Origin of the sequence: Sanguibacter suaedae, assembly GCF_016342785.1 — a bacterium.
GTDB classification, from domain to species: Bacteria; Actinomycetota; Actinomycetes; order Actinomycetales; family Cellulomonadaceae; genus Sanguibacter; species Sanguibacter suaedae.
This window is the reverse complement of the sequence record NZ_JAEINH010000006.1, coordinates 113,989-171,659: the sequence shown is the minus strand read 5'-3', so window position 1 is coordinate 171,659 and position 57,671 is coordinate 113,989. Positions and strand designations below refer to the sequence as shown.

The window sequence follows — 57,671 nt, the reverse complement described above, 5'->3', positions numbered from 1 at the left end:
GTCCTCGCCCTGACGGGCGGCGCTCCGGCACCCAAGTACGGGTGGACGGACGTCGCGCGCTTCGCGGAGCTCGGCGTGCCCGCGGTGAACTTCGGGCCGGGTGACCCGCTGCTCGCCCACAAGGACGACGAGCACTGCCCCGCCTCCGAGATCGAGATCTGCCGCTCGGCCCTCGCCGCCTGGCTGCGCGGCACGCGCTGAGCGGACGGCGACCGGCCCAGCCGTTCACCTCCCGTTCGTCCACCGAGCGGTACGGGCGGGTGGAAGCGTCGCGCGGCACGACCTAGTCTCGGGATCATGACAGACGAGGGCATCGCACAGACCGGCTCCGGCTACCGCAAGGGGCCGGTGATCCTCCGAGGCAGCCAGATCCCGCAGAAGACGACGGACCAGAGGCTGCTCGACAACTCCGGCAGCGCGGACTGGGTGCACGGCGACCCGTGGCGGGTCATGCGCATCCAGAGCGAGTTCGTCGAGGGGTTCGGCGCGCTCGCCGAGGTGGGGCCCGCGGTCTCGGTCTTCGGGTCGGCGCGCACCCCCGCGGACCACCCGGACTACGCGCTCGGTGAGCAGGTGGGCCGCGGGCTCGTCGAGCAGGGGTACGCCGTCATCACCGGCGGCGGGCCTGGCATCATGGAGGCGGCCAACAAGGGCGCCAGCGAGGCGGGTGGCCTGTCGATCGGTCTCGGGATCGAGCTCCCGTTCGAGCAGGGCATGAACCGGTGGGTCGACCTCGGCGTGAACTTCCGGTACTTCTTCGCCCGCAAGACGATGTTCGTCAAGTACTCCTCGGGCTTCGTGGTCCTGCCGGGGGGCTTCGGGACGTTCGACGAGCTGTTCGAGGCGCTGACGCTCGTGCAGACGCACAAGGTCACCGAGTTCCCGATCGTCCTGGTCGGGCGTGACTACTGGCAGGGGCTCGTCGACTGGTTGCGGACCTCGGTGGCCGACCGGGGGATGATCAGCTCCCGTGACATCGACCTGCTGAAGATCGTCGACGACCCCGAGGAGGCGGTCCGGATCGTGTGCGAGCGCAACGAGGAGCTGCGTGCGCAGGAGCTGGCCGCGACGGAGGCCGCGGAGGCCGAGATCAAGGACGGCGAGCAGGTGTCGCAGGCGGTGCGCGGCGACGCGTCCGCGTGAGCGGCCCGGAGGGGCACGGGGTTCCTCCGCGCGCTCCGGCCCTCGTCCTGCGCGGACGGACGGTCGGGGCGCACGCTCCCGCGGTCATGGCGATCGTCAACCGGACCGCCGACTCGTTCTACCGCGGCGCGCGCCAGCTCGACGACGGCGTCGCGCTCCGTGCCGTGGAGGCCGCGGTCGAGGAGGGGGCGGAGATCGTGGACGTCGGAGGGGTGCGTGCCGGCACGGGGCCCGTCGTGGACGTCTCCGAGGAGATCCGGCGGACCGTGCCGTTCGTGGAGCGGCTCCGGGCCGAGTTCCCGGACCTTCTGGTGAGCGTCGACACGTGGCGGTCGGAGGTCGCCCGCGAGGTCGTGGGTGCGGGGGCCGACCTCCTGAACGACACGTGGGCCGGGCACGACCCGGGGCTCGTGGAGGTGGCGGGTGAGCTCGGCGTGGGCGTGGTGTGCTCGCACACCGGGGGCGCCGTCCCACGGACCGACCCGGTCCAGGTCGCCTACCCCCTCCCCGACGACGCGCCACCGGGGTCCGACCCGCGCGACGGCGTCGTGCTCGACGTGGTCGCGACACTCACCCGCTCGGCAGGTCGTGCGGAGGAGTGCGGGGTCCCGCGGAGCTCCGTCCTCGTCGACCCGACCCACGACTTCGGCAAGAGCACGTGGCACTCGCTCCACCTCACCCGCAGCACGGCACGCCTGTCGTCGCTCGGCTACCCCCTGCTCATGGCGCTGTCCCGGAAGGACTTCGTGGGGGAGTCCCTCGACCTGCCTGCAGAGGACCGGCTCGAGGGGACGCTCGGTGCCACGGCGGTCGCGGCATGGCTCGGAGCGACGGTCTTCCGTACCCACGACGTGCGCGCCACGAGGCGTCTGCTCGACATGGTCGCCGTGCTCCGCGGGGACCTCCCTGCGGCGCGTGTGCTCCGTGGCCTGGAGTGACGCGCTCGCCGTCCCCCTCGCCCGTCGTCGCAGGCGGGCGAGGGGGACGCCACCGGTGAACTAAGATGTTCCCGAGACTACCGGCGGTATCGACGGAAATGGAGAGCCATCAATGGCTGCGATGAAGCCACGGACCGGCGACGGACCACTCGAGGTCACCAAGGAAGGCCGCGGCATCGTCATGCGCGTGCCCCTCGAGGGCGGGGGCCGTCTGGTCGTCGAGCTCAACGCGGTCGAGGCGGGCGAGCTCGGCGAGGCGCTCCAGGCGGTCGTGGGCTGACCTTGTCGCCGCGCACCACCGACACTCCCACCCGACCGGCCAGCGGTCCTGACGCGGACCACGTCGGACGCGACCTCCCCGAGGTGGTCACAGCCCCCGGTCGCCTGGCCGACTGCACCTTCCTCGAGGAGGGTGAGGTCGACGCCGTGCTCGTGGCCGTCGGGGCTCCCGTCGAGGGCGACGACGAGCTCCAGCCCCGTGCCGGGACGACCGACGCAGCGGTGCGGTACGGGATCGACCTGGCCGAGCTCGCCGAGCGGGCGGACTTCTCCGGGGCCGCGGGGACGGTGCACACCATCGACCTCCCGCGACCCCACCGGAGCGGGAGGACCACGCTCCCGTGGCAGGGGCTGCCCTCGCGGGTCGTTCTCGTGGGCGTCGGCCGTGAGACGACCACGGACCTCCGCCGCGCCGGCGCAGCCGTCGCGCGAGCCACGCGGGGCCTCGGTCGCGCCCTCACCACCGTGGCCGCGCGGGCCGACGTCGCGGGCGCCACCGCGTTCGTGGAGGGATACCTCCTCGCCTCCTACCGGACGCCCACGGCCTCCGCCCGGACGGGCACGCCCCCCGCGGAGCAGCTCGTCCTCCTCGGCCCCACCCCCGACCACGTGGTCGAGTCGGCGGTCCGTGGCGCGTGGGCCACGTGGCTGGTCCGCGACCTCACGAACGCCCCCTCCAGCACGAAGACCCCCGGGTGGATGGCGGACCGCGCGACGGCGCTCGCGGACGTCGAGGGGCTCGACGTCCGCGTCCTGGGCCCCGACGAGCTCGCGGCAGGCGGGTTCGGCGGGATCCTCGCCGTGGGCAGGGGGTCGGCGAGCACCCCGCGCCTCGTGACGGTGTCCTACGTGCCTTTCGGCTCACCCCCGGCGCGCGGGTCCAAGCACGTCGTGCTCGTCGGGAAGGGCATCACCTACGACACGGGCGGGCTCTCCATCAAGCAGCGCGAGGCCATGATCCCCATGAAGACCGACATGGCCGGTGCGGCCGTCGCGCTCTCCGTGGTCCTCTCCGCGTCCCGCGCGCAGGTGAAGCACAGGGTCACCGCGGTGCTGCCCCTCGCCGAGAACCACATGGGTGCCGACTCCTACCGGCCCGGGGACGTCCTCACGCTGCACGACGGGACCACCGTCGAGATCGCGAACACGGACGCCGAGGGCCGCATCGTCCTCGCCGACGCGCTGTCGTACGCGGACGCCACGCTCGACCCCGACGTCCTCGTCGACGTGGCGACGCTCACCGGAGCGGCGAGCCTGGGGCTCGGGCGGGGGCACGCCGCCCTCTACACCGAGGACGAGAAGCTGCGCGTCGCGCTCGAGTCGGCCGCCGACCTCACCGGTGAGCGTGTGTGGCACATGCCGCTCGTCGAGGACTACGAGTCGGCGCTCGACTCGTCGCTCGCGGACCTCAGGCACGTCCCGACCGACGCGTCGATCGGTGGTGGATCCATCACCGCGGCTCTGTTCCTGCGTCGCTTCGTGCCAGGACGACGCTGGGTCCACCTGGACATCGCCGGCCCGGCGCGTGCAACCAGCGCTGTCCACGAGGTCAGCAAGGGCGCTTCGGGCTACGGGGCGCGTCTGCTTCTGCGCTTCCTCGAGAAGCTCCGCTGACCGCTCAGCGACGGACGGACACGAGGAGCCCGTCGCCGACGGGGAGCAGGACCGACAGCACGCGGTCGTCCGACCGGAGCCGGCGGCCGACCTCACGGATCGTCGTCGTCGTCTCGTCCCGCCGCGCGGGGTCGGCGACCTGGCCGTGGAGCAGGGCCTCGTCCACGGCCAGCACGCCGCCGGACCTCAGCAGACGCAGGCCCTGGTCGACGTACTCGGGGAAGGCCGACTTCTCGCCGGAGACGACCACCATGTCGTAGGCGCCGTCCGTGAGCCGCGGCAGCACGTCGAGCGGCCGGCCCGAGATGGTCCTGGTCCTCGTCGGGCGGAACCCTGCCTGCGCGAAGGCCTCCTTCGCGGCACGCTGGTGCTCCACCTCCACGTCGATCGTCGTGAGGACACCGTCCGGGTGCATGCCGCGCAGCAGGCAGAGGCTCGCCACACCGGCGCCCGTCGCGACCTCGACGACTGCTCTCGCGCCGACAGCGGCGGCGAGGACCGTGAGGGCTGCTCCGGTGCCGGGCTGGACGCCGTGGCACCCGAGCTGCGCCCCACGCTCGCGCGCCTGCAGGAGGACCTCGTCCTCGATGACGAACTCCTCCGCGTACGCCCAGCTCTGAGCCTTGTCAGCGATGATGTCCTCCAGGTGCGGCAGCGGGCGGTTCTCTGGCGCCGATGCTACCGTCGCCCCCCCCACGAACCCGGGAAGGCCGCTCCGTGCGCGTCCCCCTGACGCTGTGCGCTCACGGTGAAACCTTGGTGGAGGACGCGACAGCCCGCCCCCAGGCCTGGGAGACTGTGCGGATGCAGGACTCCGATCATCCGGTCCACCCCACGCACGTGTCGACGCCCGGAGCGGCAGGGCCGGGGGAGGGCGAATGGCGTCCCCCCACCTGGGAGTCCATCGTGCGCGACCACTCCGCTCGGGTGTACCGGTTGGCATACCGCCTCACCGGGAACCAGCACGACGCGGAGGACCTCACCCAGGACGTCTTCGTGCGCGTGTTCCGGTCCCTCAAGGACTACACCCCCGGCACCTTCGAGGGGTGGTTGCACCGCATCACCACCAACCTCTTCCTCGACCAGGTGCGACGCAAGAAGCGCATCCGCATGGACGCCACGGGCGAGATCGACGCGCAGCACCCGGCCCGCGGGGAGCTCCACGAGCCGGAACGTGGCTTCGAGCACGCCCACCTCGACCACGACGTGCAGCGGGCTCTCGACGCGCTCGCCCCGGAGTACCGGGCCGCCGTCGTGCTCTGCGACATCGAGGGGCTGTCCTACGAGGAGATCGCCGTCACGCTCGGGATCAAGCTGGGGACGGTCCGCTCGCGGATCCACCGGGCCCGCACCCAGCTGCGCCTGACGCTCGCGCACCGGGCCCCCGAGCCGCGCGCGATCCACGCGGCTCCGCTCCCTGAGGACTCCGCGACGATCTCCGGGGGTGCGGCGTGACCTCCCACCTCGGGTCGCGGATCTCCGCGGTGGTGGACGGTCAGCTCGCCCCTGACGAGCGCGAGCGCGCGCTCGCGCACGTCGCCGCGTGCGACGACTGCGCCGACGAGCTCCGTGCGGCCCGCGAGGCGCACCGTGCGCTCACGTGCGACGCCCTCGACGTCATCCCTGACTCGGCCTTCGTCTCCAGGCTCCTCGCCATGAGCTGCGAGCCGGAAGGCTCCCACGAAGCCGCTCACGCCCCGCCCCGGCGCGCGGAGCCGTGGCGACAGCAGGAGCCCCTGCCGCCGCGCTCGTCGGCGCTCTGCGGCGACGTCGCGCCCGGACGCTGGTGGGTGCGGGGGGTCGCGCTCTCGGCGGCGGCTGCGACCGGTGTCGCCGCGGCCGGGCTGTTCGTGCTCGGCTCGCGCCCGCTCGTCGTCCCGGCCCGACACCCGGTGGAGGCGCTGGCCGCGCTGGCCGCCGCCCCGTCCGTGGGGGACGGTGGCCTCGACGCAGGGGCGGCGCGAGCGCTGCCCGTCGGTGGCGCGGACGCGGTGGAGCCGGGGACCGGGGCGGACGACCTCCTCGTGTGGATGCAGCAGCAGGGCTGGCCGTGCCCGTCGTCGATCCCGGACTCCGTCGCCGTCACCCAGGTGCGGTACACGGGCCAGGGCGGGTCGGTGCTCGAGGTGGACCTGGAGAGCCCTGTGGGCCGGATCGTGGTCAGGGAGCAGAAGGGGCAGCTCGAGCTGAGCGCGATCGACGGGCTCCCGGTCCTCGACGTGGTGGAAGGGCCTGTGTACGTCCTGTCGGACGAGCCGCTGCACCTGGTGTGGCAGTCCTCGGACACCGTCGTCGACCTCGTCGCCGAGGCGGACGGCGACGACGTGCTACAACTAGTCTCGAGCTTCACGGTCGACGAGTTCGACACAGGTTTCCAGGCCCGCGTCGGTCGCGGCTGGTCCACACTGACAGGAGTCCTCTCGTGACCGAGCCCGGCACCGACAGCGCAGGAGGTCCCGCGGTCCCGCGGCCGATCCCGCCGATCCCCCTGCCGCCCGGGCACCCCGTGCCGTCCTACCAAAAGGACCACCTGGCGTATGCGCCGCCTGCTCTCCGCGAGGCTGCGGCCGAGCCGGAGGGGCGGCCTGAGGTCGAGACCGACGGGCAGGGGGCGGGGAAGACCGACCCGGGCGACGGACGAGGTGACGACGCGTCGGGCGCACCGCAGCGGACAGCCCACCTGGAGACCGGGTGGTGGGTCCCCGCGGCCGAGGTGCGAGCGACGCCGGCCGACGACGGCCACCGTCCTGCGGGAGCGCGACGAGGCCTCGTGCCGCTCCTGCTCGTCGGTGCGCTCGCCCTCGGGGCGGTCGGCGGGGTGACCGGTCCTCTGGTCGTCGACGCCCTGGGCGGCGGGCCGGGGAGCGTGACGCTGCCCAGCGTCCAGGCAGATCCCGGCCTCACCCGCCCGGACGGGTCGATCGCCGACATCGCGGCGACCGTCGGTCCGAGCGTCGTGTCGATCAGGGTCGCCGGGGCCGACGGCCAGGGGACCGGGTCCGGTTTCGTCATTCGTGAGGACGGGTACATCCTCACGAACAACCACGTCATCGCCGCGGCCGTGCCCTCCGGACGCATCAGCGTGACGTTCGCGGACGGTTCCGAGACGGAGGCCACCCTCGTCGGGCGGACCGCGGACTACGACCTCGCGGTCATCGAGGTCGACCTCGACGGTCTCGTCCCGCTGGTGCTCGGCGACTCCGAGTCGGTGGTGGTGGGCGACCCGGTGATCGCGATCGGCGCCCCGCTGGGGCTCGACGGGACGGTCACCAGCGGCATCATCAGCGCGCTCAACCGTCCGGTGTCCGCCGGGGACACCGGCGCCCCGGCCTTCATCAACGCGCTCCAGACCGACGCCGCCATCAACCCGGGCAACTCCGGGGGGCCCCTCGTCAACGGGTCCGGCGAGGTCATCGGCATCAACTCCGCCATCGCGCAGCCGCCGGGGCAGGTCGCCGCGTCGGGGAGCATCGGCCTCGGGTTCGCGATCGGGTCCACCCAGGCCAAGCGGACCGCGGAGGAGATCATCGCGACCGGCAGCGCCAGCTACCCGATCATCGGGGTGCTGCTCGACGGCGCGTACGACGGCGAGGGTGTCCAGGTCGTCCAGGACGGGGCCGACGGGCAGGAACCGGTCACTCCGGACGGGCCCGCGGACGGGGCGGGGATCGAGCCGGGGGACGTGATCCTCTCGATCGACGGTCGTCCGGTGACGCAGTCCGACGAGCTCATCGTCGCGATCCGCGCGAAGGCGCCCGGTGACACGGTCGTCCTCCGGGTCCGCTCCGGCGGCGACGAGCGTGACGTGTCCATGGTCCTCGACAAGGCGACGAGCGAGTAGGTCTGCGGTGTTCGGAATCAACGGTGGCGAGCTCGTCATCATCCTCGTCCTCGCGGTCCTCGTGATCGGCCCGGAGCGTCTCCCCGGATACGCCGAGCAGCTCGCGACCGTGGTCCGGCGCGCCAAGGTGTTCCTCGTGGACGCCAAGGAGAAGGTCAGCGAGGAGCTCGGTCCGGAGGTCGCCGACGTCGACTGGGCGCAGCTCGACCCGCGTCGCTACGACCCGAGGCGCATCGTGCGCGACGCGCTCCTCGAGGACACCGTCCTCGATCCCCGGACGCAGGACCAGAGGCCTCGCCCGACCAAGACCGGAGGGCCCGCGAACCGGCCGGGCCGTGTTCCGCAAGGGTCCGCGGCAGCGCCCGAGCCTGCCCCGGAGCGGCTCCCGGTCGGCGTGCCGGCGCCCTTCGACGCCGAGGCGACCTGACCCGTCGAGGATTCGGCAACAGCCCGACTTCCTGCGAGAATGTGCGCCATGGCCACCGACGACGAGCGCCCACGGATCCTCTCGGGCATGCAACCCACCAACGACTCGTTGACACTGGGGAACTACATCGGTGCGCTGACCCAGTGGGTGGCGCTCCAGGACAGCTACGACACGCTGTACATGATGGCGGACCTCCACGCGCTCACCGTCAACCCGGAGCCAGAGAGGCTCCGGGAGAGGACACGGACCACCCTCGCCCAGTACCTCGCCGGCGGTGTCGACCCGGAGCGGTCGACCCTCTTCGTCCAGTCGCACGTGCCGGAGCACGCCCAGCTCGCGTGGATCCTGTCCTGCCAGACCGGGTTCGGCGAGATGAGCCGCATGACCCAGTTCAAGGACAAGTCTGCGAAGCAGGGCGCGGACTCGACCACCGTCGGCCTGTTCACGTACCCGGTGCTCATGGCCGCGGACATCCTCCTCTACGACGCGGCCCTGGTGCCGGTCGGCGAGGACCAGCGCCAGCACCTGGAGATCACCCGCGACGTCGCCGAGCGCCTGAACACGAGGTTCGGCGACGGGACCGCGATCGTCCCGGAGGCGCACATCGTCAAGGCGCTCGCGAAGGTCTACGACCTCCAGGAGCCCACCGCCAAGATGAGCAAGTCCACCACGGGCAAGGGCACCATCTGGCTCCTCGACGACCCGAAGGTCATGGCCAAGCGGATCCGGTCGGCCGTCACGGACGACGGGTCGGAGATCCGCTTCGACCCCGCGACCAAGCCCGGCGTGTCCAACCTCCTGACGATCTTCTCCACGCTCTCCGGCCGTACGATCGCGGCGCTCGAGGAGGAGTACGCGGGGAAGCAGTACGGGCACCTCAAGGTCGACCTCGCCGACCTCGTCGTCGAGACGTTCACGGCATTCCAGGCGCGGGCCGACGTCTACCTCTCCGACCCGGCCGAGCTCGACCGGATCCTCGCGCGGGGCGCGGAGAAGGCCCGGAGCATCGCGGCCGGGACCCTGAGCCGGGTGTACGAGCGCGTCGGGCTCCTCCCGCCGGCAGGGAGTCGGGCATGAGGCTGCCCGAGCGGGTGGGGGACCAGCGGAGGATCGGGATCGCCGTCGAGGTGCCCGAGCCGTTCGGGAGCGACCTGCAGGCGGCGCGTCGCCGGTTCGGCGACCCGCTGGCGGACCTCATCCCACCGCACATCACGCTCCTCGGTCCGACGGTCGTCGAGCCGTCCCACCTCGAGGACGTGCACCTGCATCTCGAGCGGGTCGCACGGTCGGCGGCCCCCTTCGAGGTGCTGCTGCGCAGCAGCGGGTCGTTCCGTCCCGTGTCGCCCGTCGTCTTCGTCCAGGTCGCCCAGGGGATCGCGGAGTGCGAGTCGCTCGAGCGGCGCATCCGCTCCGGCGTCCTGGCGCAGGAGCTGCGGTTCAACTACCACCCCCACGTGACCGTCGCGCACGAGGTGGACGATGAGGCTCTGGACCGGGCGTTCGAGGACATGTCCGGCTACGAGGCGAGGTTCGACGTGCCCGCGCTCTCGTTGTTCGAGCACGGTGACGACAACGTGTGGCGCCCCGTCCGGAGCTTCGTCCTCGGTGGTGCTCCTGAGCCCGAGGCCGTCCCGGACCTGCTCGAGGCCCACGTCCAGGCGGCCACCGAGGGCTGAGCGGACCGAGCGTCCTACGACGACGGGCGGCGTCCTCCTCGTGGAGGGCGCCGCCCGTCGTCGTACCGGATGGCGGTGGGGCTCAGAACGCGCGGGTGATCATCGCGCGCTTGACCTCCTGGATGGCCTTGGTGACCTCGATGCCTCGGGGGCACGCCTCCGAGCAGTTGAAGGTCGTGCGGCAGCGCCACACGCCCTCCTTGTCGTTGAGGATCTCCAGGCGCTGCTCCGCGCCCTCGTCACGGGAGTCGAAGATGAACCGGTGCGCGTTGACGATCGCCGCGGGACCGAAGTACTGCCCGTCGGTCCAGAACACCGGGCACGAGGAGGTGCACGCGGCGCACAGGATGCACTTGGTGGTGTCGTCGAACCGCTCGCGCTGCTCCGACGACTGCAGGCGCTCCTTGCTCGGCTCGTTCCCGGTGGTGACGAGGAACGGCATGATCTCGCGGTAGGACGCGAAGAACGGCTCCATGTCGACGACCAGGTCCTTGATGACCGGCAGGCCCTTGATGGGCTCGACGAGGATGGGCTTGTCCGGGTTGACGTCCTTGAGGAGCGTCTTGCACGCGAGCCGGTTCCGGCCGTTGATGCGGACGGCGTCCGACCCGCAGACACCGTGGGCGCACGACCGACGGAACGTCAGGGAGCCGTCGTGCTCCCACTTGATCTTGTGCAGGGCGTCGAGCACGCGGTCCGTGCCGTGCGCGGTGACCGTGAACTCCTCCCAGTAGGCCTCGTCGCCGTGCGAGGACTCGGGCAGGTACCGGCGGACCCGGAGAGTCACCTCGAAGGAGGGGATCTCGGGGACGGACGTCGTGGGGGCGTCCTCGATCGTGGCAGTCATCAGTACTTACGCTCCATCGGCTCGTACCTGGTCTGGACGACGGACTTCCCGCCGAGCACGACCTTGTAGTTGTCGAAGGTGCTCTCCTCGGAGAACATCCCTTCCGTCCCGTCGGCGCTCTCCACCGTCGTCGTCCCGAGCGGGCGTCGGTACGCCATGGTGTGGAGCATCCAGCTCGTGTCGTCGCGCTCGGGGAAGTCCTCGCGGAAGTGACCGCCGCGGGACTCCTTCCTGTTGAGCGCGCCGATGACCACGACCTCCGCGATGTCGAGCAGGAACCCGAGCTCGAGGGCCTCGAGGAGGTCCGTGTTGAACATGCGTCCCTTGTCCTGGACGCTCACGTTCTTGTAGCGCTTCTGGAGCTCGCGGATGTCCGCCATGGCCTCGCGGAGCGACTCGTCGGTGCGGAACACCTGGGCGTTGCGGTCCATGGTCTCCTGGAGCGCGGTGCGGATCTCGGCCACCCGCTCCCCGTCGGGACGCTCGCGCATCTCGTCGAGCTGTGCGACGACCGGGTCGGCCGCACCGTCGGGGATGTCCGTGAACTGCGCGGTCCTCGCGTACGCGGCCGCTGCCCGGCCTGCCCTCTTGCCGAACACGTTGATGTCGAGGAGGGAGTTCGTGCCCAGCCGGTTCGAGCCGTGGACCGAGACGCAGGCGACCTCGCCGGCAGCGTAGAGACCCTTGACGACGTCGGTGTTGTTGCGCAGCACCTCGGCGTCGACGTTGGTGGGGATCCCGCCCATCGCGTAGTGGGCGGTGGGGTACACGGGCACGGGCTCCGTGTAGGGCTCGATGCCCAGGTACGTGCGGGCGAACTCGGTGATGTCCGGGAGCTTCGCGTCGATGTGGGCGGGCTCGAGGTGCGTGAGGTCGAGGAGGATGTAGTCCTTGTTCGGGCCTGCCCCGCGCCCTTCACGGACCTCGTTCGCCATCGACCGCGCCACGATGTCGCGGGGGGCGAGGTCCTTGATGGTCGGTGCGTACCGCTCCATGAAGCGCTCGCCGTCGCCGTTGCGGAGGATCCCGCCCTCGCCGCGGGCGGCCTCCGAGAGGAGGATGCCGAGCCCGGCGAGACCGGTCGGGTGGAACTGGAAGAACTCCATGTCCTCGAGCGGGAAGCCACGTCGCAGTGCGAGGGCCATGCCGTCACCGGTGAGGGTGTGGGCGTTGGACGTCGTCTTGAAGATCTTCCCGGCGCCGCCGGTGGCGAAGATGATCGCCTTGGCCTGGAAGACGTGGATCTCACCGGTCGCGAGGTCGTAGGCGACCACACCGGTGGCGTTGACCTCCTCGCCGTCGGCCACGTGGCCCTCGGAGAGGTCGTGGTCGACGAGGAGGTCGAGGACGTAGAACTCGTTGAAGAACTCGACGTCCTGCTTGACGCACTGCTGGTAGAGCGTCTGGAGGATCATGTGACCCGTGCGGTCGGCGGCGTAGCAGGAGCGGCGGACCGCGGCCTCGCCGTGGTTGCGCGTGTGCCCGCCGAAGCGGCGCTGGTCGATGCGGCCCTCGGGGGTGCGGTTGAAGGGCAGGCCCATCCGCTCGAGGTCGAGGACGGCGTCGATGGCCTCCTTGGCCATGATCTCCGCGGCGTCCTGGTCCACGAGGTAGTCACCGCCCTTGACGGTGTCGAACGTGTGCCACTCCCAGTTGTCCTCCTCGACGTTCGCCAGGGCGGCGCACATGCCGCCCTGGGCGGCGCCGGTGTGCGACCGGGTCGGGTAGAGCTTGGAGATCACCGCGGTGCGCACGGATCCCGAGGACTCGAGGGCTGCGCGCATGCCCGCGCCGCCAGCGCCGACGATGACGACGTCGTACTGATGGGTTTGCATCGGGGTCGATGCCTCCTGAGGCGAGAAGAGTGGGGGAGGGTGGGTCAGGCCGTGCAGACGCTCGGGAGGAGCTCCGCGGGGGCGTCGACGGGGCACGGCGAGAACGTGAAGATCACGAGCGTGCCGAGGACGGTGACGACGACGAACGCCGTGTAGAGGGCGATCTTGAGCCACAGCCGCGTGAGGTCGCGCTCGGCGTAGTCGTTGATGATGGTCCGCACGCCGTTGGTGCCGTGGATCATCGCGAGCCAGAGCATGACCAGGTCCCAGGTCTGCCAGAACGGGGACGTCCACTTGCCGCCGACGAAGGCGAAGTCGATGGCGTTGACCCCTTCGCCGACCATGAGGTTGACGAACAGGTGGCCGAAGATGAGGACGAGCAGGATCACGCCGGACGCGCGCATGAAGACCCAGCCGTAGAGCTCGAAGTTCGAGCGCGTGGACTTCTGGCGCTTGTACGTGTCGCGCGGGTTCGCGATGGCGGGCGAGGTGGTCATCAGTTCCCCCCGAAGACGTGCATGAGGTGACGGGGCAGGAACCCGGCCATGGTGACGACGAAGAGGCCGAGGACGACCCACAGCATCACGCGCTGGTACCTGGGACCCTTGGCCCAGAAGTCGACCAGGATGATGCGGATACCGTTGAAGGCGTGGAAGACGATCGCTGCGACGAGCCCTGCCTCGCCGAGGCCCATGACGGGCGTCTGGTAGGTGGCGATCACCGCGTTGTACGCCTCGGGTGAGACGCGGACGAGAGCCGTGTCGAGCACGTGGACGAGCAGGAAGAAGAAGATCAGCACGCCGGTCACGCGATGCGCGACCCAGGACCACATGCCTTCGCGGCCGCGGTACAACGTGCCAGCAGGTGCACTGGGCACTGGGCGCCTCCTGTGGCGGGTTCAGGGGGGCGGAACTGGCGAGTCCGGTGCTCCCGTGGTGTTCCTGGGCGTCGACGGCCAGGTCCTTCTGACTTCTTCACTGTAGTGAATGTTCTGTGATGCTCGAGACCTGGGCGGCACCGGGCACGGAGAACGTCCTCGTTTTGTGACGTAATGCACACGTCGCAGGTGATTATGCTCGGTGCATGCCGACCTCCGAGACGACCGTTCCCGACTTCTACGCCGTGATCCCCGCCGGTGGGGCGGGGACGAGGCTGTGGCCGCTCTCGCGTGCCGGTGCCCCGAAGTTCCTCCACGATCTCACCGGTTCCGGGCGCTCGCTCATCCAGGCGACGGCCGACCGGGTCGAGCCCCTGTCCGGCGCGGCGGGAATCGTCGTGGTGACCGGCGCCGCGCACGCCGCGGCGATCAGCGAGCAGCTTCCCGGCCTCGACGCGGCCAACCTGCTCACCGAGCCGTCGCCGCGGGACTCCATGGCGGCGATCGGTCTCGCCGCCGCGGTCCTCGAGGCGCGTCACGGTGACGTCGTGCTCGGGTCCTTCGCCGCGGACCAGGTCATCACCGGGCGCCCGTCGTTCGAGCAGGCCGTGCGCGAGGGGGTGGCCGCCGCGCGCGAGGGACACGTCGTGACCATCGGCATCGCCGCGTCGCGCCCGTCGACCGCCTTCGGCTACATCCACGGCGGCGAGACGCTCGGTCTCGACGGGGCGCCGAGCGCACGCCACGTCCTGGGCTTCACGGAGAAGCCGGACGCGACGACCGCGCAGCGGTACCTCGCCACGGGGGAGTACCGCTGGAACGCCGGGATGTTCATCACCCGGACCTCGGTCGTCCTCGGGCACCTCGCCAGGCAGCGCCCGGCCCTGCACGACGGCCTGCGGGAGATCGCCCGGGCCTGGGACACCCCGGACCGCGACGCCGTCGTGGCGCGGGTCTGGCCCGGCCTAGAGAAGGTGGCCATCGACCACGCGGTCGCGGAACCCGTCGCCGACGCGGGCGGCGTCGTCATGGTGCCCGGGAACTTCGGCTGGGACGACGTCGGCGACTTCAACTCCCTCGCCGCGCTCCTGCCCGCGGACGACCAGTCGGGGTCCAAGGTCCTCGGCGACGCGGGCGACGTCGTCCGGGTGCAGAGCGCAGGGTCCGTCGTCGTGCCGGCGGCTGGGCGGGTGGTGACCATCCTCGGGCTCGACGACGTGGTCGTCGTGGACACGCCCGACGCGCTCCTGGTGACCACGCGCGCCCGGGCGCAGCAGGTGAAGGACATGGTCACGGAGCTGCGGGACCGCGGCCGGGACGAGCTCCTCTGAGGGGGCGGGCCCGTCCGCGATAGCCTCGGACGGTGAGCCACTTCGCAACCGCCGACCGAATCGCCGCCCTCGCCGAGAGCTTCCGCGAGGAGCTCGTCGAGATCCGCAGGGACATCCACGCGCACCCCGAGATCGCCCGGACGGAGACCAGGACGACGGCCGTCGTCGCGGACCGGTTGCGCAGGGCGGGTCTCGAGCCGAGGCTGCTGACCGGGTCGGGGCTCGTGTGCGACATCGGTCCCAGCGCCGCGTTCACGGGGCAGCGGCGCATTGCCGTGCGAGCCGACATCGACGCGCTGCCGCTCGCGGAGACGTCGGGTCTCGACTTCGCGTCGACCGTCCGCGGGGTCGCCCACGCCTGCGGGCACGACGTCCACACCGCGATCGTGCTCGGGGTCGGGCTCGTCCTGGGCGAGCTCCATGCCGCGGGGGAGCTCACACGTCCGGTCCGGCTGTTGTTCCAGCCGGCCGAGGAGGTCCAGCCCGGCGGTGCGCTCGACGTCCTCGACCAGGGTGCGCTCGACGGTGTCGGGGAGATCTACGCGCTGCACTGCGACCCGAAGGTCGACGTCGGCACGGTCGGGACGCGGATCGGTCCCATCACGTCGGCCTCGGACGAGGTCACGGTCACGGTGACGTCGGCTGGCGGCCACACCTCTCGCCCGCACCTCACGGGCGACGTGGTGTACGCGCTCGGCCAGGTCATCACGCAGGTCCCCGCGGTCCTCGGCAGGCGCCTCGATCCCCGGTCCGGGGTGAACCTCACCTGGGGCGCCGTGCGTGCGGGGGAGGCGCACAACGCGATCCCGACGACCGGCACGGTCCGGGGCACGCTGCGGTGCCTCGACGTGCGAGCGTGGGAGCACGCCGCGCAGGTCCTGCACGACGCCGTGACGCAGGTCCTCGAGCCCTACGGGGTGGAGGTCGAGGTGCACCACCAGCGTGGCGTGCCGCCCGTGGAGAACGACGCGATGTGCACGGGGGTGCTCGAGGCGGCTGCCCGCGACGTCCTGGGGGAGGGCTCGGTGGTCCTCACCGAGCAGTCCCTCGGGGGTGAGGACTTCGCGTGGTACCTGACGAAGGTGCCGGGGGCGATGGCTCGGCTCGGGACCCGGACCCCCGGCGGCCACACCTATGACATCCACCAGGGCGACCTCCGGGTCGACGAGCGCGCCATCCACGCGGGTGTGATGCTGTTGTCGCGCACGGCCGCGACGGGGCGATGACCGCCCGAGGGTGAGGCGGACCCCCGAAAGTCCGAGGGCTGGGACGCCCGGGTCCGCCCGTCAGACGGAGTTTGCGCTTTGGTAACGAAGAGCGTTGGTTACCCCTCGGTAACGCGATGTCCGCCGCGACGGCCGTAAGGTTCGGTGGACAAGGGTCACCCCGGACCCAAGGGAACACGCGAAGCAGAGCCGCTCGTCTGTTCGGGTCTTCCCCGGGGTGGCTCCATCAGACAAGTTCACCTGGAGTTGCAGTGAAGAGAGTTGCTCAGATCGCGGCGTTGAGCGCCGCCGCCGCCCTGGCCCTGGCCGCATGTGGCGACGCCCCGGAGGAAGCCACCGGTTCCGCCACGTCCACCACGGCTGCCGCCGACTTCACCGGCTGCATGGTGTCGGATGCCGGCGGCTTCGACGACGGTTCGTTCAACGAGTCGAGCTACGCCGGCCTCGAGCGCGCGGTGGAGGAGCTCGGCATCAAGAAGGCCGAGGCGGAGTCCACGGACGCAGGCCAGTACAACGGCAACCTCGACTCGATGATGCAGAACGACTGCGACCTCATCATCACGGTCGGCTTCAACCTCGCGGACGCCACCGCGGCGGCGGCCGAGGGCAACCCCGACCAGAAGTTCGCCCTCATCGACTCGACCGTCGACCCCGCGCGGGAGAACGTCAAGCCGATCCTCTTCAACACCCACGAGGCCGCCTACCTCGCCGGGTACCTCGCTGCCGGGATCACCGAGACGGGCACCGTGGCCACCTACGGCGGGTTCCCGATCCCGTCCGTCACGATCTTCATGGACGGCTTCGTCGACGGCGTCGCCAAGTACAACGAGGACCACGGCACCGACGTCAAGGCGCTCGGCTGGAACAAGGAAACCCAGGACGGCGAGTTCACCGACACGTTCGACGACAAGGGTCAGGGCGTCATCAGCACCAACAACTTCATCGCCGCCGGTGCGGACGTCATCCTCCCGGTCGCCGGGCCGGTCGGTGAGGGCAGCCTCTCCGCCGCGTCGCAGAACGACGGCGTGAAGGTCATCTGGGTCGACGCCGACGGGTACGACATGTACCCCGAGTACCAGGACATCATCCCCACCTCCGTGCTCAAGGGCATGGAGCAGGCCGTCTTCGACGTCCTCTACGCGTCCACCGGTACGGCGTTCAACTCCGACGCCTACGTCGGCACCCTCGCGAACGAGGGCATCGGCCTCGCCGAGGTGCGCGACGAGTCGGTCCCCGAGGACCTGCTCGAGGAGATCGACACGCTCAAGCAGCAGATCGTCGACGGCGAGCTCGTCGTCGAGTCGCCGAGCTCGATCTCGGTCGACTGACCGACCCACTCAGGTGGCCCCGGGCGCTCCGCCCGGGGCCACCTGCTCTGTCTCCGCCGACGGCCCGGCCGTGCTGATCGGCGCACCATGTCCGCCCCACCCGACCTGAAGGGCACACCGGGATGAAGCTGGAGCTGCGGGGGATCACCAAGATCTTCGGTTCGCTGGTCGCCAACGACCACATCGACCTCGTCGTCGAGGAGGGGGAGATCCACGCCCTGCTCGGGGAGAACGGAGCCGGCAAGAGCACGCTCATGAACGTGCTCTACGGGTTCTACGATCCCGACGACGGCGAGATCCTGGTCGACGACGTCCCCCGGACGTTCACGGGCCCGGGTGACGCGATGGCCGCCGGCATCGGCATGGTCCACCAGCACTTCATGCTCGTGCCCGTCTTCACGGTGGCCGAGAACGTCGCACTCGGGCACGAACCGGTCAAGGGTGGCGGCATCCTCGACCTCAAGGTGGCACGCGCTCGCGTCCGTGAGATCTCCGAGAGGTTCGGGTTCGACATCGACCCCGACGCACTGATCGAGGACCTCCCGGTCGGGGCACAGCAGCGCGTCGAGATCATCAAGGCGCTCTCCCGCGACGCCCAGGTCCTCATCCTCGACGAGCCCACCGCCGTGCTCACACCGCAGGAGACGGACGAGCTCATCGAGATCATGAGGGAGCTCCGCGCAGCGGGCACCTCGATCGTCTTCATCACCCACAAGCTCCGCGAGGTCCGTGCCGTCGCCGACCGGATCACCGTGATCCGCCGCGGCAAGGTCGTCGGCACCGCCAGCCCGCAGTCGTCCGAGAAGGAGCTCGCGTCCGCCATGGTCGGACGCAGCGTCTCCCTCGGCGTCGAGAAGGCACCGGCGAAGCCCTCGGACGTGCGCCTGCAGGTCCGAGACCTCGCGGTGACCAACGCCGCCGGTGCCAAGGCCCTCGACTCCGTGTCCTTCGACGTCGCCGGCGGCGAGATCCTCGCGATCGCCGGGGTCCAGGGGAACGGCCAGACGGAGCTCGCCGAGGCGATCCTGGGCATGCAGCCGCGCGCGACCGGCTCGGTCCGGCTCGGCGGGACCGAGCTCGTCGGGCGTTCGATCCGACAGGTCCTCGACGCCGGCGTCGGGTTCGTCCCCGAGGACCGCAGCAAGGACGGGATCATCGCCTCGTTCTCCATCGAGGAGAACCTGATCCTCGACCTCCACGACCGCGCCCCGTTCGCCAAGGGGCCCATGATCGACAGGCGGGTCGTCGCCGAGAACGCCGAACGCCAGATCGAGCAGTTCGACGTCCGCGCCCGCTCGGCGCAGGACCTCGGGAGCCAGCTCTCCGGGGGCAACCAGCAGAAGCTGGTCCTCGCCCGGGAGATGTCCAGGCCGCTCGAGCTCTTCATCGCGTCCCAGCCCACCCGCGGGCTCGACGTCGGGTCCATCGAGTTCGTCCACAAGCGGATCGTCGCCGAGCGCGACGCCGGCACCGCCGTGATCATCGTCTCGACCGAGCTCGACGAGGTCCTCGACCTCGCGGACCGGATCGCCGTCATGTACCGCGGCCAGATCATCGGCGTGGTCCCGGCAGGCACCTCCCGCGACGTCCTCGGCCTGATGATGGCCGGCCTGCCTCTCGCCGCGGCGCAGACCGAAGCGGCCAAGCACCCGACCCACCCCGCGGACGCCGGCCGTCCCGCAGGCACACCGGAGGTTCTCTCGTGACCGACCGCCAGCCCGGAACCAGCACCGCACCGGGGACGACCAAGGGCTCGGAGCCCCGGGACCCGTCCGGTACCGCGGAGCCGAACCGTGGTCGCACGCTGCTCCGCGACATCGCTGAGTCGACCGGCGCCGTGGTCACCCTGGCGGTCCTGGCCGCCCTCGCTCTCGCGGCAGTGCTCATCGCAGCGGCGAACCCCGAGGTCCAGCGCACCGCCTCGTACGTGTTCGCCCGGCCCTCCGACTTCCTCACCGCAGTCTGGGAAGCGGTGTGGAGCGCGTACTCCTCGCTGTTCCGGGGCGCGGTGTTCGACCCGCAGGCCTCGACGACCGAGCGGATGTTCCGTCCGCTCACGGAGACGCTCACCGCCTCCGTCCCGCTGATCTTCGCCGGTCTCGGACTCGGTATCGGCTTCCGGTCCGGGCTCTTCAACATCGGTGCACAGGGCCAGGTCGTCCTCGGTGCGGTGGTGTCGGCGTACGTCGGCTTCGCGTTCCAGCTGCCGGCGCTCCTCCACGTGACCCTCGCGGTGCTCGGTGGTCTCATGGCAGGTGCGCTCTGGGCGGGGATCGCCGGGGCGCTCAAGGCGCGCTTCGGGGCCAACGAGGTCATCGTGACGATCATGCTCAACTCGATCGCCGTGCTGCTCATGTCCTACCTGCTCTCGACGACGGCGTTCAAGCGCCCGGGCAGCAACAACCCGATCTCGCCGATGCTCGACGAATCGGCCATGTTCGTCCCGCTGCTGGGCGACAGCTTCCGGCTCCACGCCGGATGGCTCCTCGCGCTCGCTGCGGCCGTCGGCACGTGGTGGCTCATGGAGCGTTCGACCTGGGGCTTCAAGTTCCGCGCCGTCGGCGCGAACGCGGACGCCGCGCGGACCGCCGGGACCTCGGTCAGGGCCGTGTACGTGTGGGTCATGCTCGTCGCCGGTGGCCTCGCAGGTCTGGGTGGTGTGTCCCAGGTCCTCGGGACCGAGGGCGTCCTGCAGGAGGGAGTCGCCGGGTCCATCGGCTTCGACGCGATCACCGTCGCGCTCCTCGGTCGCTCCAGGCCCCTCGGGACGGTCCTCGCGGCCACCCTCTTCGGGGCGCTGCGTGCCGGCTCGCCCCTCATGCAGACCGTGAGCGGCACGCCCATCGACATCGTCCTCGTCGTCCAGGCCGTCATCGTCCTGCTCATCGCCGCACCGCCCCTGGTGCGGTCGATGTTCCGTCTGCCTGCCCCGGGTTCCGGGTCCCGGCTCGCCAAGGAGGTCGCGGCGTGAGCGTCAGCACCGACAAGTCACTGAAGAACCCCGGTGGACCGACCGACGACCGCGGGGCCCTCACCGGCGAGGTCGCGCCGCCGATCTCCTGGCAGGCGCCCGTCGCCTACTGGGTGGTCGCGGCCCTCACCGTCCTCGTCTTCGCGCTCGGTGCCCCCACCGGGTCCGAGACGACGTTCTCCCTCGCCACGTCCAAGGACTTCTTCCAGCTCGCTCCGCTCACCGTCCCGGCAGGTCCGGTGACGATCGGCCTGGGTGTCCTCGTCGCCGCGCTCGCCGGCTACGCCACCTACGCCGCCGTCCGACGCGTGAAGGTCGGGGTCTGGGTCCCCGTCATCGTCGGCATCGCGTTCCTCCTCGCGTTCCTCGTCTGGTCCGGCGCGGACAAGGGGAACGCGATCGCGGTCCCCAACATGCTCACCCAGGGCCTCGTCTTCGCCGTCCCGCTGGCCTTCGGGGCGATGGCCGGCCTCGTCTGCGAACGTTCCGGGATCATCAACATCGCGATCGAGGGGCAGCTCCTCGCCGGGGCCTTCCTCGCCGCGGTGGTCGCGACGCTCGTCTCGAACCCGTACGCCGGTCTTCTCGCCGCCCCGCTCGCCGGCGCGGCCGTCGCGGCGGTCCTCGCGTGGTTCGCGATCACCTACCGTGTCGACCAGATCATCGTCGGGGTGGTGCTCAACGTCCTGGTGACCGGACTCACGAGCTTCCTGTTCTCCACGGTGCTCAAGGAGAACTCGAGCACGCTGAACTCGCCGCCCCGGCTCCCGGTCATCGAGATCCCGCTGCTCTCGCAGATCCCGATCGTCGGGCCCATGCTCTTCCGGCAGACGATCCTCGTGTACATCCTGTTCGTCACCATCGCCGTCCTCCAGGTCATGCTGTTCCGCAGCCGGTGGGGTCTGCGCATGCGGGCCGTGGGCGAGCACCCCAAGGCTGCGGACACCGTCGGCATCAAGGTGAACCGCACCCGCTGGCGCAACACGATCCTCGGTGGGGCGATCGCGGGCCTCGGCGGAGCGTCGTTCACGATCGCCCTCGGGCTGGCGTTCGGCAAGGAGATGACCGCGGGACGAGGATTCATCGCCCTCGCAGCCATGATCCTCGGCCGGTGGAGCCCGCGCGGCGCGCTGCTGGCGGCGCTGCTCTTCGGCCTCGCCGAGGCGCTCCGCGGCACACTGTCCATCGTGGGCTCGCCGATCCCGGCGCAGTTCCTCTCGATGTTGCCCTACCTGGCGACCATCTTCGCCGTCGCCGGTCTCGTCGGTCGCGTCCGCGCGCCCGCAGCTGAAGGGATCCCGTACACCAAGTGAGCACCTCCCAGGACACCCACGACACCACCGGCAGCCCGATCGACTGGGAGGCGCTCCGCGCGGCCGCCCGGGAGATCATGACCAAGGCCTACGCGCCGTACTCGTCGTTCCCGGTGGGGGCGGCGGCGCTCGTCGACGACGGGCGCGTCGTCGTCGGGTGCAACGTCGAGAACGCCGCCTACGGGGTGGTGCTCTGCGCGGAGTGCGGCCTCGTGTCGTCCCTCGTCGCGTCGGGCGGCGGTCGCCTCGTCGCGTTCACGTGCGTGGACAGGCACGGCAGCACGCTCATGCCCTGCGGACGGTGCAGGCAGCTCCTCTGGGAGCACGGAGGACCCGGGCTCCAGGTGGAGACGGTCAGCGGGATCAAGACGATGGACGAGGTGCTCCCCGACGCGTTCGGGCCGAGCGACCTCGTCGAGAGGGCGTGACCAGATGAGCACGAGCACAGCAGGCCAGGACCGGACCACCGAGGCGTTCGACGCCGTCGACGTCATCCGCGTCAAGCGGGACGGCGGGACGCTCTCGCCGGAGCAGATCGACTGGGTGATCGACGCCTACACGCGTGGCGCCGTCGCCGAGGAGCAGATGGCCGCCCTGAACATGGCGATCCTCCTCAACGGCATGGACCGCGGCGAGATCGCCCGCTGGACGGCCGCGATGATCGCGTCCGGCGAGCGGATGGACTTCTCGTCCCTCTCGCGTCCCACGTCGGACAAGCACTCGACCGGGGGCGTCGGCGACAAGATCACCCTGCCCCTCGCGCCCCTGGTCGCCGTCTTCGGCGTCGCGGTGCCGCAGCTCTCCGGCCGTGGCCTCGGTCACACCGGGGGCACCCTCGACAAGCTCGAGTCCATCCCCGGGTGGCGTGCCGCGCTCACGAACGACGAGATGATGGCCCAGCTCGAGAACGTCGGTGCCGTCATCTGCCAGGCCGGGTCCGGCCTGGCACCCGCGGACCGCAAGCTCTACGCCCTGCGTGACGTCACGGGCACCGTCGAGGCCATCCCGCTCATCGCGTCGTCCATCATGAGCAAGAAGATCGCCGAGGGCACCGGGGCGCTCGTCCTCGACGTCAAGGTCGGTTCCGGTGCGTTCATGAAGGACGAGGTTGCCGCTCGCGAGCTCGCCCGCACCATGGTGGACCTCGGGACGGACGCCGGGGTGCGGACCGTCGCCCTGATCACCAACATGTCCACGCCCCTGGGGCTCACCGCCGGCAACGCCCTCGAGGTTCGCGAGTCCGTCGAGGTGCTCTCCGGCGGAGGCCCCCAGGACGTCGTGGACCTCACCGTGGCGCTCGCGGTCGAGATGCTCGCCGGTGCAGGCCGCCCGACCGCCGAGGACGAGGTCCGGTCGGCGCTCTCCGACGGCCGCGCCATGGACGTGTGGCGCGCCATGATCACCGCCCAGGGTGGCGACGTCGACGCCGTCCTCCCGGTCGCCGTGGAGCAGGAGCACGTCGTCGCCGAGCGCGACGGGATCCTCACGGGCCTCGATGCGCTCGACGTCGGGATCGCCGCCTGGCGTCTCGGTGCGGGTCGCGCCCGCAAGGAGGACCCGGTCCAGGCCGGCGCCGGCGTGGAGATCCACGTGAAGCCGGGCGAGCGCGTGGTCGCAGGCCAGCCGCTCCTCACGCTCCACACGGACACCCCGGAGCGGTTCGCCAGGGCCCTCGAGTCCGCGCGGTCCGCCGTGACCATCGAGGACGCCGCACCTGCCGCGCCCCGGGACCTCGTCATCACGCGCATCGACTGACCGGAGGGGCGAGGATCGGGCGCTGCCCTAGGCTGGTCCCGTGCCAGCCGACGACGACGCCCGACCCGAGCCCCGCCGCCGACCCAGCTCCGTCTACGGGGTGGGCTCCGAGCCCGACGCCAGGTTCTCGCTCGCCAACGAGCGGACCGCGCTCGCCTGGGTCCGTACCGGCCTCGGGCTCGTCGCCGGCGGCGTCGCCCTCACGTCGTTCGCGACCTTCGCCGAGCTGCCTGTCATGCTCGACGTCGTGGCCGCCGTCGCGTGCCTCGCCGGAGCGGGCCTCGCCCTCTACTCGTTGCGCGCATGGTCCCGCAACGAGGTCGCGCTCCGGACCGGCCTGCCGCTCCCCGCTCCCTCGGCGCTGCCCGTGCTCGTCGTCGGAGTCGTGGTGATGGGGATCCTCATCGCCGGCTACGCCGTCTCCACCATCCTCTGAGCCGCGTGCCGGTCATCGTGCCCGACGGTGCACAGCCCGAGCGGACCGCGCTCGCATGGCAGCGCACGCTGCTCGGCGTCGTCCTCGGCGCCCTGCTCCTCGCGATGACGGCGGCCCGCGCGGGCGTCCCCGCGGCGACGGTCGGGGCGGCCGCCCTGGGTGTCTACGTGACCGTCCGCATGGTCCTGCGCAGCCCGGCCGCCACGCTCCGTCGGGGCACCGTGGGGAGCCCTTGGCCGGTGCTGCGGCGCGTCGTCGGGGTGGTCGTCGCGCTCGGTGTCCTCGGGGCCGCGACCGCCGTCGTCGGGGCCGTCCGAGCGCTCTCCTCCACCCCCGGTGCGCTCACCGGGGTCGGGTGAGCGGTGGCGGGCCCATCCGAGCCGGGTGACCATGGTCGTTCCACGAGCCCCAGGGAGGTCGACCATGAGCACGACACCAGGTCACGACGCGATGCGCGACGCGGGCCTCACGCACCCGTCCCCGGACGGGTCGGTGAACCTCACCGAGGAGGCGTTGCGCGGCACGGACGTCCCCGGGCCGCGTGACGCCGAGGACTACGACCCCGGGACGCCGCGTCCCGACCGGTCGGGGGCGGCCGACGAGGCCGACGTCGCCGAGCAGGCGTGGGAGGTCCCGGAGGACGACGAACCCGTGTGACCGGGGGAGCGGGACGGCTCGGCGCAGCGGTACCGTTGGACCATGACGTCTGACCTGTCGATCTCCGCCCTGCCCAAGGTCGTGCTCCACGACCATCTCGACGGGGGCCTGCGCCCCGAGACCGTCGTCGAGCTCGCGGCGGAGGCCGGCCACACGCTCCCCACGACCGACCCCGAGGCGTTGCGGGCCTGGTTCGTCGAGTCCGCCGACTCGGGGTCCCTCGTGCGTTACCTCGAGACGTTCGACCACACGATCGCCGTCATGCAGACGGCCGCGGGCCTGACCCGTGTCGCGCGCGAGGCCGTGATCGACCTCGCCCGCGACGGCGTGGTCTACGCCGAGCAGCGCTGGGCGCCGGAGCAGCACCTCACTCAGGGCCTGAGCCTCCAGGACGCCGTCGACGCCGTGCGCATCGGCCTCGAGGAGGGCGTGGCGCTCGCCGCCGAGGAGGGCCGGACCATCCGCGCCGGGCAGCTCGTCACGGCAATGCGGCACGCCGACCGGTGGGACGAGATCGCCGCGCTGGCGCTCGCGAACCGTGACGCAGGGGTCGTGGGCTTCGACATCGCCGGAGCCGAGGACGGCTTCCCGCCGTCCCGTTTCCCGTCCGCGTGGCGGACGCTCAACGACGCGTCGTTCCCCGTCACCATCCACGCGGGGGAGGCCGCTGGTGTCGACTCGATCGCGGAGGCCGTCCACCTCGGCCACGCGTCCCGCATCGGCCACGGTGTCCGCATCGTCGAGGACATCACGGGGCTCGGGAGCGACTCACCGCAGCTGGGCCTCGTCGCCCACTGGCTCCGCGACAACCAGGTCCCGCTCGAGCTCTGCCCGTCGTCGAACGTCCAGACCGGAGCCGCGACGTCCGTCGCCGACCACCCCATCTCGCGCCTGCGCGACCTCGACTTCGCGGTGACGGTGAACACCGACAACCGGCTCATGTCCGGGACGTCCATGACGCGGGAGATGACCCTCCTCGTCGAGGAGGCGGGCTGGACCCTCTCCGACCTGCGCGACGCCACCCTCGCGGCGGCATGGAGCGCTTTCATCCACCACGACGAGCGCCACGCGCTCGGCGAGCAGATCATCGCGGGCTTCGCCGAGCACGGCGTCCAGTGACCCGCCCCACCCCATCAGCCACGGAGAGAACGATGACGCACAAGACCATGAGCGCGAGCGACCTCGCACAGCACGTCGACCACACGCTGCTCAAGCCCGAGTCGACCCCCGCGGACGTCGCGGCGCTGGCGGAGGAGGCCGCATCGCTCGGGACGTACTCCATCTGCGTGTCGCCGTCGATGCTGCCGCTCGCGCTGCCCGCCGGCAGCACCCTGAAGATCGCGACCGTGTGCGGGTTCCCCTCGGGGCAGCACCAGAGCCAGGTCAAGGCCGCCGAGGCGGCGCACTCCGTCGCCGACGGAGCGCACGAGGTCGACATGGTCATCAACATCGGCGCGGTGAAGAGCGGCGACTGGGAGTACGTCGAGGCGGACATCGCGGCGGTCCGGCGTGCGACGCCGTCGCCGGTGGTCCTCAAGGTCATCATCGAGTCGGCGGCGCTCACGGACGAGGAGATCGAGCTGGCGTGCCGCGCCGCCGAGTCAGCGGGCGCCGACTTCGTCAAGACGTCGACCGGGTTCCACCCCGCGGGCGGCGCGACGGTGCACGCCGTGCGGCTCATGGCACGCGCCGTGGGCGACCGGCTGGGTGTGAAGGCCAGCGGTGGTGTGCGGACGGCTCAGGACGCCCTCGCGATGATCGACGCCGGGGCCACCCGGCTGGGGCTCTCGGGGACGGCGGCGGTCCTCGCCGGACTCGACCACCTCGGCGAGGAGTCCGGTCCCGGGTCCGTCGACGTCACCGACGGGGCCTACTGAGTGACGCAGGAGACCCACGTCGAGCGTCCCGCGAGGCCCGAGCGACCGGTGACGTCCGCGACGGTGCTCCGCACGGAGCGTCTCACCCCGCACATGGTCCGGGTGGTCCTCGGTGGGGAGGGGCTCGTGGGCTTCGACGCGGGTCCGTTCGCGGACCGGTACGTGAAGCTCCGGTTCCCTCCCGAGGTCGAGGGAGGACGTCCGCGTCTGCGGACGTACACCATCCGTTCCTGGGACCCGCTCACCGGTGAGCTCGCGATCGACTTCGTGGTGCACGGCGAGGAGGGTCTGGCCGGGCCCTGGGCCGTGTCGGCGCGGCCCGGCGAGACGGTGACGTTCCTCGGTCCGGGGGGCGCTTTCGATCCGTCCCCCGTCGCGGACTGGCACCTGCTCGTGGGTGACGAGAGCGCACTCCCGGCGATCGCCGCCGTTCTCGATGTGCTGCCCGCCGGGGCGCGGGTCAAGGCGTTCGTCGAGGTCGACGGTCCTGCGGACGAGCAGACCCTGGGTACGCAGGCGTCCGCGGTCGACGGCGACGTCGTGACCTGGGTGCACCGGGGCGCGGGGGAGTCCCTCGCCGACGTCGTCCGCGGGTGGTCCTTCCCCGGTGGCGTGCCCGAGGTCTTCCTCCACGGGGACGCGGGGTGCGTCCGCGAGCTCCGGCGCTTCGTCCGGCTCGAGCGCGGTGTCCCCGTCGACATGCTGTCGGCGTCCGGGTACTGGCGACGTGGGCGGACGGAGGAGGCCTGGCGCAGCGAGAAGGCCGGGTGGAAGGCGGCTGTGGAGGCCGACGAGCAGGGACCCACGGGCTGATCTCCGTTCCGCACCGTTGACACCGGACGACGGTCGTGCCGATACTCGAACGGCTCGGGGAAAGCGCTTCCAGTGCGCTGCGTCTCGTCAAGGACGACGGACGGTCGGCCTCGGGGGGTGGCGGAGCCGGGCACGGACGCGCGGCGCCGTCGGGGTGAAAGGATTCAATGGTGAGTCATCAGACCAGACGACGAATGACGGCACGATCGATCGCGGCCGTCGCCGCAAGCGGCGCCCTGCTCCTCGCAGGAGCGACCGTCTCCACCGCCGCGCCCGACGCGGTCCACAGCACGTCGGCGCACGCGAAGGGTCGGCCCGCGCCCGGGCCACGGCTCGAGGCGCTCGACCGCGGACTCGTCGCGGCGAGCACCGACGACGGCGTGTTCCTCTCCTGGAGGCTGCTCGGCCCCGAGGCCACCGGCGCGGGGAGGTCCGGGCTCACCGGCACGAGCTTCGTCGTCTTCCGGGACGGGCGCTACCTGGCCACCGTCAAGGACAGCACCAACTTCCTCGACTCCTCGGGCAGGTCGGGGGCGAGCTACCAGGTCGCCCCCGCGAAGGGGCGCTCGAAGAGCCGGGCTGCCTACCGGTCCGCCCTCAGCGACCCGGCCACGCCCTGGGCGGGCGCCTACCGGGACGTACCGCTCACCCGACCGGCGGACGGTGTCACGCCGGCGGGCGAGAGCTACACGTACTCCGCGAACGACATGAGCGTCGGTGACGTGGACGGTGACGGTGCCTACGAGCTCGTGGTGAAGTGGGATCCGTCGAACTCCAAGGACGTGTCGCAGGTCGGGTACACCGGCCCGGTGTACATCGACACCTACGAGTCGGACGGCACCCTCCTGCACCGCGTGGATCTCGGCCCCAACATCCGCGCCGGTGCCCACTACACGCAGTTCCTCGTCTACGACTTCGACGGTGACGGCCGGTCGGAGATGATGCTCAAGACGGCACCCGGCACCCGCACGCTGACCTTCGGCAGGTCGGGCGAGGTCGTCTCGGACACCCCGGTCACGCTGCTGCCCGAGGACGTCGCCGCCGGGTACTCCGTCGACGACGACTACCGCATGAGCGCCGACGACTACTACGAGCACCTCGTGGACATGTTCCTCGGCTGGCACGAACACCCCGAGGTGGTCGCCGGGCACTGGCCGGCGACGATCGAGGAGGCGCTCGGGCTGGAGGTCGCGCACGGGTACCCGCTGTCCCGGGAGTCCGCACAGGCGCTGGCGGACCACTTCATCGACGTCTACGCCCCGGGGCGCAGCGCCCGGAACGCGCTGCGCGCGTTCGAGGGATTCGTGCTGTCGGGTCCCGAGTACCTCACGGTGCTCGACGGGGCCACCGGTGCCGAGCTCGAGACCGTCAGGTACGAGCCGGGGCGCCACGACGACGGGCTCATGTGGGGCGACTACGCGATGTCCCGCATCGAACCGGGGAACCGGGTGGACCGGTTCCTCGCCGGCGTCGCCTACCTCGACGGGAAGCGGCCCAGCGCCGTCTTCGCTCGTGGCTACTACACCCGTGCCGCGCTCGTGTCCTACACCTGGGACGGCGAGCGCCTGTCGAAGGTGTGGGACGTCGACAGCGGCTGGGCGCCCATGTCGAACCCCTTCGCGGACTCGCCGCACGGGGTGGACGGCACCGACCCCGAGTTCGGGACCCTCACGACGCAGGGCTTCCACTCGCTGAGCGCCGCCGACGTCGACGGGGACGGGCGCCAGGAGATCGTCTACGGGTCGGCCACCATCGACGACGACGGGTCGCTCCTCTACAGCTCGTTCGCGGACATGCCTGCGGGCAGCGCTGCGCCGGGGACGTCGGCCCGCCTCGGCCACGGTGACGCGATGCACGTCACGGACATCGACCCCGCACGGCCGGGCCTGGAGATCTTCACCGTGCACGAGGGCGGGACGTGGGCGCCCTACGGCATGGCGCTGCGCGACGCCGCCACCGGTGAGGTGCTCGTGGGGGAGTACTCCGGCCGGGACACGGGTCGCGGGATGATCGGTGACGTCCGTCCGGACGTCCGGGGCATCGAGACGTGGGCCGGCAACCCGGACGGGTCCGACCCGCTCGGTCTGCGTGCCGCCGACGGCACGCGGCTGCCGGGCGGGACGCCGGGGACCAACATGACCGTGCGCTGGGCGGCCGACGGGACGACCCAGGTCATCAACGGGTCGGGGAGCGCGACGCCCACCATCGACGACTGGCAGCGCGGCACGCTGCGCACGCTCGACGGGACCTTGACGAACAACGGCACCAAGGGCACCCCGTCGCTCGTCGCCGACGTCTTCGGCGACTGGCGCGAGGAGGTCCTCGTGCGGACCGTCGACTCGTCCGCCGTCCGGATCCACCTGTCCACGGAGCTCACCGACCGGAAGATGTACACCCTCATGCACGACGCCCAGTACCGCGTCGAGGTGGCACGCCAGCAGACCACGTACAACCAGCCGTCGTACCCGGGGTTCTACCTCGCGTCCGACATGGACTGGTCGACGGTCCCGCTGGTGCACCGGTCCTCGGCGCCGCCGTGCAAGCCCGGCAAGCCGGGTCACCCGTGGCGCCCGGGGGAGCCGGGGCGCCCCTGGGGCAGGTAGCACGTGAGCGGGGTGGGACCGTGGACCGGTCCCACCCCGCGACACCTCGGGACGTACCGGGTCAGAGCCCGAGCGCCGCCGTCATGTCCGCCCGCACCGCATCGAGACGTTCCCGTGCGGTCCGGCGGGCGGTGGTGAGGTCGTCCGCCGAGGCGTCCGTGGCGACGGGCACCACGACCTCGAGGTAGCACTTCACCTTCGGCTCGGTCCCGGACGGACGGACCACGACGCGCGTGCCGTCCTCGGCGAGGAGCCGCACACCGTCGGTCGGGGGCAGCCCGTCGACGCCCGCGGAGAGGTCGACGGTCTCCACGACGGCTGACCCGGCGAGCGACGCAGGCGGTGCACCACGGAGCGTCGCCATGGTCTCCGGGATCCGGGAGAGGTCCGAGAACCGGACGGAGAGCTGGTCCGTGAGGTGCAGGCCGTGGGCGCGGGCGAGGTCGTCGAGCGCGTCGACGAGCGTGAAGCCCTTCGCCTTGAGACGGTCGGCGAGCTGCACGAGCAGGAGCGCGGCGCTGATGCCGTCCTTGTCACGCACCGACCTCGGGTCCACGCAGTAGCCGAGCGCCTCCTCGTACCCGAAGACGAGCCCCTCGGCGCGCGAGATCCACTTGAAGCCCGTGAGCGTCGCGCTGTGCTCGAGGCCGTGGGCCTCGGCGATCCTGCCGAGGAGCCGCGAGGAGACGATGGAGCTCGCGAGACGTCCTCCCGCACCGGTGGCTGCTGCCCCGGCGGCGACGAGCTCGCCGAGGAGCGCCCCGACCTCGTCCCCGTGGAGCATCCGCCACCCGTCGGCGACGGCGGTGTCGCGATCCACCGTGGGTGGGACGCCCATCGCGCCCCGCCGATCGAGGACGGCCACCGCGCACCTGTCGGCGTCGGGGTCGTTGGCGATGACGAGGTCGGCCCCGAGGGTCTGCGCGTACGCGAGCGACAGGTCGATCGCGCCCGGCTCCTCGGGGTTGGGGAACGCGACGGTCGGGAAGTCCGGGTCGGGCTGCGCCTGCTCGGGGACCAGGAAGAGGTCGTCGTAGCCCGCCGCGCGGAGCACGTGCTCGACGACCGCCCCGCCTACCCCGTGCAGGGGGGTCACGACGACCTTGAGGTCGCGTGGGGCGTCGGCCACGGCGAGCTCGCCGACGGACTCGACGTAGGAGGCCAGGACGTCCGGCCCGAGCACCGTCCACCCGCTCTCCGGGCGGGACACCGAGGCGACGGACGGGACCGCGGCGATCCTCTCGGCGATGCGCCCGTCGTACGGCGGCACGATCTGGGCGCCCTGACCGGCGTCCGTGACGACCCGGCCGCCGAGGTACACCTTGTACCCGTTGTCGGCCGGGGGGTTGTGGCTCGCCGTGACCATGACGCCGGCGTCGGCGTCGAGGTGGCGGACGGCGAAGGCGAGGACCGGGGTGGGCAGCGCGTGGTCGAGGACGAGCGCCTCGATGCCGGCACCGGTGAGGACGGCCGCCGTGTCGAGCGCGAAGGTGTGCGAGTTGTGCCGTGCGTCGTACCCGACGACCACGCGGGGTGGCCGCCCGTCGGCCGGGACCGCGTCGACGAGGTAGGACGCGAGGCCTGCGGCCGCACGGATCACCACGGCCCGGTTCATGCGGTTGGGTCCTGCGGCCATCGCGCCGCGCAGCCCTGCCGTCCCGAACTGCAGGGTGCCCGAGAACCTGTCCGCGAGCTCGGCGAGCGCCTTCTCCCGGGTGTGCAGCGGGTCGTCGTCCGTCTGCGCGTCCTCGACGAGGGACCGCAGGTCGTCCCGGCACGCCTCGTCCGGGTCGTCGGCGAGCCAGGCGTCGATCTGCGGCTGGAGCTCCGCGAGCTGGGGGTCCGTCATCAGATCTTCCTCACGATGTCGGCGAGGAGGGCGCTGATCCGCGGCCCTGCGGCCTGGCCGGCCTCGAGGACCTCCTCGTGGGAGAGCGCCTCCGGGCTGATGCCCGCGGCGAGGTTCGTCACCAATGAGATGCCGAGCACCTCGAGGCCGGCGTGCCGTGCCGCGATCGCCTCGAGCGTCGTGGACATGCCCACGAGGTCCGCCCCGAGACGGCCCGCCATGCGGACCTCGGCGGGGGTCTCGTAGTGCGGGCCGGGGAACTGGGCGTACACGCCCTCCGCGAGGCTCGGGTCGACCTCGCGGGCCACCGCCCGCAGACGTGCCGAGTAGAGGTCGGTGAGGTCGACGAAGGTCGCCCCCTCGAGGGGCGACGTCGCGGTGAGGTTGATGTGGTCCGAGATGAGGACCGGGGTCCCGGGCCGCCAGTCGACGTCGAGGCCCCCGCAGCCGTTGGTGAGGATCGCGGTCCGTGCGCCCGCGGCGGCGGCCGTGCGCATCCCGTGCACGACGGCGCGCACGCCCTTGCCCTCGTACAGGTGGGTCCGCGACCCGAGCACCAGCGCGTGCTTGCCCGTGCCCTCGATACGGACCGAGCGCAGCGTCCCGACGTGACCCGCCACGGCGGGCTTGGAGAACCCGGGGACCTCGTCGCTGCGGATCTCGGCGACGGTCTCGCCGAGGAGGTCGGCGGCGCCCCCCCACCCGGAACCGAGGACGAGCGCGACGTCGTGGGACGCGACGCCCGTGGCGTCGGCGATGTGGGCGGCGGCCGCCGCCGCGAGCTCGAACGGGTCGACGTCCGGCTGCTGGGGGGCGCCCGAGGATGTGGGGTGCGGGAGAGTGCTCATGGGACGAGGTTATCCGGGCACGGAGGCCTGCACACGCACCTTCGGTCCCACCAGGGGCGATGCCCGACGGTCCTGGTCCTCCTGCGCTGTCGCGAGCCCTGGGTGGCCGGGGATACTGGTGGGGTGACTGCGACCCAGACCCCACCCCCTGTCCCCAGCCCGGCGCGCCCCACCGAGACGCAGGACCTCCAGGAGACCCGCATCGTCGTCCTCGGCGGCGGACCCGGCGGGTACGAGGCGGCGCTCGTCGCCCGGCGTCTCGGGGCGCACGTCACCGTCGTCGAGCGCCAGGGCCTCGGGGGAGCGGCCGTCCTCACCGACGTCGTCCCGTCCAAGACCCTCATCGCCACGGCCGAGTGGATGACCATCGGGGAGTCCGCCGGCGAGCTCGGGATCCGTGTGTCCGGTAGCGACGGCGGCACCGTCGAGGGGCTCACCGTCGACCTCGCCGCTGTGAACGCGCGGGTGCGGGCGCTCGCCGCCGCGCAGTCGGACGACATCCGGGCGCGGCTCGAGCGCGAGGACATCCAGGTGGTCCTCGGCGACGGTCGGCTCGACGGCCCCTCGCGCGTGGTCGTCGACGACCCGGAGGGCGGCTCGGGGCCCGTGGTCCTCGACGCGGACGTCGTGCTCGTCGCCACCGGGGCGACGCCCCGGATGCTGCCCGACGCGCAGCCGGACGGGGAGCGGATCCTCACCTGGACGCAGCTCTACGACCTCAAGGCGCTCCCCGAGAAGCTCGTGGTCGTCGGGTCGGGGGTCACCGGTGCGGAGTTCGCCGGGGCGTACAACGCCCTCGGGTCCGAGGTGGTCCTCGTGTCGAGCCGTGACCGGGTGCTCCCCGGCGAGGACGCGGACGCGGCGAACCTCATCGAGGACGTCTTCCGTGGGCGTGGGATGACGGTGATGTCCCGGAGCCGCGCGGAGGGCGCGCGGGTCGTGGGCGAGGGCGACGACGCCCACGTCGAGGTGACGCTCTCCGACGGGACGGTCGTCGAGGGCAGCCACGTGCTCATGGCCGTCGGGTCCATCCCCAACACCCGGGGCATCGGCCTCGAGGAGGCCGGCGTGCGGCTGATGCCGTCCGGTCACGTGGAGGTCGACAAGGTGTCCCGCACGACCGCCCGGGGCGTGTACGCCGCGGGCGACTGCACGGGTGTCTTCCCGCTCGCGTCGGTCGCGGCGATGCAGGGCCGCGTCGCGATGTCTCACGCGCTCGGTGACGCCGTGACCCCCATCAAGCTCCGGACGGTCGCGGCGAACATCTTCACCGCTCCCGAGATCGCCACCGTCGGGTACAACGAGAAGACCCTCGTGGAGCAGAACTCGAAGTACTCGACCACCATCCTCCCGCTGAGCCGCAACCCGCGGGCCAAGATGCTGGGCATCCACGAGGGCTTCGTGAAGATGTTCGCGCACCCGGAGGCGGGCGTGGTCCTCGGGGGCGTGGTCGTGGCCCCCAGGGCGAGCGAGCTGATCTTCCCCATCACCCTCGCGGTGGCCCACCGGCTCACGGTGGACGACGTGGCGGAGGCGTTCACCGTGTACCCGTCACTCTCCGGCTCGATCGCCGAGGTGGCGCGCATGGGTCACCACAGGGCCGTCTGACGCGTACGGGGCGTCCTGGGGCCGGGACGCCCCGCGGCCGCGTGAGCGTCAGCGGAGGGTGACGGGCCCGACGGAGGCGCTCACCCGCAGGGCGCCGTCGACGACGTCGAGCCCCGTGACCGTGACACCCTCGACGCGTGAGGTCACCGCCTCCTGGACGCGCAGCGCCAGCACGGGCTCGTCGGTCCCTCGCCGCACCTCGACGAGCCCGTCGGGAAGGCCCTTCCTGGCGAGCGCCGCGTTCACGGGGCCCGTCACGTGGTTGAGGAGCTTGTGCGCCGGGATGGCGCGGGCCTGCGCGGAGATCTCGAACGTCGCGACCCCTCCGGCGTAGCCGGTGAACCGTGCCGCCACGGAGACCACGCCGACGGCCGCGGCCGCGAAGCGCAGCGCGGTGGGCGGGTCCGGGATCAGGCGGAGGTCGATCTCGGCGTGGATCGTGGAGCCGACGGCACGGACGGACCGGACGAGCGGCGGCAGGGGCTCTCGCGCGGCGGCGAGGGCGAGAGCCTCGTCCACGGGAAGTGTGATGTCCACGGTTCTCTCCTCAGGGGGTGACGGTGAGGGTCGTCACGATCGGGCGGTGGTCCGACTCGGTGGAGTCGAGGACGGTGGTGTCGCCGAACCGCAGCCCGGCGCCGTAGAGCCAGTCGACGCGCGAGTCGGGGGACCGGCTGGGGTGGGTGAGCGAGCTCGGGTCGCCGGCGACGTCGACGGCGCTGGTCAGCCCCTCGTCGGAGAGCAGCCGTGTCTCGAGCCATCCGGGTTCCGCGTTGAGGGTCCCGGCGAGGACGTACGGCCCGACGACCGGCTCGGCGGCGACCAGCGCCCGGATCTGCTCGAGGCGGGTCGGCGTGTTGGGGGCGCGGTGCTGCAGGTGGACCGACGTCACGCGCACCTCGCCGGCCCCCGTGTCGATGCCCACGGAGATCGCGGAGCGTCGCTGAGGGCCCATCCCGTACGGGAGCTCGGTGGACCGCACGTCGATCGCCGCACCCATGGTGCTGCGCCACAGGACGGCGTTGCCGAACTGGTGGTCGGCGGCCGGGACGAAGACGAATCGCATGCCGAGGTGCCTGGAGAGGTACGTCGCCATGTCGACGCCGCCCCCCATGACCCACCCGCGGGAGACCTCCTGGAGAGCGACCACGTCGGCCCCGGACTCCCGGACGACGTCGACGATCTCGTCGAGCGGGACGTCCGGGTCGCCGCTCACCCCGTAGTGGACGTTCCAGCTGAGCATCCGCACCGTCCCGGCAGGGCGGTCCGTGGGCCCGGGGCCTGCCGGGACGACGAGCAGCGTGGTGCCCAGCACGAGGAGCGTCGCCGGGACGGCGACGAGGGCCGTGAGCGCACGTCGCCCGAGCGGCACGAGGTCGACGGTGATCTCGTGCTGCAGCGACCGGGTGCGGCGTCGGGCGCGCAGGCCCATGAGCGCGAGGACGCCTGCGACGACGACCGGGACGGCGGCGTTGGGCCAGGGGAGCGGGATGTCGTAGTCGAGCTGGTACACGAGGAGGGGCAGCGCGGTGGTGAGGCCGAGGGCTGACGCGACGCCCGCCAGCCGCGGCCAGCCCTGCGGGTGCGCCGGGCGCGTGAGCGCCTGGGCGAGGAGCTGGGTGCTCACGGGGGCGAGGAGCGCCGCGGACCCGGCGACCGCGAGGGACAGTGCGCCGGTCGGGATCCGTGGCCAGGTGGGCGCGAGGAGCACGACGGCCGCGGCACCGACGCCGACCACCACGAGGACGACGTCGGCGACCGGGGGGAGCGAGTCGACGCGGACGGCGGGGCGTGCGAGGAGAGCCGCGACGACGACCCCTGCGAGGAGCAGCACGACGCCGGAGGCCCACAGGGGCAGCCCCGACTGGGAGGAGACGAAGGCCGGGTTGGCGAAGACCATGACGGCGAGCGAGAGGTACGGACCGACGATCCACAGACCGCGCACCGTGCCCGCGGAGGGCAGGTCCCGGCAGCGCACGGCGAGGACGACGACGGCGCCGCACGTGGCGAGGGTCACGGCCCACCCGGCGGGCCCGTGGCGCCACACGGCGTCCCACGTCCCGAGCGCGAGGTTGATCGACGCGGAGGTGAGCACGCCGAGCGCCACGCCGGTGGCGACCGCCTGCCCCGAGACGCGGGCCGCGGCGGCGGCGGTGAGGGTGAGGACCGTGAGGGAGATCGCGACGGTCACGAGGCCGACGCCGTGACGGGCGGACCCGTCGAGGACCTGGACGAGGAGGCGTGCCGCGGCGAGGACGGCGACCGCGGCGAGGAGGGTCCGGCCGTCCGGGGGGCGGCGCACGGCGAGCGCGAGGGCCGCGACGAGCGCGCCGGGCGCGGCGTAGGTGACGAGAGCGGTGGCGGCCGCGGAGGCGACGCCGGTGGTGAACGCGTGGTCGATCAAGGGGCCGCTCGCCCGGATCATCTCCGCGGTGATCGTGGTGACGACCGCGAGGAGCGCGACGAGCGTCGCTGCTGGGCGTCCGCTCGCGCGCTGGCCAGGTGCCGTCGTCGCCGTCATGAGGGTGACGCTACCGTGCCGGGCGCTCCGTGAGGCGGTCGAGCAGCACGGGCCACGCCGCGGCGAAGGCCGGGAGGAGCGGGCGTCGGTCCACGTCCGCGAGCGGGACCCAGGCGATCGCCAGGCTCTCGGGGTCCGTCGGTCGGACGTCGAGCGTCGCTCCGGGGGCCTCGTCGGCGAGGACGGTCGTGTACCGCCACGAGCCGTGGTCGAGGACGTGCGTGGCGCGGACGTGCACGACGTCCGGGTCGATGCCGGCCTCTTCCTGCGCCTCGCGCAGGGCGCCCTGCTCGGGGCTCTCGTCGGGCCCGACGGCACCCCCGGGGACGCCCCACGTCCCGCCCTGGTCGCTCCACAGCGCACGGTGCTGGAGGACGACGTGCGTCACTCCTCCCGCGGCGTCGCGCCGGGCGAGGAGCAGCCCCGCGGCGCCGTGCAGGCCCCAGTGCCGTGAGCCGCAGTCGCAGTCGACCCACCCGTCACCGGGCTGGCGCGTGCGTCCTTCGGGTCGTGCGTCGTCCACCACCAGCAGAGCCTTTCACAGGCTCGCCGGGGGCCGCGACCGGAACGTCAGTCGACGATCTCGCAGATCGCCGTGCCGGACGTCACGCCCGCGCCGACGGCGGCGCTGAGGCCGGTGACCGTCCCGGCGCGGTGGGCGAGGAGCGGCTGCTCCATCTTCATGGCCTCGAGGACGACCACGAGGTCGCCCTCGGCGACCGTCGCACCGTCCGCCACGGCCACCTTGACGATGGTGCCCTGCATGGGGGACGCGAGCGTCGTGCTGCTGCTCGTCGCGCCGCTGCGGGTACCCGCCCGGCGGGCCGGGCGCCGGGCGGCCGCGGGCCTGCCGCGGCCGATGCCGAGCCCCGAGGGGATGACCACCTCGAGCCGCTTGCCGCCCACCTCGACGACGACGCGCTCGGTCCCGGGGGCCTCGTCGGCGTCGTCGGGCTGCGTGGGTGCGGGTGCCGGGGCGAGCGCGGCGCACTCGTCGACGAACTCGGTCTCGATCCAGCGGGTGTGCACCCGGAACGGCGTCCCGTCGGCGGGGACGAAGGCGTCCGCGTCGAGGACTGCGCGGTGGAAAGGCGTCACGGTGGGGATGCCGCTCACCTCGAGCTCCTTGAGGGCGCGACGGGCACGTTCCACGGCCTGCGTGCGGGTGGCACCGGTGACGATCACCTTGGCGAGGAGCGAGTCGAACGCCCCGGACACCGTGTCGCCCTCGACGACGCCGGAGTCGACGCGGACGCCCGGCCCCGTCGGCAGCCGCAGGCCGGTGACACGGCCGGGGGCGGGGAGGAACCCGGCAGCCGGGTCCTCGCCGTTGATGCGGAACTCGATGGAGTGGCCTCGGACCTCCACGGACGAGTACCCGAGGGGCTCGCCGGAGGCGATGCGCAGCTGCTCGCGGACGAGGTCGAGGCCGGTGACCTCCTCGCTCACGGGGTGCTCCACCTGCAGACGGGTGTTGACCTCGAGGAACGACAGGGTGCCGTCGACCCCGACGAGGAACTCGCACGTCCCGGCGCCCACGTAACCGGCCTCGCGGAGGATCGCCTCGGAGGACGCGTAGAGCTCGGCGACCTGCGCCTCGGTGAGGAAGGGGGCGGGCGCCTCCTCGACGAGCTTCTGGTGGCGGCGCTGCAGGGAGCAGTCGCGGGTGGACACGACGACGACCGTGCCGTGCTCGTCGGCGAGGCACTGGGTCTCGACGTGACGCGGCCGGTCCAGGTAGCGCTCCACGAAGCACTCGCCGCGACCGAACGCCGCGGTGGCCTCGCGGACGGCGGAGTCGAACATCTCGTCGATCTCGTCGACGGTGCGGGCCACCTTGAGGCCGCGCCCACCGCCGCCGAACGCCGCCTTGATGGCGACGGGCAGCCCGTGCTCGGCCGCGAAGGCGTGGACCTCGCTCACGTCGGCGACGGGGTCGGGGGTCCCCGGGACGAGGGGCGCGCCGGCACGCTGGGCGATGTGCCTCGCACTCACCTTGTCCCCGAGGGAGTCGATGGCGGACGGCGGTGGCCCGATCCACACGAGGCCTGCGGCGATGACCGCGCGGGCGAAGTCGGCGTTCTCCGCGAGGAACCCGTAGCCGGGGTGCACGGCGTCGGCGCCGGACCTGCGGGCGACGTCGATGAGCTTGCCCATGTCGAGGTAGGTCTCGGCGGCGCGGGACCCTCCGAGGGCGTACGCCTCGTCGGCGAGACGGACGTGGAGAGCCTCGCGGTCGGAGTCCGCGTAGACGGCGACGGACGCGATCGACGCGTCGGCGCAGGCACGGACGACGCGGACGGCGATCTCGCCGCGGTTGGCGATGAGGACCTTGGAGATGTGGGGCACGGCTCACCGTAACGTGCGAGGACGCGCTGGATCACGGTCGGCAGGCGGGTCCGGGTGAAGATTGGGGAGACGCCCAAGTGCCCCTGGGCCCAGTTGTAGGGATCCTCCATGGCGGGCATCCGATGCTCGCCCCGGAACGCCCTTCAGCCCGTCCGTGTTGGCGGTGTCGCACAGGGGAGCCGCCCGGACGGCTCACGGCGTGGGCGTCGTCCAGAGGTCGGTCCAGCGGACGTCGACCCGGTCGAGGAGCTCCCGGAGGAGGGGGAGGCTCAGCCCGACGACGGAGTGGTGGTCGCCCTCGATCCCGGTGACGAACGCCCCTCCCAGCCCGTCGACCGTGAAGCCTCCGGCCACGGCGAGCGGCTCGCCGGTCGCGACGTACGCCTCGATCTCCTCGTCGGTGACGTCCGCGAAGTGGACGACCGTGGAGCTCGTCGCGCCGAGCGTGCCGCCCGTCCCGCCCTCCTCGGGGTCGCGCAGGTCCACGACCCAGTGGCCGGTGTGCAGCACACCCGAGCGGCCGCGCATCGAGCGCCACCGCGCGATCGCCACCTCGGCGGTGCGGGGCTTGCCGTGGATCTCGCCGTCGATCTCGAGCATCGAGTCGCAACCGACGACCACGTCCGCCTCGTCGAGCCCGTTCCCCGAGGCGACGTCCTCGGCCTTCGCCTGCGCGAGCAGGAGCACGGCGTCCGCGGGCTCGAGCGCCCCGAAGCGGGCGCGCGCCGCGTCGAGCACGGCGTCCTCGTCGACACCCGACACGCGGACGACGGGGGCGACGCCGGCGGCACGGAGGGTCGCGAGACGGGCGGGGGACGCGGAGGCGAGCAGGAGCGTGGTCACGACCGGCAAGCCTAGTACGGGGCGCGCGGTCAGGTGAGGGCGTCCTTGAGGACGTCGAGGCCCACGGAGCCGAGCCCGAGGGCGCGGGCGTGGAACTGCTTGATGTCGAACGGCTGCCCGGCACGCGCGGCCGACTCGCGCGCGGCGTCGCGCGTCTGCTCCCAGAGGCGCTGCCCCACCTTGTAGGAGGGGGCCTGTCCCGGCCACCCGAGGTAGCGGTTGAGCTCGAAGCGGAGGAACGGTCCGGTCATGCTCACGTTGGCGTTGAGGAAGTCCCACGCCTTGGCCGCGTCCCAGACGCCTCCGCCCAGGTCTGCCGGTGCGGGCTTGCGCAGGTGGACGCCGATGTCGAGGACCACGCGCGCGGCGCGCATGCGCTGCGCGTCGAGCATGCCGAGCCGGTCGCCGGGGTCGTCGAGGTACCCGAGGTCCGCCATGAGGCGCTCGGCGTAGAGGGCCCAGCCCTCGCCGTGGCCGGAGACCCAGCAGGCGAGGCGTCGCCAGTCGTTGAGCGTCCCGCGCTCGTGGACGGCCTGGCCCGCCTGGAGGTGGTGCCCGGGGACGCCCTCGTGGAAGACGGTCGTCTTCTCGCGCCACGTGCTGAACTCGGTGACCTCGGCGGGCACGGACCACCACATGCGGCCCGGGCGGGAGAAGTCGTCCGAGGGCGGGGTGTAGTAGATGCCCCCGGTCTGGGTGGGAGCGATGCGGCACTCGAGGTCGAGGACCGGGTCCGGGATGTCGAAGTGAACGCCGTTCAAGGAGCGCACCGCGTCGTCCGAGGTCTCCTGCATCCACCTGCGGAGCTCCTCGGTCCCGTGGAGGGTGCGCGACGGGTCGGCGTCGAGCCGCTCGACGGCCTCGGCGACCGTCGCGCCGCGCCCGGCGACCTGGGCCGCCACCGCCGTCTGCTCCTCGACGACCCGCGCGAGCTCCTCGAGCCCCCACTCGTACGTCTCGTCGAGGTCCACGGTCGCCCCGAGGAAGTAGCGGGACGCCAGCGCGTACCGGTCGCGTCCGACGGCGTCGTCCAGCGGGGCGAGGGGAGCGAGCTCCTCGCGCAGGAACCTGGCGAGCGTCCCGTACGCCTCGCTCGCCGCCCGGGCGCCGTGCTCCAGCTCCTTGCGCACCGCGGCGCAGGCCGACGAGTCGTCGAGCGCCGCCGCCGCGGCGGGCCCGTGGACGAACTCCGTGAAGAACGACGTCGCAGGGTCGGCGAGCTCGTCGGCCTGTGCCGCGCACTCGGTGACCTGGAGCAGGGCGGCCACCCGCCCTCGACCGGCGGACCACCGCAACGACTCGACGTATCCCTCGATCGCCTGCGGGAGGGCGGAGAGCCGGGCCGCGATGGCCTCCCAGTGCTCGGACGTGCCCTGGGGCGCGATGTCGAGGACGTCCCTCATCCCCTGGAGAGGCGAGGCGATGACGTTGAGCGACGAGTGGACCTCGCCCGCGGCGTGCAGCTCGAGGTCCAGCCCCAGGCGCTCGCGCATGGCGGCGAGCGTCACCTCGTCCACGGCGTCGACCGGAGAGGTCCGCGAGATCTCGTCCAGGGTGGTCCTGGACAGCTCCGCCCGGGCGTCGACGGCTGCCGGCGAGTAGTCGGTGACGAGGTGGTCGTGGCCGGGTATCCCGAGCGCCGTGGCACCGAAGGGGTCGAGAGCCGCGGACCGCTGGACGAAGGCGTTCGCCACGTCGTCGAGCGCCGAACGAGCGCGTGCGTGACCGGCGCCGTCGCCGGCAGGGTGGGTCGTCATGCCTCGACGCTACCGTCGGGCGCGGGGTCTGTCAGGCGCTCGCCCGCGCGCAGGGGCGCGCCGGCCGGGCCGAGGACGATGGTCCTTGGGATCCCGCCGCGGGGTGCGGGAGGATCGGAGGACCGAAGTTACGTCGCAGGTCCCTTCCGGGGCCGTGGTCCGAGGGGCTCGCTCACCGATGGCACAGGACAGGACGAGGGGCGGCGCCCCTGACGACCCGCACGGGGACCGGCCCGCCGAGGCAGGCCCGGCCGAGCGTGGACCGGACGATCTCGACGACGATCTCGACGCCGAGATCGAGGCGCTCCTCACCGTCGACCCGTGGGCCGGCTTCCGGCACTCCACGCGGTGGATCTTCGGGACCATGCTCTTCTCCGCGACGCTGAGCCTGATCGCCGCGTTCGTGCTCTCCTACGACGCGGTGAAGCTCGCGGCGGACCCGTCGACGGCGCTGAGCTGCAACATCAGCGCCGTCGTCAACTGCGGCTCGGTGGCGCTGTCCTGGCAGGCCAGCCTCTTCGGGTTCCCCAACGCGTTCCTCGGCCTCATCACGGAACCGGTGGTCATCACCATCGCGGTCGCGTCCCTCGCCGGGGTCCGTTTCCCCCGGTGGTTCATGTTCACCGCGCAGGTGATCTACCTGCTCGGCCTGGTCTTCGCCCTCTGGCTCTTCAGCCAGTCGATGTGGGTCATCGGCGCGCTGTGCCCGTGGTGCCTGCTGATCACCGTCTCCACGTCGCTCGTGTTCCTCACGCTCCTGCACTACAACGTCCGCGAGGACAACCTCTACCTCCCGCGCGGGGCGCAGGAACGCCTGGCGGGGTGGGTGCGCAAGGACTACGACCTCTACGCGGGGATCCTGTGGGTGGCCGGCCTCCTCGCGCTCATCGTGGTGAAGTACGGCGACCGGCTCCTCGGCTGACCGGTCCGCCGCGAGGGGACGAGGTCGTCAGCCGCGCAGGCTCCAGCGCCAGGCGTCGTCACCGACGGTGGGGAGCGTGCCGCGAGGCGCGCGTGCGCGGCGGATCCACGTGTCGGGTCCGGTGACGGTCCGTTCGTCCGCGTCCGACGAGGAGACCGCCGCGAGCCCGGCGACGAGCGCCGCGACCTCGATGTCGTCGGGCGTCCCCCGGACCACCCGCACCTGCGCCGCGGCCTGCACGGCGTCCGTGCGGCCCGTCACGAGCCGTCCTCGTCGTCCTCGAAGAGCACCGGAGCCCCGCGTGCCGCGCCCCACTCGGGGACGTCGAAGCCGTTGTCGATGAGCCGCCGCGCGATCTCCGTGCCGCCCTCGTCGAGGATGCCCAGCACGGAGTCCATCGAGAGGTCGGACGTCCCGGTGACGGGTCCGACGGCGAACCCGAGGTGGAAGGCCTCGACCTCGCCCGGCGCGGTGGCGCCCTGCTCGTCGTCGTCGGCGTGGCCGTCCCACGTGAGGCCCGTGAGGTCGCTGTGCAGCCCGAGGCGCTCGTGGAGCAGGTCGTAGAGGGCCGCGTTGAGGGTCGCGACGCGCGTCTCCAGAGCGAGGACCCGGGGGTCCTCGTCCGCCTCGCGCGCCCCGAACTCCGCCCTGACGCCGACGGCCGTGCCGACGTACTCGCGCAGCGTCGCCGCGAGGTCGTCCACCGCCCGGAGGAGGTCCGCGGGGTCCACGTCGGTGAGGGGCTGCGCCCCGTGCGTCGCCTCGTCGTGCTCGTCGCGCGGCCCGTGGGCGTCGCCGTGCAGGCCCGGTTCGTCGGGGGTCACAGCGGGATGTTCCCGTGCTTCTTCGGGGGCAGCGACGCCCGCTTGGTCCGGAGCGCACGCAGCGCCCGCACGATCTGGGCGCGCGTCTCGTGCGGCGCGATGACGGCGTCCACGTAGCCGCGCTCGGCCGCGTCCCACGGGTTGACGATCGCGTCCTCGTACTCGTCGGTGAGGCGCCTTCGCTCGGCGTCGACGTCGAGTCCCGCGTCGGCGGCGGCCTTGAGCGCCCCGCGCTGGAGGATGTTCACGGCACCGCCGGCACCCATGACCGCGACCTGCGCGGTGGGCCAGGCGAGGTTGACGTCCGCCCCGAGCTGCTTGGACCCCATGACGATGTACGCGCCGCCGTACGCCTTGCGGGTGATGAGCGTGACGAGGGGCACGGTGGCCTCCGCGTACGCGTAGATGAGCTTGGCGCCGCGCCGGATGATGCCGTTCCACTCCTGGTCCGTGCCCGGCAGGAACCCGGGGACGTCGACGAGGGTCACGACGGGGATGTTGAACGCGTCGCACGTCCGCACGAAGCGCGCGGCCTTCTCCGCGGCGTTGATGTCGAGGGTCCCGGCCATGGACAGAGGCTGGTTGGCGACGATCCCCACGGAGTGCCCCTCGACGTGCGCGTACCCGACGAGGACGTTGCGGGCGTACAGCGGCTGGACCTCGAGGAAGACGCCGTCGTCGACGACGTGCTCGATGACGGTCCGCATGTCGTACGGCTGCGAGTCCGAGTCGGGGACGAGCGTGTCGAGCTCGAGGTCCTCGTCCGTGACCTCGAGGTCGTGCTCGGCCGGGAACGAGGGGGCGTCCCCGAGGTTGTTCTGCGGCAGGTAGGCGAGCAGGTGGCGCACGTAGTCGATCGCGTCGTCCTCGTCCGCCCCCATGTAGTGCGCGACACCGGATCGCTCGTTGTGCGTGAGCGCCCCGCCGAGCTCCTCGAAGCCGACGTCCTCGCCCGTCACGGCCCGGATGACGTCCGGGCCCGTGATGAACATGTTCGACGTGCCGTCCGCCATGACGATGAAGTCGGTGAGGGCGGGGGAGTACACCGCGCCACCGGCCGACGGGCCGAGGATGAGCGAGATCTGGGGGATCACCCCGGACGCGGCGACGTTGCGCCGGAAGATCTCCGCGAACTGCGTGAGCGCGGCCACGCCCTCCTGGATCCGGGCGCCGCCCCCGTCCGAGATCCCGACGAGCGGCACGCCCGTCCGCAGCGCGAGGTCCATGACCTTGGTGATCTTCTGGCCGTGCACCTCGCCGAGGCTCCCGCCGAAGACCGTGAAGTCCTGCGAGTAGATGCACACCTGGCGGCCGTCGACCGTCCCGTGCCCGACGACGACGCCGTCTCCGGCGATGCGCTTCTTCTCCAGCCCGAAGTTCACGGAGCGGTGCTTGGCGAAGGCGTCCATCTCGACGAAGCTGCCCGGGTCGAGGAGCGCCTCGATGCGCTCCCGCGCGGTCTTCTTGCCCCGGGCGTGCTGCTTCTCGACGGCCCGCTCCTCGGGCTCGTCGACCGCGGCGGCGCGCCGCCGGGCGAGGTCGGCGAGCTTCGCGGCCGTGCCGACGGGCGCGGACGGTGGGACGGTGTCCTCGGGACGGGTGGTGGCGTCAGTCACGGGACGAGCCTAGTTGGTGGGAGGCCACGGATCATCTGGGTCCCCACGACTGCCTGCCGCGCCGGTGTTGGTGGATCCCTACAACAGACGCGGTCGGCGGTCGGGTCGCCCGGGGGCTGCCGGTCCCGTCGTCCCTGCGGCATGATGACGGGATGGAGACCCCGGACCGTCCGCCGCTCGACGTCGCTCTCCTCTCGGAGCTCCTCGCCGGGCCCGCGGGCCCGCTGCGCCGGCTCGAGGTCGTGGCGTCGTCGCCGTCCACGAGCTCCGAGCTCGTCGCGGCCGTCGCCGCCGACCCCGCGGCGTGGCCGGCCCCCGCCCTCCTCGTCGCCGAGCACCAGGTGGCAGGCAGGGGGAGGTCGGGGCGCTCGTGGGAGACGCCCGCGGGGTCGGCGCTCACCTGCTCCCTGCTCGTGCGGCCCTCGGTCCCGCGCGAGACCATGACGTGGCTCCCCCTCCTCGCCGGCCTCGCGGCAGTGACGGCCCTGCGGTCCACGGCGGGCGTCCGGGCCGCCGTGAAGTGGCCCAACGACGTCCTCGTCCCCGGTGACGGGACCGACGTGACCGGGTGGGGCGGCCACCGCAAGGTCGCCGGGATCCTCACGGAGCTCCTGCCCGACGGCGGCGCGGTCGTGGGCGTCGGCCTCAACGTCACGCAGACCCCCGACGAGCTGCCCGTCCCGAGCGCCACGTCGCTCGCGATGGTCGGTGCTGCCACCACCGACCGGACGGTCCTCCTCACCGCGCTCGCGGAGTCCTTCGCGGAGATCGCGGGCCGGTGGTCGGCGGCCGGCGGTGACGCCGTCGCAGCAGGTCTCCGGGACGACGTCGCGGGGGCGTGCGCCACGATCGGGGCTCACGTGCGCGCCGAGCTGTCGGACGGCCGGGCCGTGCACGGGACCGCGCGCGGCCTGGCTCCCGACGGTGCTCTCGAGGTGCGGACGGCGACCGGGGAGCTGCACACCGTGCACAGCGGTGACGTGCATCACCTTCGCCTAAACTGACGGGGTGTCCACCGACGTGCCCCGCGCCTCCGACCCCACGCAGGTCGACCCGTCGAGCCAGCCGGGTCCGGACGGAGGCGCCGCCGAGCTCGACGAGACGCTCCTCGGTGGTCCTCGGGCCCACTCCCTCGAGAGCATGGCCGAGCAGACCGGTCTCGGGCGGGACTTCCTGCGGAGCTACTGGCGGGCCCTCGGGCTCCCCGTCACAGGGAGCGACGAGGAGACGTTCACCGAGGACGACGCACAGGCGCTCCGCGAGATCGCCGACTTCGCCGAGGCGGAGGGCCTCTCGAGCAGGTCGCTCACGACCCTCGTGCGCTCGGTCGGTCACACGACCGAGCGTCTCGCACTGTGGCAGGCCGAGGCGCTCGTCGAGCACATGGCGTTCCGCAACGATCTCGACGACACCAGCGCCCGGCTCCTGGTCCTCGACCGGTTGCCGAGCCTCGCCCCCGTCCTCGAGGCGCAGCTCGTCCACGCGTGGCGCAGGCAGCTGGCCGCGCTCGCGGGCCGGTGGTCGGTCGAGTTCTCCGGCGCCAGAGCCGTGGACGACTCCGGCCACGGCGAGCTGCCGCTGCCGCGCGCGGTCGGTTTCGCGGACATCGTCTCGTTCACGACGCGCACGGCGAGCCTCCGCTCGTCCGAGCTCTCGGACTTCGTGTCGGACTTCGAGGCGGGCGCCCGGGATGTGGTGACCTCGGCCGGGGGACGGGTCGTCAAGACCATCGGCGACGCGGTGCTGTTCATCGCGGACGACGTCCACGCCGGTGCCGAGGTCGCCCTCGGGCTGGCGACCGAGGGGCGCGACATGGCGGGGGTGGACGTCCCGCCGGTGCGGGTGAGCCTGGTGTGGGGGAGGGTCCTGTCGCGCTTCGGGGACGTCTTCGGGCCGTCGGTGAACCTCGCCGCCCGGCTCACGGACGAGGCCGACCCGGGCACCGTGCTCCTCGACCCCGCCACCGCTGCGCTCCTCGCGGGGGACGCGCGCTTCGCCCTCACCGCGCGGGCGCCGCGGGAGGTGCAGGGGCTCGGCACGATCGCGCCGGTGCAGCTTCAGCGGGCCTACACGCCGGAGCTCTGAGGGTTCTCGCGGCGTGGGGCGGGGAACCGCTGGGGGCGATCTGTAGGAGCGCTCCCACGAAAGTGCTCCCGGGCGTGTCCTCTGCGATCCAGAACCGCTATGCTTCCGAGCGTACGGAGGCGTGGGAGCGCTTCCAACCCCCTAGACGTGAGGCACCGCGGCCCGCCCCGAACGGCGTCGGTCCACCTCCAGGTGCGCCACGTCCACACCGAGGCGAGAGGCGCTCACATGCACTACGGCCACTTCGACGACGAAGCCCGCGAGTACGTCATCACCACCCCCCACACGCCCTACCCGTGGATCAACTACCTGGGCTCCGAGCAGTTCTTCTCGCTCATCTCCCACCAGGCGGGCGGGTACTCGTTCTACCGGGACGCGAAGATGCGGCGCCTCACGCGCTACCGCTACAACAACATCCCCGCCGACTCGGGGGGCCGCTACTTCTACGTCAACGACGGCGGCGACGTGTGGACCCCGTCCTGGCTGCCGGTCAAGGCCGACCTCGACCACTTCGAGACCCGTCACGGCATGGGCTACACCCGGATCACCGGTGAGCGCCGTGGGCTCCGCGTCGACACGCTCTACTTCGTGCCCATGGGCGAGAACGCCGAGGTGCAGAAGGTCACGGTGACCAACACCTCCGACGTCGCCAAGAGCGCGACCCTGTTCTCCTTCGCGGAGTTCTGCCTGTGGAACGCGCAGGACGACCAGACGAACTACCAGCGGAACCTGTCGATCGGCGAGGTCGAGGTCGAGACCGACTCCCCGCACGGCGCTGCGATCTACCACAAGACCGAGTACCGCGAGCGTCGTGACCACTACGCCGTCTACGGGGTCAACGCGCCGGTCGCGGGCTTCGACACGGACCGCGACACGTTCGTCGGCGCCTACAACGGGCTCGGTGAGGCCGCCGTCCCGCGGGCCGGCGTGTCCGGGAACTCCGTCGCGTCCGGCTGGTACCCCATCGGGTCCCACTCGCTCGAGGTGCACCTCGAGCCGGGCGAGTCCGCGACGTACACGTTCGTGCTCGGGTACGTCGAGACCCCGGCCGACGCCAAGTGGGCCCCGGCCGACGAGGCCGCCGGGATCGGCGAGAAGCAGCGCATCAACCGCGGTCCTGCGCACGAGCTCCTCGCGCGCTTCGCGACGACCGAGCAGACCGACGCCGCCTTCGAGGCGCTGCGCGAGTACTGGACGTCCCTGCTGTCCACGTACTCCGTGTCGTCGACCGACGACAAGCTCGACCGCATGGTCAACGTGTGGAACCAGTACCAGTGCATGGTCACGTTCAACATGTCCCGGTCGGCGTCGTTCTTCGAGACGGGCATCGGCCGCGGGATGGGCTTCCGCGACTCGAACCAGGACCTCCTCGGGTTCGTCCACCTCATCCCCGAGCGAGCCCGCGAGCGCATCCTCGACATCGCTGCCACGCAGTTCCCCGACGGCTCCGCTTACCACCAGTACCAGCCGCTGACCAAGCGGGGGAACAACGACATCGGGTCCGGCTTCAACGACGACCCCCTGTGGCTCATCGCGGGTGTCGCCGCGTACATCAAGGAGTCGGGTGACGTCTCGATCCTCGACGAGCAGGTGCCGTTCGACAACGACGAGTCTCTCGCCGAGCCCCTGTTCGAGCACCTCACGCGGTCCTTCCGGTACACGCTCGACCACCGGGGCCCGCACGGCCTGCCGCTCATCGGTCGTGCCGACTGGAACGACTGCCTCAACCTCAACTGCTTCTCGAACGAGCCGGGCGAGTCGTTCCAGACCACGGAGAACCAGGCCGGCGGCGTCGCGGAGTCGGTGTTCATCGCGGCGCAGTTCGTCCTCTACGGGGCGGAGTACGCCGAGCTCGCCGAGCGCCGCGGCCTGACGGACGTGGCGGCCGAGGCGCGCGCCGCCGTCGAGGAGATGCGGGCGGCGGTCCTGTCCCACGGCTGGGACGGCGAGTGGTTCCTGCGGGCCTACGACTTCTACGGGAACAAGGTCGGGACGGACGAGAAGCCCGAGGGGAAGATCTGGATCGAGCCCCAGGGCTTCGCGGTCATGGCCGGTATCGGCGTCGAGGGGACGGACCCCACGACCCCCGAGGCCAAGGGCAGCCCGGCCCTGCGCGCCCTCGACTCGGTGAACGAGATGCTCGCCACGGACCACGGCATGGTCCTGCAGTACCCGGCGTACACGAGCTACCAGATCGAGCTCGGAGAGGTCTCCACGTACCCGCCCGGGTACAAGGAGAACGGTGGCATCTTCTGCCACAACAACCCGTGGGTGATCATCGGCGAGACGGTCGTCGGCCGTGGCGCCCAGGCGTTCGACTACTACAAGCGGATCACGCCGGCGTACCGCGAGGAGATCTCCGAGGTGCACCGCCTCGAGCCCTACGTGTACGCCCAGATGATCGCGGGCAAGGAGGCCGTGCGCCACGGCGAGGCGAAGAACTCGTGGCTCACGGGGACCGCGGCGTGGAACTTCGTGGCGGTCAGCCAGTACCTCCTCGGGGTGCGGCCCGGGTACGACGGCCTCGTGGTCGACCCGCAGATCGGTCCGGACGTCCCGGAGTACACGGTGACCCGCACGGCCCGCGGTGCCACGTACGTGATCCACGTGACGAACTCCGGCACGCCGGGCGCCCGGGGGAGCCTCGTGGTCGACGGCGTCCCGGTCGAGGGCAACGAGGTCCCCTACGCGGCCCCCGGGTCGACCGTGCAGGTCGATGTCACGCTCTGACACGGTCCGTACCGGGATGCTGCCCGTCGTGGGTGAGGTCGTGGTGCTGCGCAACGGACGCTGGGAGATCGGTGTGCTCCCGGCGTCCGGGGCGGCGCTCGCCTACGGGCGGGTGCTCGTCGGCGACCGGTGGCGCGACCTCCTGCGGCCCACGCGGACCGAGCACCGGACGGCGCCCGAGCGGTGTGCGTCGTTCCCGTTGGTGCCGTGGTCCAACCGCATCGCGGACGGGCGTCTGCGCTTCGAGGGGCGCGAGTGGATGCTCGCGCGCAACGGTGCGGACGGCACGGCCATCCACGGGGCGACGACGGGCTTCGCGTGGACCGTGGTGGCCAGGGACGAGGACCGGGTGGTCCTCGAGCTCTCGACACGGGACCTCGTCGGGGTGAACTTCCCGTGGCGCTTCCGGGCTCGTGTCGCCTACACGCTCACGGGTGACGGGCTGTCCGTCACCACGACGGTGGAGAACGACGACGACGAGACGTTCCCCGCGGGGTTCGGGCACCACCCGTACTTCCAGCGGAGCCTCGCGGCGGGTGGTCCGGAGGCGATGCTCGAGGTCCCGGCGCGGCGCGGGTACGCGCTGGTGCGCGCCATGGCGACGGGCCCGGCCGGCGACGTCCCGGAGCGTGCCGACTACCGGAGGCTGCGGCCCGTCGGGGACGTGTTCGTCGACGACTGCCTCACCGACCTGGAGCCCGGGGCGCCCGCGCGGATCGTCTACCCGGCGGGGCCGGGGCTCGGCGAGGTGGAGGTGCGTCTGACGGCCGACCCCGTGTACTCGCACACGGTGGTCTACGCGCCTCGTGGACGGTCGTACTTCGCGGTGGAGCCGGTGACCAACTGCAACGGTGCGTTCGCACTCCTCGACACACCGGGCACCGAGCACGGAGTGTTCCTCCTCGGACCGGGGGAGCAGCGCACCGGGACCTTCACGCTCGAGGTGCGTGAGACCTCCGTCACCTGAGCGGTTCGCCCGCCCCGTCCTTCAAGCCGCGCCGTCCGCTGCCGATGAACCCTGTACAAGGACACGGACGGGGCAGGGCGGAGGACGATCATGGCGACGGTGCACAGGGTTCTCGTGCTCGGGATCCTCGTCCTCGTCTCGGCCCCGCTCACGTCGTGCGGGGCCGTGACGTCGCTCGTGCAGAGCTCGGACGACCCGGCGGCGAGCATCGACTCGACGCAGAGCCTGCTCGGGACGAGCGGCACGGTGTCGAGCCTCGTGGAGGCGGCGGACGGCAAGAAGCTCATCGTCGTCTTCCGCGCCGAGGAGAGCGCCGAGGAGCAGGAGAGCGGGCCGGACGAGGCCCCCGTGTGGGTGCACACCCGGTCCGACGAGACCGAGGTGCCGGAGTCGACGGACGTCTCCCTGGTTGTCTCGAGCATCGACGCGTGGGTGGCCTCGCAACCGGACCCCGCGGAGTACGAGGTGGTCGTCCTCGACTGAGGTCCCCACCTCGGCAGGACGATCGAATCGTTATGATCCACTGGTGACGCGACCCATCCCCGACCCGGCCCCACCCACCCGCAGCCGTGCGTCGAACGCCCGCTGGGTGCTCATGCTCGGCTCTCTCGCAGCCCTCCCGGCCATCACGACGGACATGTACCTGCCGTCGCTGCCCGCCGTCGCCTCCGACCTGGGGACGTCGACGACGGCAGCGCAGCTCACCATGTCCGGGATGCTCCTGGGCGGGGCCGTCGGCCAGCTGGTCATCGGCCCATTCTCGGACAGGTACGGGCGCAGGCTGCCGGTCATCGTCGGCATCGTGCTGCACGTGATCACCTCGCTCCTGTGCTCGGTCGCGCCCACCATCGAGGCGCTCGTCGCGCTCCGCGTGGTGCAGGGCTTCTTCAACGCCGCAGCGGCCGTCGTCGCCATCGCGGTCATCCGTGACCGGTTCGTCGGGTCGGCGGCGGCGCGGCTGCTGTCCCAGCTCATGCTCGTCATCGGCGTCGCGCCGCTCTTCGCGCCGACGATCGGTCAGGTCGTGGCGGGGCAGTGGCAGTGGCGGGCCGTGTTCTACGTCCTCGCGCTCGTCGGGGTGGTGCTCGCGCTCGTCGTGTGGCGGTGGTTGCCGGAGACCCTGCCCACGGAGCGGCGGCGGATCGCAGGCCCCAAGGGTGTGGTCGTCGGGTACGCCCAGCTGGTGCGGGACCGTCACTTCATCGCGCTGGCCGTGCTGCCGGGCCTCGGCATGGCGGTGATCATGAGCTACGTGGTCGGGTCGCCGTTCGTCCTCCAGGAGGACTACGGGCTCAGCCCCGCCCAGTTCGCCGGGGTCTTCGCGCTGAACGGGGTGGCTCTCGTGGCGTCGGCCCAGCTCAACGCGGCGCTGGTCCGCCGCGTCGCGCCCGTGCGCATCCTCCGCGTCGCCCTCGTCGTCCAGCTCGTCTTCGCCGCGTTCCTCGTCGTGGTGCTCGTCACCGGGCTCGGGGGTGTGGTCGGTGTGGTCGTCGCGCTCTGGCTCGTCCTCGGGATGCAGGGGATGATCCCCGCCAACGCCTCCGTGCTGGCACTCGGCGGTTACGGGCACATGGCGGGCACAGCCGCGGCGCTCATCGGGGCGCTCCAGGCCGGGGTGGCCGGACTCGTCTCACCCCTCGTCGGCGCCTTCGGGGGGCACGGGGCGGCCATGGGCGGCGTGATGATCGCGAGCATCGCGGTCGCGGTGGCCGTCCTCGCGATCGCCACGCCCGCCTACCGCAAGGGCGGGTGGCACACCATGGAGAACCGGGCGGCACCGCCGCCCCGCTGACCTGGCCCCCGCGGTGGGAGAGGCGAACGCCGAGGGAACGACCCTCGTCACCGTCACGCCGTCACGCAGAACTCGTTCCCCTCGGGGTCCGCCATCGTCACCCAGGTGTGCGGGCCCTGCGCGCCGTCGTGCAGCCACGTCGCGCCACGCTCCTCGAGGCGCGCCCTGACCGCCTCGACGTCGTCGTCGACGCGGACGTCGAGGTGCACCCGGTTCTTCGAGGTCTTCGCCTCGGGGACCAGCTGGAAGAGGACGCGTGGGGTCCCGGCCGGGCCGTCGGCGTCGACGATCGCCGCCCCTTCCACCCAGACGAGACGCCCACGGTGGGTGGTCGTGTCCTCCGCGCGGGCATGGCCCTGCGCCACCATCGACCTGATGAAGTCCTCGTCGCTCTCCTCCACCTGCCAGCCGAGGGTCTCGGCCCACCAGTCGGCGAGGGTGTGCGGCGAGGTGCTGTCGACGGTGACCTGGAACGTGTGACCCATGGCACGACGCTAGTCCCGGCCACGCCCGTGGGGAAGGCCCGGTACGGTGACCGCATGACGACCGTCCTCGACGACCCGGCCGACTGGTGCCGCACGGCGTGCCTCGCGCTGCCGGGTGCGACGACCGACGTCCCGTTCGGGCCGGGCACCGACGTGTTCCGCGTCCACGGGAGGATCTTCGCGCTGCTCGGTCGGGCACCGACCGTCCCCGACCATCCGACGGTGACGCTCAAGGCCGAGCCCGACGAGATCCCCCTCCTGCTGGGGGCGCACCCGACGGTCGTGCCCGGCTACCACATGAACAAGAAGCACTGGGTGACGGTGGCGCTGCCGCCCGACCTCGACACCGGGCTGGTGGGCGATCTCGTCGAGGACTCCTACGACCTCGTCGTCCTCGGGCTGCCGGCCCGTCTGAGGCCGCTCACCCACCGACGCTGAACGTCAGGCGACGGTGACCGTCACCTCGTGCCAGCCCGTCGCGCCGTCGGGCGCCGGGGGCGCGTCGTCCGAGGTCTGCACGTCGCCGTCGCCGTCCGTCGCACGCACCCTCAGGGTGTGCTCGCCGGTGGTCGCCTCCCAGGGGTAGGTCCACTGGCGCCACGTGTCGACGCTCGCCTCGTCGGCGAGGACCGCAGGCTCCCACGGCCCGTCGTCCACCTGCACCTCGACCGCCGTGATGCCGCGCTGCTGCGCCCACGCGACCCCGCCGACCGGCACGGTGCCCGCGGAGACCTCGGCGTCACGCCGGGGCGTGTCGATGCGCGACGCGGTCTTCACGGGGCCGCGTTCGGACCAGCCGCGCGTGGACCAGTAGGCGACGTCCTCGGCGAACGTCGTGACCTTGAGCTCGGTGACCCACTTGGTGGCGGACACGTACCCGTAGACGCCGGGCACGACGAGCCGCACGGGGAAGCCGTGCCGGACGGGCAGGGGGGCGTCGTTCATGCCGACGGCGAGCAGCGCGTCCCGCTCGTCGGTGAGGATCTCCAGGGGGGTCGACGCGGTGAAGCCGTCGATGCTGCGGGACAGGACCATGTCCGCACCGGGGAGAGGGCGCGCCCGGGCGAGGACGTCGCGGACCGGGAGCCCCAACCACTTCGCGTTGCCGACGAGGTCGCCGCCCACGGTGTTCGACACGCAGATGAGGGTCACCCAGGCCTCGACGAGCTCGGAACCGAGGAGCTCGTCGAACGTGATCTCGACCTCCTCCTCGACCATGCCGTGCACGCGGAGCGTCCAGGTGGCCGGATCCACCTGCGGCACCACGAGTGCCGTGTCGATGCGGTAGAACTCGTCGTTCGGCGTCTGGAACGGGACGACTCCGGGTGCCGTCGACGCGACGTCGTCGGGCAGCGGGTCGGCGGGCCGTGCGGCGACGGGCAGGCGCACCGCCCGGCGGGCGGCGTCGACCACGCGCTGGCTCGCACCGACGATCTGGCCGCCGGCCGCTGCGACCGCCGCGATGGCCGCCGTCACGACAGCACCGCGGAGGAAGGTCCGGCGGTCGTGCTCCCCGGGCCGGCCGGCGGCGTCCTCGGTGCGGTCCCCCCGTGGCGCGAGCGCCGTGACGAGGACCCGCAGGGCGAGCATGCCGCACACCGCGCCGACGACCGTCGGGAGGGCGTCGGGCGCAGCGGTGCCCTCACGGGTGAGCACCGCCCCGAGAGCGACGGCCGCCAGGACGGCGACGCCCGCCGTCCCGGCCTGCAGCGAGCGCCGCGCGAGCACCCCCAGTCCGGCGAAGAGCGCGATCCCCACGACGGCCATGCCGACGAACAGCGCTACCTTGTCGGCCGTCCCGAACAGACCGATCGCCGCGTCCTTCAACCACGACGGGGTGGCGTCGACGAACGCGCCGCCGACCGCGACCACGGGGTCGGACGCAGCCGTGCGGAAGCCGGCCACGAGGTGCGCCACCGCCACGGTGAGCAGCCCCGCGAGCACGCCCGCGAGGGCCGCCGCGAGGGTCGGACGGCGCGACGAGGACGGTGCCGGGGGAGAGTCCATGCCCCCAGTATCGACCGGTTGCCTGGGAGCCACCTCGACGTCCGGTGACGAGGCCCGGGGGAGGCCGGGACACGTGCCCGACACGGCGGCGTCACCCGCGGTTGTCCCGGCGTTGGGCCCACGTCCACCTCGTCTCTCTAGCGTCAGGACGTCAGCGCCTTCTCCGCGCCAGGACACCCCACCCCTCGGAGGTCCACCAGTCATGCCCGCACGACGCCCCGCGTCACCCGTGCCCGGACGGACAGGGCGGCACCGCCGCCGCAGCACCGCCGCCCTCGCCGCCCTCGCCGTCGCCGTCTCCGGGCTGGTGGCGGCCCCCGCCGCCCACGCCGAGGACACCTCGACGATCTCACCCTTCGACGCCGTCGACCCGTACATCGGGACGGGCTACGACCGTGAGAACAACGCTCGCGGCAACGATCACTACGGCAACACCTTCCCGGGGGCGACCGTGCCCTTCGGCATGGTCCAGTCGAGCCCCACGACGTACAACAGCGTCCTCGACGAGCAGTTCGGCGGGTACGAGCACTCGGCCGACCAGCTGCGCGGCTTCGGGATGACGCGGCTGTCGGGCACCGGGTGCCGCCCCCGCTACTCGGGCAACGACTTCCCCGTCCTCCCCGTCACGCAGAGGCTCGTCGACGGCGCGCTGCCCTCGAACCCGAGCACGTCCGTCCGTGACTACTTCCTCGACTTCTCCCACGACGACGAGGTCGCGGAGCCCGGGTACTACTCCGTCGCGCTGGACTCCGGCGTCGACGTCGAGCTCACCTCCACCACCCGCACCGCAGTGAGCCGCTACTCGTTCGACGACGGGACGCCCGCGACCCTCGTGTTCGACGCCGCCGGCTCCAACAACGACGTCTCGGCGTCCCGCATCGACGTCGACCCCGCGACCGGCAGGGTCACCGGGACCGTGACGAGCAAGATCGTCTGCGCGTCCGGCCCCGAGTACACCGCCCACTTCTCCGCGACCTTCGACCAGCCCGTCGAGTCGTACGGCACGTGGGACGGCGACAGCGTCGACGCGGACGGCACGTCCGCGTCCGCCACCACCCAGAAGCACGGCTCCGGCGCCTGGGTGACCTTCGCCGACGGCGCCGACGTCACCGTCACCGCAGGCCTGAGCTACGTCTCCGTCGACGGCGCGCAGGCCAACGCCGAGGCCGAGACCACCGGTGCGACCTTCGACGACGTCCGGGCCACGGCGCGGGCGTCCTGGGAGCAGGCCCTCGGGACCGTCGCCGCCGACGGAGGCACCGAGCGGGACCGCGTCACCTTCTACACGGCGCTCTACCACGCGCTCGGCCACCCCAACGTCTTCCAGGACGCCGACGGCCGCTACACCGGGTACGACGGCGAGGTCCGCACCGTCCGTGACGGGCACGACTTCTACGTCAACCTCTCCGGGTGGGACACCTACCGCGGCCAGTCGCAGCTCGTCGCCCTCCTCTACCCCGACGTCGCGTCCGACATCAACCAGTCGATCCTCGACATGGTCGACCAGTCCGGCGGCTGGTCCAGCTGGCCCTCGCTCAACCGGATCCAGACGAAGATGAGCGGCGACTCGCTGCAGATCATCCTCGCCGCCGCGGACGCCTTCGGTGCCACCGACTACGACCGCGAGGGCGCCCTGCGCTCGATGGTCGAGACCCAGTCCCTCCCCGCGACGGGCTCCCTGCGCTCCGACGCCTTCCAGTACTCCGCCCTCGGGTTCGTCGACGGCGACAAGCGCGCCGCCGCCGTCACCCGCAACCTCGAGTACGCGGCCGACGACTTCGCGATCGCCCAGCTCGCCGGACGGCTCGGCGACACGGGCGCATACGACCTCTTCAGCCAGCGCTCGCAGAGCTGGCTCAACAGCTTCAACTTCACCACCAAGCACATCGACGCCCGCAACCGCAACGGCTTCATGAACGTCCCGCTGAACCGGCAGGGCGACCACTTCGAGCAGTCGACGGGCAAGCAGTACGGCTTCAACGTGTCCCACAACATGGCGGGGCTGATCGAGGCCCGTGGTGGTGTGGAGAAGGCCACGGCCGACCTCGACGCGCTCCTCGCGGACCTCGACGGGGGTGCGTTCAGCGAGACGGCGTACCTCGCGAACCAGCCGAGCTTCGGGCTGCCCTGGGTGTACAACTGGCTCCAGGCGCCGCACCGGACGACCGACACCCTCTACCGCGCGGCGGACGAGCTGTTCACCACGGCCCCGACCGGGCTCGCCGGGAACGACGACCTCGGGTCGATGAGCGCCTGGTACGTCTGGGCGAACCTCGGCATCATGCCCGGGATCTGGGGCACGGCGGACCTCCTCGTGTCGGCGCCCATGTTCGAGCACGTGACGATCTCGAGCGTCGGCTCCGACCGCGTGATCCAGATCGACGCCCCCGGTGCGGGCGACACGGCGCGGTACACCACCGGCCTCTCGGTCGACGGGACCCCGCAGACCGCGTCGTGGCTGCCCGGGTCCTTCGCCCAGGGCGGCGGGACGCTGTCCTTCACCATGGCGAGCACGCCGGGCACCTGGGGCACGGCGCCGGGCGACGTCCCGCCCTCGTACCAGGACGGCACGCACGCCCGCAACGGCCACGGAGTCACGGACGACGGCGCCGTGAACATGGGGTCGCTCGACGTCGGGGGCGTGACGCTGTCCCGTCAGGACCTCGAGGCCGCCGGCGTCA

General features: G+C 72.2%; 54 protein-coding genes (2 of these 54 only partly in view). 36 read left to right on the top strand and 18 right to left on the bottom strand.

Features of this window, described 5'->3' with window-relative positions; genetic code table 11:
- The 5 genes from dapE to JAV76_RS09180 form a co-directional block, all read left to right on the top strand.
- Positions 1–201, top strand: the final stretch of a protein-coding gene (dapE, locus tag JAV76_RS09200; protein WP_307844122.1) for a succinyl-diaminopimelate desuccinylase. 924 nt of this gene lie to the left of the window's left edge; the window shows 201 of its 1,125 coding nt (coding positions 925–1,125); its start codon lies beyond the left edge, outside the window; it ends in the stop codon at positions 199–201.
- A gap of 96 nt (positions 202–297) precedes the next feature.
- Positions 298–1,143: an LOG family protein gene (locus JAV76_RS09195; RefSeq protein ID WP_198733734.1), complete on the top strand. Its 846-nt coding sequence runs from the start codon at positions 298–300 to the stop codon at positions 1,141–1,143.
- Entirely contained in the window at positions 1,140–2,081 is a 942-nt protein-coding gene (gene folP, locus JAV76_RS09190; RefSeq protein WP_307844121.1) for a dihydropteroate synthase, read from the top strand. Before JAV76_RS09195 ends, folP begins: the two co-directional genes overlap by 4 nt.
- Before the next feature lie 112 nt (positions 2,082–2,193).
- Positions 2,194–2,361: a DUF3117 domain-containing protein gene (locus tag JAV76_RS09185; RefSeq protein WP_198733733.1), complete on the top strand. Its 168-nt coding sequence runs from the start codon at positions 2,194–2,196 to the stop codon at positions 2,359–2,361.
- Positions 2,362–2,444: 83 nt separating this feature from the next.
- Positions 2,445–3,974 (top strand): leucyl aminopeptidase family protein, encoded by a 1,530-nt coding sequence (locus tag JAV76_RS09180; protein ID WP_307844120.1) that lies wholly within the window; start codon positions 2,445–2,447, stop codon positions 3,972–3,974.
- Between the two features lie 4 nt (positions 3,975–3,978).
- On the opposite strand, the gene JAV76_RS09175 is transcribed toward JAV76_RS09180, so the two are convergent.
- The gene (locus JAV76_RS09175) at positions 3,979–4,611 is read right to left on the bottom strand and encodes an O-methyltransferase (RefSeq protein WP_198733805.1); all 633 of its coding nucleotides are present in this window, start codon (positions 4,609–4,611) and stop codon (positions 3,979–3,981) included.
- 167 nt (positions 4,612–4,778) lie between these two features.
- Between JAV76_RS09175 and sigE the strand changes: the two genes are divergently transcribed.
- Genes sigE through JAV76_RS09145 form a run of 6 tightly spaced genes read left to right on the top strand, consistent with a single transcriptional unit; the run spans position 4,779 to position 9,918 of the window.
- Positions 4,779–5,429: an RNA polymerase sigma factor SigE gene (gene sigE / locus JAV76_RS09170; protein ID WP_198733731.1), complete on the top strand. Its 651-nt coding sequence runs from the start codon at positions 4,779–4,781 to the stop codon at positions 5,427–5,429.
- Positions 5,426–6,400 carry an anti-sigma factor family protein gene (locus tag JAV76_RS09165; protein ID WP_198733730.1) on the top strand — a complete coding sequence of 325 codons (975 nt, stop codon included), beginning with the start codon at positions 5,426–5,428 and terminating at the stop codon, positions 6,398–6,400. The genes sigE and JAV76_RS09165 overlap by 4 nt, the downstream gene beginning before the upstream one ends.
- Entirely contained in the window at positions 6,397–7,815 is a 1,419-nt protein-coding gene (locus JAV76_RS09160) for a S1C family serine protease (protein WP_198733729.1), read from the top strand. The genes JAV76_RS09165 and JAV76_RS09160 overlap by 4 nt, the downstream gene beginning before the upstream one ends.
- A 7-nt stretch (positions 7,816–7,822) precedes the next feature.
- On the top strand, positions 7,823–8,242 hold the full coding sequence (locus JAV76_RS09155; protein ID WP_198733728.1) for a twin-arginine translocase TatA/TatE family subunit: 420 nt from the start codon (positions 7,823–7,825) through the stop codon (positions 8,240–8,242).
- Between the two features lie 48 nt (positions 8,243–8,290).
- Complete coding sequence (gene trpS, locus JAV76_RS09150) at positions 8,291–9,319, top strand: tryptophan--tRNA ligase (protein WP_198733727.1); 1,029 nt, start codon at positions 8,291–8,293, stop codon at positions 9,317–9,319.
- Positions 9,316–9,918, top strand: coding sequence for a 2'-5' RNA ligase family protein (locus JAV76_RS09145; protein WP_198733726.1), 603 nt, complete (start codon positions 9,316–9,318; stop codon positions 9,916–9,918). Before trpS ends, JAV76_RS09145 begins: the two co-directional genes overlap by 4 nt.
- Positions 9,919–10,000: 82 nt before the next feature.
- On the opposite strand, the gene JAV76_RS09140 is transcribed toward JAV76_RS09145, so the two are convergent.
- The 4 genes from JAV76_RS09140 to sdhC are packed head-to-tail and all read right to left on the bottom strand — an operon-like array spanning position 10,001 to position 13,477.
- On the bottom strand, positions 10,001–10,765 hold the full coding sequence (locus JAV76_RS09140) for a succinate dehydrogenase iron-sulfur subunit (protein WP_198733725.1): 765 nt from the start codon (positions 10,763–10,765) through the stop codon (positions 10,001–10,003).
- Positions 10,765–12,600 (bottom strand): succinate dehydrogenase flavoprotein subunit, encoded by a 1,836-nt coding sequence (gene sdhA, locus JAV76_RS09135; protein WP_198733724.1) that lies wholly within the window; start codon positions 12,598–12,600, stop codon positions 10,765–10,767. Before sdhA ends, JAV76_RS09140 begins: the two co-directional genes overlap by 1 nt.
- 44 nt (positions 12,601–12,644) lie before the next feature.
- Positions 12,645–13,097, bottom strand: coding sequence for a succinate dehydrogenase hydrophobic membrane anchor subunit (locus JAV76_RS09130; protein ID WP_198733723.1), 453 nt, complete (start codon positions 13,095–13,097; stop codon positions 12,645–12,647).
- Entirely contained in the window at positions 13,097–13,477 is a 381-nt protein-coding gene (gene sdhC / locus JAV76_RS09125) for a succinate dehydrogenase, cytochrome b556 subunit (protein WP_198733722.1), read from the bottom strand. The genes JAV76_RS09130 and sdhC overlap by 1 nt, the downstream gene beginning before the upstream one ends.
- Before the next feature lie 206 nt (positions 13,478–13,683).
- On the opposite strand from sdhC, the gene JAV76_RS09120 reads away from it, so the two are divergent.
- The 15 genes from JAV76_RS09120 to JAV76_RS09050 all read left to right on the top strand — a co-directional run bounded on the left by JAV76_RS09120 (position 13,684) and on the right by JAV76_RS09050 (position 29,787).
- On the top strand, positions 13,684–14,808 hold the full coding sequence (locus tag JAV76_RS09120) for a mannose-1-phosphate guanylyltransferase (protein ID WP_198733721.1): 1,125 nt from the start codon (positions 13,684–13,686) through the stop codon (positions 14,806–14,808).
- Between the two features lie 32 nt (positions 14,809–14,840).
- Positions 14,841–16,034 carry an amidohydrolase gene (locus JAV76_RS09115; protein WP_198733720.1) on the top strand — a complete coding sequence of 398 codons (1,194 nt, stop codon included), beginning with the start codon at positions 14,841–14,843 and terminating at the stop codon, positions 16,032–16,034.
- A 251-nt stretch (positions 16,035–16,285) separates the two neighbouring features.
- Complete coding sequence (locus JAV76_RS09110) at positions 16,286–17,362, top strand: BMP family lipoprotein (RefSeq protein ID WP_198733719.1); 1,077 nt, start codon at positions 16,286–16,288, stop codon at positions 17,360–17,362.
- A 122-nt stretch (positions 17,363–17,484) separates the two neighbouring features.
- Entirely contained in the window at positions 17,485–19,068 is a 1,584-nt protein-coding gene (locus JAV76_RS09105) for an ABC transporter ATP-binding protein (protein ID WP_198733718.1), read from the top strand.
- Positions 19,065–20,333, top strand: coding sequence for an ABC transporter permease (locus JAV76_RS09100; protein ID WP_198733717.1), 1,269 nt, complete (start codon positions 19,065–19,067; stop codon positions 20,331–20,333). The genes JAV76_RS09105 and JAV76_RS09100 overlap by 4 nt, the downstream gene beginning before the upstream one ends.
- A gap of 20 nt (positions 20,334–20,353) precedes the next feature.
- Positions 20,354–21,646 (top strand): ABC transporter permease, encoded by a 1,293-nt coding sequence (locus JAV76_RS09095; RefSeq protein ID WP_198733804.1) that lies wholly within the window; start codon positions 20,354–20,356, stop codon positions 21,644–21,646.
- Positions 21,643–22,074, top strand: coding sequence for a cytidine deaminase (locus tag JAV76_RS09090; protein ID WP_198733716.1), 432 nt, complete (start codon positions 21,643–21,645; stop codon positions 22,072–22,074). Before JAV76_RS09095 ends, JAV76_RS09090 begins: the two co-directional genes overlap by 4 nt.
- Before the next feature lie 4 nt (positions 22,075–22,078).
- Positions 22,079–23,401, top strand: a complete 1,323-nt coding sequence (locus JAV76_RS09085; protein WP_198733715.1) for a thymidine phosphorylase — start codon at positions 22,079–22,081, stop codon at positions 23,399–23,401.
- 40 nt (positions 23,402–23,441) lie between these two features.
- On the top strand, positions 23,442–23,837 hold the full coding sequence (locus JAV76_RS09080; protein ID WP_307844118.1) for a YidH family protein: 396 nt from the start codon (positions 23,442–23,444) through the stop codon (positions 23,835–23,837).
- A gap of 5 nt (positions 23,838–23,842) precedes the next feature.
- On the top strand, positions 23,843–24,196 hold the full coding sequence (locus JAV76_RS09075) for a DUF202 domain-containing protein (RefSeq protein WP_198733714.1): 354 nt from the start codon (positions 23,843–23,845) through the stop codon (positions 24,194–24,196).
- A 64-nt stretch (positions 24,197–24,260) separates the two neighbouring features.
- Complete coding sequence (locus JAV76_RS09070) at positions 24,261–24,494, top strand: hypothetical protein (protein WP_198733713.1); 234 nt, start codon at positions 24,261–24,263, stop codon at positions 24,492–24,494.
- Between the two features lie 42 nt (positions 24,495–24,536).
- Positions 24,537–25,613, top strand: a complete 1,077-nt coding sequence (locus JAV76_RS09065; protein WP_198733712.1) for an adenosine deaminase — start codon at positions 24,537–24,539, stop codon at positions 25,611–25,613.
- Positions 25,614–25,645: 32 nt separating this feature from the next.
- Positions 25,646–26,371 (top strand): deoxyribose-phosphate aldolase, encoded by a 726-nt coding sequence (gene deoC, locus JAV76_RS09060; protein WP_198733711.1) that lies wholly within the window; start codon positions 25,646–25,648, stop codon positions 26,369–26,371.
- A complete protein-coding gene (locus JAV76_RS09055; protein ID WP_198733710.1) occupies positions 26,372–27,184 on the top strand; it encodes a siderophore-interacting protein in 813 nt (270 codons plus the stop codon).
- Between the two features lie 194 nt (positions 27,185–27,378).
- Positions 27,379–29,787: a rhamnogalacturonan lyase gene (locus tag JAV76_RS09050; protein ID WP_198733709.1), complete on the top strand. Its 2,409-nt coding sequence runs from the start codon at positions 27,379–27,381 to the stop codon at positions 29,785–29,787.
- Positions 29,788–29,848: 61 nt separating this feature from the next.
- Here the strand turns inward: JAV76_RS09050 and JAV76_RS09045 are convergent, their stop codons facing one another.
- On the bottom strand, positions 29,849–31,636 hold the full coding sequence (locus JAV76_RS09045; protein WP_198733708.1) for a phospho-sugar mutase: 1,788 nt from the start codon (positions 31,634–31,636) through the stop codon (positions 29,849–29,851).
- The gene (locus JAV76_RS09040; protein WP_198733707.1) at positions 31,636–32,484 is read right to left on the bottom strand and encodes a purine-nucleoside phosphorylase; all 849 of its coding nucleotides are present in this window, start codon (positions 32,482–32,484) and stop codon (positions 31,636–31,638) included. Before JAV76_RS09040 ends, JAV76_RS09045 begins: the two co-directional genes overlap by 1 nt.
- A gap of 123 nt (positions 32,485–32,607) precedes the next feature.
- Here JAV76_RS09040 and JAV76_RS09035 point away from each other — a divergent pair, with 123 nt between their 5' ends.
- Positions 32,608–34,092 (top strand): NAD(P)H-quinone dehydrogenase, encoded by a 1,485-nt coding sequence (locus tag JAV76_RS09035; RefSeq protein ID WP_198733706.1) that lies wholly within the window; start codon positions 32,608–32,610, stop codon positions 34,090–34,092.
- A gap of 48 nt (positions 34,093–34,140) precedes the next feature.
- Here JAV76_RS09035 and JAV76_RS09030 read toward each other — a convergent pair whose 3' ends face one another.
- From JAV76_RS09030 to JAV76_RS09005, 6 genes are all read right to left on the bottom strand, one after another.
- Positions 34,141–34,629 carry a hypothetical protein gene (locus JAV76_RS09030; protein ID WP_198733705.1) on the bottom strand — a complete coding sequence of 163 codons (489 nt, stop codon included), beginning with the start codon at positions 34,627–34,629 and terminating at the stop codon, positions 34,141–34,143.
- A gap of 10 nt (positions 34,630–34,639) precedes the next feature.
- Positions 34,640–36,613: an endonuclease/exonuclease/phosphatase family protein gene (locus JAV76_RS09025; protein WP_198733704.1), complete on the bottom strand. Its 1,974-nt coding sequence runs from the start codon at positions 36,611–36,613 to the stop codon at positions 34,640–34,642.
- Positions 36,614–36,623: 10 nt separating this feature from the next.
- Positions 36,624–37,136 (bottom strand): NUDIX hydrolase, encoded by a 513-nt coding sequence (locus JAV76_RS09020; RefSeq protein ID WP_198733703.1) that lies wholly within the window; start codon positions 37,134–37,136, stop codon positions 36,624–36,626.
- Between the two features lie 47 nt (positions 37,137–37,183).
- Positions 37,184–38,962: an acetyl/propionyl/methylcrotonyl-CoA carboxylase subunit alpha gene (locus JAV76_RS09015; protein WP_307844114.1), complete on the bottom strand. Its 1,779-nt coding sequence runs from the start codon at positions 38,960–38,962 to the stop codon at positions 37,184–37,186.
- Between the two features lie 192 nt (positions 38,963–39,154).
- Positions 39,155–39,805, bottom strand: coding sequence for a Maf family protein (locus JAV76_RS09010; protein WP_198733702.1), 651 nt, complete (start codon positions 39,803–39,805; stop codon positions 39,155–39,157).
- A gap of 29 nt (positions 39,806–39,834) precedes the next feature.
- On the bottom strand, positions 39,835–41,562 hold the full coding sequence (locus tag JAV76_RS09005; protein ID WP_198733701.1) for a DUF885 domain-containing protein: 1,728 nt from the start codon (positions 41,560–41,562) through the stop codon (positions 39,835–39,837).
- Between the two features lie 178 nt (positions 41,563–41,740).
- Here JAV76_RS09005 and JAV76_RS09000 point away from each other — a divergent pair, with 178 nt between their 5' ends.
- Positions 41,741–42,484: a vitamin K epoxide reductase family protein gene (locus JAV76_RS09000; RefSeq protein WP_198733700.1), complete on the top strand. Its 744-nt coding sequence runs from the start codon at positions 41,741–41,743 to the stop codon at positions 42,482–42,484.
- 27 nt (positions 42,485–42,511) lie between these two features.
- Here JAV76_RS09000 and JAV76_RS14920 read toward each other — a convergent pair whose 3' ends face one another.
- From JAV76_RS14920 to JAV76_RS08985, 3 genes are read right to left on the bottom strand one after another with little or no spacing between them, the layout of a single operon-like run.
- On the bottom strand, positions 42,512–42,745 hold the full coding sequence (locus JAV76_RS14920) for an acyl-CoA carboxylase epsilon subunit (RefSeq protein WP_198733699.1): 234 nt from the start codon (positions 42,743–42,745) through the stop codon (positions 42,512–42,514).
- The gene (locus JAV76_RS08990; protein ID WP_307844111.1) at positions 42,742–43,308 is read right to left on the bottom strand and encodes an SPFH domain-containing protein; all 567 of its coding nucleotides are present in this window, start codon (positions 43,306–43,308) and stop codon (positions 42,742–42,744) included. The genes JAV76_RS14920 and JAV76_RS08990 overlap by 4 nt, the downstream gene beginning before the upstream one ends.
- The gene (locus JAV76_RS08985) at positions 43,305–44,924 is read right to left on the bottom strand and encodes an acyl-CoA carboxylase subunit beta (RefSeq protein ID WP_198733698.1); all 1,620 of its coding nucleotides are present in this window, start codon (positions 44,922–44,924) and stop codon (positions 43,305–43,307) included. The genes JAV76_RS08990 and JAV76_RS08985 overlap by 4 nt, the downstream gene beginning before the upstream one ends.
- A gap of 152 nt (positions 44,925–45,076) precedes the next feature.
- Between JAV76_RS08985 and JAV76_RS08980 the strand changes: the two genes are divergently transcribed.
- The 6 genes from JAV76_RS08980 (at position 45,077) to JAV76_RS08955 (ending at position 52,498) form a co-directional block, all read left to right on the top strand.
- Positions 45,077–45,928 (top strand): biotin--[acetyl-CoA-carboxylase] ligase, encoded by an 852-nt coding sequence (locus JAV76_RS08980; protein ID WP_198733697.1) that lies wholly within the window; start codon positions 45,077–45,079, stop codon positions 45,926–45,928.
- A 4-nt stretch (positions 45,929–45,932) separates the two neighbouring features.
- Positions 45,933–47,009, top strand: coding sequence for an adenylate/guanylate cyclase domain-containing protein (locus JAV76_RS08975; RefSeq protein ID WP_307844110.1), 1,077 nt, complete (start codon positions 45,933–45,935; stop codon positions 47,007–47,009).
- Between the two features lie 228 nt (positions 47,010–47,237).
- Positions 47,238–49,739, top strand: a complete 2,502-nt coding sequence (locus JAV76_RS08970) for a glycoside hydrolase family 94 protein (protein WP_198733696.1) — start codon at positions 47,238–47,240, stop codon at positions 49,737–49,739.
- Complete coding sequence (locus JAV76_RS08965) at positions 49,726–50,706, top strand: aldose 1-epimerase (RefSeq protein WP_198733695.1); 981 nt, start codon at positions 49,726–49,728, stop codon at positions 50,704–50,706. The genes JAV76_RS08970 and JAV76_RS08965 overlap by 14 nt, the downstream gene beginning before the upstream one ends.
- A gap of 90 nt (positions 50,707–50,796) precedes the next feature.
- Positions 50,797–51,189, top strand: coding sequence for a hypothetical protein (locus JAV76_RS08960; RefSeq protein WP_198733694.1), 393 nt, complete (start codon positions 50,797–50,799; stop codon positions 51,187–51,189).
- Between the two features lie 43 nt (positions 51,190–51,232).
- Entirely contained in the window at positions 51,233–52,498 is a 1,266-nt protein-coding gene (locus tag JAV76_RS08955; RefSeq protein ID WP_307844109.1) for a multidrug effflux MFS transporter, read from the top strand.
- A gap of 53 nt (positions 52,499–52,551) precedes the next feature.
- On the opposite strand, the gene JAV76_RS08950 is transcribed toward JAV76_RS08955, so the two are convergent.
- On the bottom strand, positions 52,552–52,983 hold the full coding sequence (locus JAV76_RS08950) for a VOC family protein (RefSeq protein ID WP_198733692.1): 432 nt from the start codon (positions 52,981–52,983) through the stop codon (positions 52,552–52,554).
- Between the two features lie 54 nt (positions 52,984–53,037).
- On the opposite strand from JAV76_RS08950, the gene JAV76_RS08945 reads away from it, so the two are divergent.
- A complete protein-coding gene (locus JAV76_RS08945) occupies positions 53,038–53,421 on the top strand; it encodes an MmcQ/YjbR family DNA-binding protein (protein WP_198733691.1) in 384 nt (127 codons plus the stop codon).
- Between the two features lie 3 nt (positions 53,422–53,424).
- On the opposite strand, the gene JAV76_RS08940 is transcribed toward JAV76_RS08945, so the two are convergent.
- Complete coding sequence (locus JAV76_RS08940; RefSeq protein ID WP_198733690.1) at positions 53,425–54,990, bottom strand: molybdopterin-dependent oxidoreductase; 1,566 nt, start codon at positions 54,988–54,990, stop codon at positions 53,425–53,427.
- Positions 54,991–55,192: 202 nt separating this feature from the next.
- Between JAV76_RS08940 and JAV76_RS08935 the strand changes: the two genes are divergently transcribed.
- Positions 55,193–57,671, top strand: the 5' portion of a protein-coding gene (locus JAV76_RS08935) for a GH92 family glycosyl hydrolase (protein WP_198733689.1). It continues 3,098 nt past the right edge of the window; 2,479 of the gene's 5,577 nt are visible here — the first part of the coding sequence; the start codon lies at positions 55,193–55,195; its stop codon lies beyond the right edge, outside the window.

Coding starts and splice junctions, on each gene's coding strand:
- JAV76_RS09195 (WP_198733734.1), top strand. CDS start 298: ATGACAGACGAGGGCATCGCACAGACCGGCTCCGGCTACCGCAAGGGG.
- JAV76_RS09185 (WP_198733733.1), top strand. CDS start 2,194: ATGGCTGCGATGAAGCCACGGACCGGCGACGGACCACTCGAGGTCACC.
- sigE (WP_198733731.1), top strand. CDS start 4,779: ATGCAGGACTCCGATCATCCGGTCCACCCCACGCACGTGTCGACGCCC.
- trpS (WP_198733727.1), top strand. CDS start 8,291: ATGGCCACCGACGACGAGCGCCCACGGATCCTCTCGGGCATGCAACCC.
- JAV76_RS09145 (WP_198733726.1), top strand. CDS start 9,316: ATGAGGCTGCCCGAGCGGGTGGGGGACCAGCGGAGGATCGGGATCGCC.
- JAV76_RS09140 (WP_198733725.1), bottom strand. CDS start 10,765: ATGACTGCCACGATCGAGGACGCCCCCACGACGTCCGTCCCCGAGATC.
- sdhA (WP_198733724.1), bottom strand. CDS start 12,600: ATGCAAACCCATCAGTACGACGTCGTCATCGTCGGCGCTGGCGGCGCG.
- JAV76_RS09130 (WP_198733723.1), bottom strand. CDS start 13,097: ATGACCACCTCGCCCGCCATCGCGAACCCGCGCGACACGTACAAGCGC.
- JAV76_RS09120 (WP_198733721.1), top strand. CDS start 13,684: ATGCCGACCTCCGAGACGACCGTTCCCGACTTCTACGCCGTGATCCCC.
- JAV76_RS09105 (WP_198733718.1), top strand. CDS start 17,485: ATGAAGCTGGAGCTGCGGGGGATCACCAAGATCTTCGGTTCGCTGGTC.
- JAV76_RS09085 (WP_198733715.1), top strand. CDS start 22,079: ATGAGCACGAGCACAGCAGGCCAGGACCGGACCACCGAGGCGTTCGAC.
- JAV76_RS09070 (WP_198733713.1), top strand. CDS start 24,261: ATGAGCACGACACCAGGTCACGACGCGATGCGCGACGCGGGCCTCACG.
- JAV76_RS09065 (WP_198733712.1), top strand. CDS start 24,537: ATGACGTCTGACCTGTCGATCTCCGCCCTGCCCAAGGTCGTGCTCCAC.
- deoC (WP_198733711.1), top strand. CDS start 25,646: ATGACGCACAAGACCATGAGCGCGAGCGACCTCGCACAGCACGTCGAC.
- JAV76_RS09050 (WP_198733709.1), top strand. CDS start 27,379: ATGACGGCACGATCGATCGCGGCCGTCGCCGCAAGCGGCGCCCTGCTC.
- JAV76_RS09045 (WP_198733708.1), bottom strand. CDS start 31,636: ATGACGGACCCCCAGCTCGCGGAGCTCCAGCCGCAGATCGACGCCTGG.
- JAV76_RS09040 (WP_198733707.1), bottom strand. CDS start 32,484: ATGAGCACTCTCCCGCACCCCACATCCTCGGGCGCCCCCCAGCAGCCG.
- JAV76_RS09025 (WP_198733704.1), bottom strand. CDS start 36,613: ATGACGGCGACGACGGCACCTGGCCAGCGCGCGAGCGGACGCCCAGCA.
- JAV76_RS09005 (WP_198733701.1), bottom strand. CDS start 41,562: ATGACGACCCACCCTGCCGGCGACGGCGCCGGTCACGCACGCGCTCGT.
- JAV76_RS09000 (WP_198733700.1), top strand. CDS start 41,741: ATGGCACAGGACAGGACGAGGGGCGGCGCCCCTGACGACCCGCACGGG.
- JAV76_RS08980 (WP_198733697.1), top strand. CDS start 45,077: ATGGAGACCCCGGACCGTCCGCCGCTCGACGTCGCTCTCCTCTCGGAG.
- JAV76_RS08970 (WP_198733696.1), top strand. CDS start 47,238: ATGCACTACGGCCACTTCGACGACGAAGCCCGCGAGTACGTCATCACC.
- JAV76_RS08965 (WP_198733695.1), top strand. CDS start 49,726: ATGTCACGCTCTGACACGGTCCGTACCGGGATGCTGCCCGTCGTGGGT.
- JAV76_RS08960 (WP_198733694.1), top strand. CDS start 50,797: ATGGCGACGGTGCACAGGGTTCTCGTGCTCGGGATCCTCGTCCTCGTC.
- JAV76_RS08950 (WP_198733692.1), bottom strand. CDS start 52,983: ATGGGTCACACGTTCCAGGTCACCGTCGACAGCACCTCGCCGCACACC.
- JAV76_RS08945 (WP_198733691.1), top strand. CDS start 53,038: ATGACGACCGTCCTCGACGACCCGGCCGACTGGTGCCGCACGGCGTGC.
- JAV76_RS08940 (WP_198733690.1), bottom strand. CDS start 54,990: ATGGACTCTCCCCCGGCACCGTCCTCGTCGCGCCGTCCGACCCTCGCG.